Source organism: Phycisphaerae bacterium (assembly GCA_017999985.1).
In the GTDB taxonomy this organism is placed as follows: domain Bacteria; phylum Planctomycetota; class Phycisphaerae; order UBA1845; family Fen-1342; genus JAGNKU01.
The window spans coordinates 118,276-175,946 of record JAGNKU010000006.1; the positions used below are offsets into that span (position 1 = coordinate 118,276).

Consider the following 57,671-nt stretch of genomic DNA (forward strand, 5'->3'; position numbering starts at 1 on the left):
AACGCGGACGGCACGGTGACGCATACGGGCCCGCCGGCCGGTCAGTGCTGCGACCCGACCAGCGGGACTCTGACGCCGATCGACGACGACGACCCGTGCACGACGGACGTGTGCAACGCGGACGGCAGCGTGACACACGTCAATAACACATTGCCGTGTGATGACGGCGACGCGTGCACGACCGGTGACGTCTGCACGGCCGGCGCCTGCGCCGGTACGCCGCTCGACTGCGACGACGGCAACCCGTGCACGGCCGACACGTGCGTCGGCGGTGTCTGCCAGCACGAGGTAACCGAGGGCTGGGTCACGCTCGAGGTGGAAGGCCTGGGAGTGTACAGCCCGCCGGTGACGCGGACCGTCACGTTCATCACGACCGATTGCCAGACCAACACCGTGCAGACCATCCCGGTCGCCGTCACGTTCACCGCCAACCCGATCCAGGTGGTCATACCCGGGATCAATACGGCGGCAGATTGGATTCAGGCCACCGAGGGTCACACGCTGAGCACGCTCGTGCCGCTCACGTTCGGCTCCACGTGCGTGGTCGCGGAACTCACCGGCGCGAACCGGCTCCGTTCAGGCGACTTCTCGAACCCGCCGTGGGTTTCCCAGGACGACCTCGTCGACATCCAGGACTTCGCCATTCTGGCGATCTACTGGAATGATCCAGTCGACCCCAATCTCGACTGGCTCGCGGATGCCACCGGGGACGGTTGGCAGGGCACGGGCGACTTCACGGTGATCCAGATCAACTTCGCCCAGATCAGCGATCCGCCAAGCGGCTGCGGAGCGTTCGCTCAGCAGCAGGGCCACATAGTGCCCGAGGTCGCGGTGGAACCGCTGGCGGTGCGCATGCCGGTGGCGGCGCTGGGTATCCCAGACGCGACGGCAGCGGATCTGGATGGCGACGGGTGGATTGGACCGGAGGATGTCCGCCGGTTCGCGGCGCGGCACCGGCTGGTGCTGCGCCCCGAGTTCCAGGCGCGCCTGGCACGACTGGAGGCGCTGTTCCCGATCGAGGCACAGGAGGAGCCGGTCCCGAACATCAGCCGCGAGTAGCGTGGTCCGGCGGGGATATCGAGACCGGGCGCGGCAGACGCCGCTTGGCCCCGCGTCACCGGTCCGTGCGGATGCATGGCGGCCGCTGTTGGATACTCCGGGATGGAAGCGCCGTAATGGCCGCGATCCGGTGTGGGTGAGGCGCCGCCGAACACTGCGGAGTGGAATTCCCGACCGGCGCGCATCGGGGAAGCGCGGTGCTATCTGCGCGGCGGCGTGCTCGTCGAACCGTCGAGTATTGCAGTCCGACTGGCTGGCGGTGTCGCGCGCGGGTTCCTGGGCGGGGACGAGACCAGCGAGTCGCGGATACACTGGCCGGCAGGGACAGCAGATCCGCTCGGGGCCAGAGTCATTTGCCGCATGCTGCCGGTGTCCCACCAGGTACGGCGCGGTCGAGCGCGGGGCCCGGCGGCGCCACGGCGTTGAGGAGCTGAGCCTGGGCGCGCTCCCGGCGCGCGCTAAAACCCAAAAACGTGTAGCGGCCAGCGGTGTGTCGCGCCTATGATGTCATACGTGGTCGGGCGTGATTCGGGTTGCGGAATAGGCGACGTGCACTCCAAAGCCGGTAGCAGCGGCGGCACCGCACGCGCGCCTGGCCATGTCGATTGAGGACCACAGCAATGCTCTACCGTTCGGGGAAGATACTCGCAGTTCTGCTTTTCGTGTGTCTTGGCGGACGCGCACCAGCCGACTGCGTGATCAACGAGATCATGTACCACCCGGACTCGCTCATCGAGGGCGAGGAGTTCATCGAGTTGTACAACGGCGGGGTGGAAGCCGTTGATCTCAGCGGATGGTGCCTGGACGGTGTCGGCTTCTGCTTTGGAAGCGGAATCAGCCTGCCGCCGGGAGCGTACGTGGTTCTGGCCCGCGACGCGGCGGCATTTACCGTCCGCTACGGCTTTGAGCCAGACTTCGTCTACCCCGGCCAACTCGACAACGGCGGCGAGTCGTTGACGTTGCGCGACGCCTTGGACCAGATCGTGGATCGCGTCGTTTACCTGGATGAGCCGCCCTGGCCGGTGCTGCCTGACGGACTCGGACCGTCGCTCGAACGGATCGATCCGACGCTGGCAGGCGATACGCCCCGCAACTGGCGCGCCGCGACCGCGGAGGCCGGGCACACTGCTAAAGCGGCTAATAGCGTTGTTGCGAGCGGCTTACCTCCGTGGTTGAGCGACGTCAGTTTTCAGCTCTCGCCGCTGCCGAACACGCCACTGCTGGTGACCGCGCGGGCGGAGGACGCGTCTCAGGTGCAGCTCACATACGTAATCGACTTTGGCGATGCTGTCACGGTGGAGATGACTGACGCTGGCAACGGAATCTACGGGGCCGAAATCCCCGGGCAGGCGGCGAACGCCCTGGTCCGCTTCAACATCACGGCCACGGGGCCGACCGGAACCATGCGCTACCCGCGCATCGACGACACGATCACCTACGACGGGACCAAGGTGGCGGACCCGGCCGTGACGACGGCCCTGCCCGTCGTGGAATGGTTCGTGCATCCCGACGACTATGCCCAGGCGCTGTCTCACTACCTGACAAACGAGCTTGAGCCTGCGGTCCTGTGTTACAACGGGAAGCTGTACGACAATATCCAATTCCGGGTCCGCGGCCAGATGTCCCGGTATTGGCCCAAGAAGAACTGGAAGATCCACTTCCCGCAGGGCCACGATTTTCAGGACGCAGCGCGGCTCGCGCTGCCCCTCGATCAGTTCGATCTTCAGTCCAACTACTCGGACAAAGCGTGGGTTCGCGAGATCCTGGCGTACGAGATGCTCCACGCCGTCAGCGCCCCGAGCTGTCCGGCATTTCACGTCCGGCTCCACCAGAACGGCGCGTTTTACGGCCTGTACACGTTGCGCATGGGCATTGACGACGACTACCTGGACTACAATGGGTTGGACGCAGACGGGGCTTGGTACAAGGCGTACAGCGACTGTCGCTACCTGCCGCTCGAATCACTCCCGCCCGCATATCAGAAGAAGACCCGCGAGTACGAAGGGTATGACGACCTGCATGAGTTTCTCTACAACGTCTATAACCTCACAGGTCAGGCGCGCCATGATTTCCTGTTCAACAACGTTGACCTTGCAGGCATGGCAAACTATCTCGCTGCGATGAGCATCATCCACAACAACGATCATGTAGCCAAGAACTACCTGCTCTACCGCGACACCATGGGCACGCAGCGTTGGACAATGCACGCCTGGGACCTGGATCTGGTGTTCGGGCGCAACTATGGTGCTGGAGGGGGTGTACTCAGCGACGGCATCTGGGCGGACAACGACGACATCGGGCTGGAGTATAGATCCCCGAGCCACCCGCTCTTTGGCGATTACTATCACCGGAAGTATGACAACCTCTGGAACCGTGCGATCGGCGCTCTTTTCGCAGATCTCGAGTTTCGGGCAATGTATTACCGTCGGCTGCGGACGTTAATGGACGCCGTGCTGTCAAATGGGTACTTTGAGCAGCGCATCACGGAGTTGACGGGACCGATCGGTCCCGAGGCGGTGTTGGACGTTGGTCGCTGGGGCCAGTATGGCGAGGCACAGACTCTGTCTCAGGCCGTCGACTTGATCCTCAACGACTATTTGCCGCGCCGCCGCACACACCTCTTCGTCACGCACCAGGTCCCCGGCGAAATCCCGCCGGCGCAGTCCGCCACCCCACTGCTCTGCATCAGCGAGATCATGTACAACCCGGCAACCGGTTCGGCACAGAGCTTCGTGGAACTGTACAACCCATCGGCCGATGAGGCCGTCGACCTGTCCGGCTGGCAGTTGATTGGCCTCGAATTCAGATTCCCGCCCGGTACGGTGTTGCTGCCGCAGCACTACGGGGTGGTCGTGAAAGACGATCCGGCGTTTCGCGCCGCCTACATCGGTGGACACCATGTGCTGGGCGTGTTTCCCGGTGCGCTCGCAGTGGGCGGAGAAACGCTGGAATTACGTACTGCGACCGGACTGCTGATTGATGCGGTGCGCTACGATGATGAACCGCCCTGGCCCACAGCTCCCGATGGCACAGGACCGTCACTGGAGCTGATTGACCTTGCCCGCGACAACATGCGCGTGACGAACTGGGCGGCCAGCGTTACCCCGGGAGGCACGCCCGGCGCCTCGAACAGCACGGCTGGGACATTGCCGGAACTGCCCCCTCTCTGGATCAACGAGGTCCTGCCCCGCAATGAAGGTGTGAATCAGGACGGCGCGGGTGACTATGACCCGTGGATCGAGATCTTTAACGGTTCCGCGGTCGATGTGGACCTGGGTGGCATGTATCTGACCGACGATCTCGCGATCCCGGCCAAGTGGGCCTTTCCGCCTAACACCACTATCGCCGCACTAAGCTGGCTCATCGTCTGGAGCGACAACGAACCCGCAGAGGGACCGCTGCACACGAACTTCCGGCTCGCCGAGTCAGCCGGGGTGGCGGGTTTGTTCACGCCGGAGCAAGCCCTCATTGATTACGTAACCTACGAATCACTTGGGCTTGATGTGTCATACGGGATGTATCCGGATGGCTTCCCAGAGTACGCCACGCTGGATGTGGCAACTCCGTTGGCGGCGAACGTCCTGACGCCCGGCGCGGCGCTGATCCTGAATGAGTATAACGCCGTGGACGCCGACAGACTGCTGAAGAACAGTGGGAGTGACACGTATTGGGGCCGAGTCCTGGGCAACGGCGGTGACTGGTTTGAGCTGGTCGTCACGAAGGATCATGTCGACGCGCGGGGCTGGCAACTCGTGATCAGCAACGACACTGGCGGCAGCGGACACACGGTCGAGACTCTGACCCTGGCGGATCACCAGCTCTGGGCGGATCTGCGCAGCGGCACGATCATCACGGTGTCTGAAAACTTGGCGGACGAAGTGAGCTTTGATCCGGTCGTCGGCGACTGGTGGATCAACGTGCAGGCGGCGGACGGAGCTGCCGGTACGTACATCACGCCCGAGAGCTTCAAGGTGTCGAACAACAACTGGCAATTAACGATCCGCGACGCGCTGGGCAGTATCGTGTTTGGACCAGCTGGCGAGGGCATCGCGCCGCCAAGTGGGATTGGGGGGGATGAGGTCTTTCGCTTGGCCGCTGATCCCAGCAGCACGACAATGGCGACCAGCCTGGCATACGAAGATGCATATCTCAGCACCTTCGGAGCGCCCAACATCTATGACGATGGCGTCAGCGGGCAGGATTTTGAGGTCTTGCGCGAGCTGGCGGCCCCGTGTCACAGTTCTGCCGACTGCGACGATGGCAACCCCTGTACATCGGACACTTGCGAGGGTTTTGCGGGCTGCAGCTACTCGAACGACCCCGATGGCACGTCGTGCGACGACGGACTCTTCTGCAACGGGAACGAGAGCTGTCAAGACGGCACATGCACTGGCGGGACGCCCCCCTGTGTTGACCAGGCCCATTGTGACGAGCTGGCTGACACCTGCCTGCCATGCATTGTCAATGCCGAGTGCGACGACTTCAATCCCTGCACGATGGATGAATGTGCGGACGACGTGTGCGTCTTCACGCCGGTCGCAGACGGTACGGCCTGCGACGATGGCGCTTTCTGCACGCTGGTCGACAGTTGCCAAAGCGGCACGTGCGTAGGCACCGGCGATCCCTGCGGCGACGCGTGCACACAGTGCGATGAACTGACGCGGAGCTGCGTTCGCTGTGTTTTCGATCTTTACGCGGGCGATGATGGTGCAATCGGTGGTGGCGACTTCGGGATTTTTGCCGGGTACTTCGGTAATTGCTATGAACCGGGCGATCCGGCTCTTGTTGCGGACTTCGACGGGGACGGGTGCGTTGGAGGCGCCGACTTCGGGCTCTTCGCGGGGTGTTTTGCGCAAACCTGCGCCGAGTGTGCAAACTGCTTTGGTGTGTTGGAGGAGTGATGCTACAGATGCCACACTCCATGCAAACGCGGCCGGTATTCGGCACGCGTCTGGTGATCGCTCGATACTCTGTCAACGTGCGGGCCGATGGGTTCTCTCGCCCGGTACGCAAGCAGCACGACTGTAATCAACCACGGCCATAGTGGTCCGTTGCAGAACGCCGTTTTGCACGTCCATTCATGCGACACGCGTGCGCGTTCCGGAAATTCCGGCCACATTTTTCACCTCCTCAGCAGAATTCGGTAAGCGTCCGGCCAAGCACAGGTTGTGCCGCGCTCGCGTAGCGACTGGCGGCGCAGGTGCCGCCGCGGTCGTGATCAGGCCGGTGGGTTCGTGGCGGGGAGCAATTCGGCCAGACGGCTGGCGGGGTGGGCGGCGATGCGCGCAAGCACGTCCCGCAGGTAGGCGAGCGGCTCGACCTTGTGCCGCTGGCAAGTGGCGATGAGGCTGAAGAGGATCGCGGCGTTGCAGTTCGTCTGCAGCGACATGTGCCAGCCGTACCTGAAGGTGATTGCCAAGAAGGCCAGGCAGGCCCTGCACATCCTGGACCGCTACCACATCGTGGCCCGGCTGAACAAGGCTATCGACGAGGTGCGGGCGGCCGAGGCCAAGGATGGCCCGCAACGGCTACGAGCTCGTGCTGACACACAGCCGCTGGTGCTTCCTGAAGCGGCTGGAGCACCTGACCGACCAGCAGCGGACGCGGCTGAACGACCTGCTGCAGTACGGGCTGAAGGCGGTGCGGGCGTATCTGCTCAAGGAGAGCTTCTAGGCCTTGTGGGAGTACACGTCGTACCACTGAGCGGGGGTGTTCCTCGATGGCTGGCTGAAGCGCGCCCTGCGGAGTCGGCTGGAACCGATCCAGAAGGTGGCCCGCAGCATCCGCACGCATCAGAAGCTGATCCTGAACTGGTTCGCGGCGAAGAAGGAGTTCTCGGCCGGGATCGTCGAGGGGCTGAACTACCGCGTGAAACTGACCATCAGAGAGGCGTATGGCTTCCGCACCCTCGAAGCCGCCGAAATCGCCCTCCATCACGCACTTGGCCGCGCCGAGACTCACCTACGAATTCTGCTGAGGAGACCTTCTCCCGCCGAACAGGGATTACACACGGCAGGATACGTCACCCAGCGAATTGGTGCTTGTATCACTGTGCGCAGAAAGATACAATAGTTGCTGGTGCGGGGGCGGACCAAGTCCGTTGCAGGAGGTGGATCATGATAAATTCGGGACAGGCGAATCGGAGTGTTTGGGCCACTTTGTTGGCCGGCGTGGCCTGCTTGCTGGTCTGCGGAGGCGTGGTCGCCGACGCACAAATGCGAATTACCGAGTACATGTATTCCGGGGTCAACGGGGAGTTCATTGAATTCACGAACGTCGGCGTGACGCCCATCGACATGACCGGGTGGAGTTTCGACGATGACAGCGCTGTCCCGGGCACTGTGTTTCTGACCGCTTTTGGGGTGGTCGACCCCGGCGAGTCGGTGATCCTGACCGAAAGCCCAGCCGCGCTGTTCATCGCGGCCTGGAACCTCGGGGGCGTCGACGTCATCGGCGACAACTCGAGTGCGAACCTGGGGCGCAACGACCAGATCAACCTGTTCGACGCGACCGGTACGCTCGTGGATCGCCTGACCTACGGGGATGAGACCTTCCCCGGGAGCATCCGCACACAAGGCGCCAGTGGCTGGGTCTGCGCGCAAGCCCTGGGTGCCAACGACGCGTACGGCTGGGTGCTCGCCACGGCTGGAGATCAGCAGGGTTCGTATGCTTCGATCGGTGGGGACGTCGGGCGTCCAGGTGTGTTCGTGCACTACGTCTGCCCGGAAGCGCCGACCGGTGCGTGCTGTGCCTCGGGCGTGTGTACGGTGACCACGGAAGCGGAGTGTTTCGGGGTGGGCCTGTGGCAGGGGGCGGGCACGAACTGTGCGACCACCGAATGCCCGCCGCCGAGCAACGCGCAGATTCGTATCACCGAGTACATGTACACCGGCGAGGGTGCAGAGTTCGTCGAATTCACGAATCTCGGCACTGAGCCGATCGACATGACGGGGTGGAGCTTCGACGATGACAGCCGCATACCGGGAACGTTGGACCTGACGGCGATCGGCACGCTCGCGCCTGGAGAGTCTGCCATTGTGACTGAAACCACCGCCGTCGTCTTCATGGCCGACTGGCACGGGCTGGCGGGCATCAAGATCATCGGAAATTCGACAGTTGGCCTGGGTGGCAACGATGAGATCAACCTGTTCGACAACTCCGCGGCGCTGGTCGACCGATTGAGCTACGGTCCGGATGGATTTCCCGGCAGCGTGACCGCCAATGGTGTCAGCGCATGGCCCTACGCGGATGGGGTGGGCATCAACAACATTTATCGCTGGCGGCTTTCCGTGGTGGGGGATGCGCAGAACTCCGTTCAGTCGCTATCCGGCGACATCGGCAATCCGGGGACGTTCGTGCTCTGGAATGCCCCTCTTGGCGCGTGCTGTGTGGCCGGCGCGTGCCTTGAACTGGGCCTGTCGGGATGCCTGCTCGCTCACGGTTTGTACCTGGGAGATGGCATTGACTGTGACACGAACCCCTGTCCGCCCCCGAGCAACGCGTTGGTTCGGATTACGGAGTACATGTATTCGGGCGCGGGCGGCGAGTTCATCGAGTTCACCAACCTGGGCACGACGCCCGTCAACATGGATGGCTGGAGCTTCACCGACAGCGCCAATCTGCCGGGAGCTTTTGACCTCAGCGCGTTTGGCACGATTCAGGCGGGGGAATCGGTTGTGCTGGCCGAAGAGCAGCCCGACGATCCCCCTTACAGTTTTCGCACGGATTGGGCCATGCCCGCCGCGGTGAAGCTCATCGTGATCGCGGCCGGCGAGCTCGGTCGCAACGACTGGATGCACGTTTACGATGCCTCGGGAACGCTGGTCGATGAGGTGCAGTACGGGGACCAGGATTTTCCCGGCAGTATCCGCGCGCAAGGCGCCAGCGGCTGGCCCTGTGCCCTCGGACTCGGCGAGAACAACATTTACACATGGGTGCTGTCGACGCTCGGGGACACGCAGGGCTCATACGCTTCCAGCGGGGGCGACGTGGGCAGCCCGGGGACGTTCGTCATCGATTACTGCGGCCAGCTTCTGCTGGGCGACATGAATTGTGACGGCGAAGTGAGCTTCCGCGACATTAACCCGTTTGTGTTATACTTGACCAACTTCACGATGTGGTCGGCGACGTACACCGGCTGTCCGCCGCAGATCGGCGACATCAACAGCGACGGCATCTATGGCGAGGGCTCGTTCGGCGACATCAATCCCTTTGTTGCACTGCTGGCCGGCACCCCGTAGCCCCGCGCATGGAAGCTGCCGCTCCCTTGCACCCGCGCCTGGCATGCGCAGTACGAGCCAGCGGTGTCTGGTGCGTGGAAAGGCGCATGGGTTCCGGGTGTGCGCCGGCGCGCCTGCGGCAGGCGGCGGTACGCCCGCTCATCGGAGTCGGCCCGGCTGGCGCCGCTCGAGCGGTCGTCGCAGCCGTGCTTCTGACGTGCTCACGCGTGGAGCCCGGGAAACCGGCTCCGCAGGCAGCCGCAGGTGCCTGCTCGGGGTTTCCTGCCCTGACCGAGCGGCGGACGTCACCCGGCGCCCCGACTGTACGCAGCCCGCGCGCCACCGCGAATCGGCTGCGAGTTGGCCCGGATACTTCACCAGTGTGAGACCGTTCAGACGCAGCGATGGTTTCCGGGCCCTGTAAACTGGCCATTCGCTGAAATTTGCCTGGTACAAGGCAAGAGCAGCCATAGCCAGTCAAGCGTGAAGTAGAAGGATTTGTAACAGTTCACTCGCCTGCAATGGCAACAAAAGGAACCGTGCAGTCGTGCACTGCACTATATGAGGAGATCACGCGATGTTGAGGAACTACCTGTTGGCAGGCAGCATTGGGCTCATTCTGGCGGGCAGCCTGACCGCCGTGGCGGACACGATCGAGTCGGTCGAAAAGGCCATCATCGAGAAGACCGCCAAGCACACGTCCTTCCAGGGCAAGACCAGCTCGACCCAGGACATGCTGGCTGGCGAGATGAAGTTCACCTCGAAGGGCGACATGACTTACGAGTTCATGAAGAAGGGCGACAAGTGGCTGTACCGCTCCGAAGGCCGCACGAAATCCACGACCGTCATGTCCGGCCAGGAGCAGAAGAGCGACAGCACCGTCCTGATGATCTGCGACGGCGAGTTTCTCTACACCCTGACCGACAACGACGGCCAGAAGATGGCTATGAAGACCCGCGCACCGGATCAAAACATCATGGTCACGAATAAGGCCTACTTCGACAACCTGCGCAAGGACTTCGACCTCAAGCTGCTGCCCGATGAGACGATCGACGGCAAGTCGACCTGGGTCATCGAAGCCACCAACAAGCAGGCCAAGTCGATGCCCGCCGGCACGCTCACGACGATGCTGAACTACTTCGACAAGGACAGCGGACTCACCATCCGGACGATCGGCAAGGATTCAACCGGCAAGACGGTCATGACTACGAACACGACCGATATCAAGATCAATCCGACCATCGCCGCGGACCGGTTCGTGTTCAAGGCCCCCGAGGGCGTGCAGATCATGGACGTGACGCAGCAGGCGTCCGCCGCCGGCGAGCCGAAGGCGGCCTCCGATCAGCAGACCACGGAGCAGCAGCAGGAAACCGAGAAGAAAGAGAAGTAACAACCGCCAGCTCCCGTCCTCCCTGCCACTCAGGGAACGGCCGAGGGAGGGTGAAGCGACCAAACCGCGCGCCCCGTCCCATCACCGCACGTGAACGGGACGGGGCGTGTTCGTGATTCTGAGTCAACTCCCGCCACCATGCCCCTGTTCACCGCATGAGCGCCACGAGCATGAACGCCGCCGCCACCGCCACGGCGCTGAGCACCAGCCCCGCCACCGCCTGCGCCCGCCGGCGGCGCGCGCGTACCCGCACCCACGTCTCCAGGATCGTCGCCACCTGCCCCGCCGCACCCGCGTCCGCCGGCTGCGCGAATTCGATCGCGACGCCCGCCCCCCGCCAGCGCTCCACCGCCAGCGCATCCTCCCACAACAGCGCCAGAAAATCCGCCAGCCCCGCGAACACCACCCGCCGGTACTGCCCAGCCCGTAGCCCGTCCTCCACCTCGTCCACATCCCGCGGCGCGTGCCAGCCGGCATCCGTCACCCCGCGTGCCCGCAGGTAGTCCTCCACGAGCGCCCCCGCAGTGCTGCCCCGCTCGCACACCACCGCCACGCCGCTCGCCGCCCGCGTCTCGCTCATCGCACACCACCGTAGACCAGCCACATGTTCACGGTCAGCAACACCAGCGCAGCGATGCCCACCGCACCGGCGTACGGAAAAATGCTCGCCCCCACCAGCCACGCCGGCCCCGTGTACCGCACAACCGGCCGCACCGCCATCAGCACCAGCACCCCCCCCGCGTGCACGCCGAACGACAGCCACACATTGCCCGTCCAGTAAAACGCCGCACACAGCAGCGCCCCCAGCGCCACGTGCCCCGGAAACGTCCAGTATCGCTTCACGCTCCGCACGTAGTGCGCCGCGGCGAAGATCACCGTGCCGGTGGGCAGCGCCACCCAGGCGCCGAACGCCTCCAGCAGCCCCGCGAGCAGCATGGCGCGAAACAGCAGCTCCTCCACGAGCGCAATCAGCACGGCCGTCAGCGGCACGCCCGCCCACCGCCGCGCCAAACGCCCGATTGCATGCCGCATGCGGAAATGCACGTTGCACGTCAGCATCCAGGCCAGGTACAGCAGCGCGAGATACAGAATCGCCGCCGCCGCCCCGTGCAGCGCCGCGCGCGGCGCCGGGCCCAATGGGAAAAACTGTGCGTAGTACGCCCACGGCGATTGCCCGCGCACCAGTGGATAACCCAACAGCGCCACCACGAACGCCACGTTGGTCACGAGCCGGTTAAGCCCGCGGAGCGAACGCGGCAGGTCCGGCGCCCCCAGCCGCAATTGCAGCGGCAGCCCCGCCACGCGCAGCAGCACCGACTGCCCCACCCACATCAGCACCGGCACCAGCAGCAAGGCTCCGAGTGCAAGCATCGCGTTATGTCGCTCCTGCCAGCGCCGGAGCCTGCCCCCACGGCCGCATGTACCGCGTGTCGCCTTGCAGCGCCCGCGTCCAGCGCTTGTCGCCCCACAAGTACCAGAGCGCCGGCTGCGCGCGGACGAACCGCTCGAACTCTGTCGCAAACCACTGCATCTGTTCCGCGATCACCGCTTGCCGCGCCGCGCGCCCCGGCCCCGCCGCCGACCCGTCATACGGCCCGCGCACCAAGAGCCGCTGCCGCGCCCCGCAGGTCTCCGCCGTCAGCATGAACACCGGCGCCCGCGTCCGCAGCGCCAACACCGCCGGCCCCGCCGGGAGGTAGATCTCCCGCTCGCAGAACCGCACCGGCGTGCCGTCGTCGCGCTTCTGCGGCAGATCCGGCGTAATGAACAACGTCTCGCCGGCCCGCAGTGCCGCCGCCATGCGCGCGAGCCGCCCCAGGGCCCCGCCCGCGTCCGCCGGCTCGGAGATCCACCGCACGCCGCTCGCCCGGTACCAGCGCTCCTTGGCGACCCGTCGCCGGGCGTCCTTGGAATAACGCAGATAGATGGTGAGCGGGACTTCCTGGTTCAGTCGCGCGAGATTCAGCAGATAGTTCGCGATGTGCGGCCCCACGAGGATCGCTCCGCGCCCGCCCGCCGCCGCGTCGCGCAGTCGATTCACCGATTCATCCAGCTCGACACGCTCCGCCACCAGTTCCGCCAGTGCTGGGCACATCTGCCCGCCGCGCGAGCGGTCGGCGTAGCGCCACGCGTGCAGCGCGCCCGCGAAGTGCGCGCCCAACTGCGCGAAATACGCCCGGTGCGTCTCCGGCGAGTACAGCCCCACCGCCCGCATGTTCCCCGCCACCTGCCGCCCCACCACCGGCAGCCGCGGCCCCCACGCCGCCAGCCGGCTCATGAACCGGTCCGCCGCGCGCGCCGACAGCCGCGGGGCCGCCCACAGAGCGGCGTCCGTCACCCGTGCCGTCAGCCAATGTCGCGCTTCCCGCAGCACGCCGCGCCTCCGCCAGCGGCCACGATCATGTCGCGGGCCACCGGTTTTCGCCAGCGGACCCACGCCGGCAATTGGCTTCGCACCCGACCACAGCTAGAATGCCCCCGGTCGAGCCACCTCCGCCCACAGGCGTGTCGCGGCGCAGGCGGCGAACCCCACGGAGCACACCCATGAAGAACTGGCTGACGTTGACGGTGCTGGCAGGCTGCCTGTTCGGTTTCACGACGGCCGCTCTCGCGGAGGATGATCTCGAAGCCGTGCAACGTCGCATCATCGAGGCCTGGCGCAAGCACAAGTCCCTGACCGCCAACATCGTCATGTCCAGCCGGCTGCAACTGGGCGAAAGCGTCGTCGACGGCATGGGCACGGGCACCTACGAGTTTCTCAAGCAGGGCGACAAACTGCTCTCGCGCCTGGAGATCCGCAGCACGCTCGTCCAGAAGCAGGGCACCGAGGAGCGCAAAATCGAGCAAGCCATGACCTCGATCAGCGACGGCGACATCGCCCACACCATCAGCGAGATGGGCGCCGAGAAGACCGTCATCAAGACGAAGGTCGAGCCGCGCCAGAGCGGCGACCCGCAACGGGTCTTTGAGTTCCTGGCCCGCGACAGCGGCCTGCGCCTGATGCCCGAGGACACCCTCGACGGCCGCAAGCTGTATGTCATCGAGGTCACCCCGCGGCGCACCGCCCCCCTCCAGCCGGTGAAGCAACTGCTCTCGTTCGACCAGGAGTCCGGCTTTCTCATGCGGATCGTCGGCCTCGGCGCCGACGACACGCCCCAGGCCAGCATGACCTACAAGGACGTCAAGATCGACGAACACATCGACCCCGACCACTTCAAGTTCCAGGCCCCCGAGGGCGTCGAGATCATCGACGAGACCGGCGCCACGCCGCCCGCGTCCGGCCCGGCGTCGGCCCCCGCAGCGCAGCCGTCCAGCGCGGCCAAGCCGTAGCGCCGCGCACCGTCCGCCCAAACAAGCAGGGCGGCGCCGAGCTGGAAACCCGACGCCGCCCAGTCGCGTAGGAACGCGCGAAACGAGAGAGGAATTCTCACACACCTGGGGGACGATTCGCCGCCGGTGCGCGGGTCGAGCGAAGCTGAGGCGGCGTGTCCCGATACCTGCGAGGCAGCGTGCCTACACGCCGCTGGCCACAATCTGCCCGGCGCCGTCCTTCTCCGCGATCTGACGCACGGCGTCGTACGCCGCCTGGATCCGGGCCTTGGCCAGCTCCACTTCCGCGGTCACGGGGCAGCACGTCTTCATCTCGCCGACCTTGTACTCGCAGGTCTTGCCCTCGGCCTTGGCCAGCTCCTTGCCCTCACCCTTGCTGCTGCACGCCGAGGCCGACTTCGCGCAGGTGTACTCCTTGCCGTCGACGACCTTGGTCATCGTCACCTTCTCGGACGCTGTGCGCGCCGCGGTCGCCGCCTGCTCCGCCGTCGCCTGGTCCGCGAATACGTACGCCGCCACCTGGTACTTCACCTTGTCGCCGCTGTCCTTGGCCAGCGCCGCCGCCGCGTTCGGGCACGCCACGCACTTGCCCTGGACCGCGTAACGCACCGTCGTCATGGTCGTGAGGTGCTCATTGAGCACCGTCTCGTACGCCTTGAGAGCCTCGGCCTTGTCCGTGTACTCCTTCTCGGCGACGACATAGCGAATGTCCGCATCCTTGCCGGCGGCCAGCTCGCTGGCCTCCTTGGGACAACACACGGTCTTGTCGCCGACCTTGTACGCCATCTTCGGCATGCACGCCGCGAGTGCCTTGTCCGCGCACTGCGCCCCGTCTTTCGCGTAAGCCGCCTTGTCCTTGCTGCACATCGCGCTCTTGCCGTCGCTCTGCGCGGTGGCTTCGCCCTTCGCGCCGCACTGCGCCAGCGCCATCGAAGCCAGCCCCAGACCCGTCACCACCGCCAACGTCGATCGCATCCAAGCTTTCATCGCTCACTCCTGTCTTTGCCAATGTTCCTGTGATTAGGCCCGACCGTGCCCTCCACCGCGCCCACACGCGGCCCGGTCTGTCTTTGCAAGCCTGCGCCGGCCCGGCTCCTGCCCGCCAGCATTACGATATAGTATCATTTCGATTCTATTTGTCAACCCCCCGGCAACCCACTCGGGTGGCCCCGTTCCCGGCGCTCTTTCCAGCCTGCCCCGACCGGCGTTTGCGCATTTCAGGACACTCAAGACATGCATAGCGGTTGTGCCCGCTTTGGGCGCCCCCCCGCTGCCGCTACACTCCTGTGCCGTCGAATTGCCGTTTCCGATCAATGATCGAGTCTGGAGGAAGCGATGCGCCAAAGCCTGCTTGCCCTGCTGGTCGTGCAACTGGTCACCCCGTCCGCGTGGGCCTGGGGCGCGCACGTACACCGCACAATCACCGCGCTGGCGCTCGATGGGCTGCCCGCCGACGCACCCGCCTGGTTGCGTGAGCCGGCCGCCCGCCGACGCATCGCCTTCGCATGCAATCAACCCGACCGCTGGCGCGGCTGGAACTCCCCCGTGCTCAAGCACGAGAACGATCCTGAGCACTACCTCGACGCTGAGCTGCTTGACCAGTTCGGCTTGACGCTCGACTCGATACCGAAGCTGCGCTACGAGTACCTCCGCGTCATGGCAGCCGCCAAACAAGCGCACCCGGAGCGCATCGCGCCCTACGACGCGGCGAAAGACCCCGCCCGGACGCACGAGTGGCCCGGCTTCGTCCTGCACGCCGTCGCCGAGCACTACGCCCGGCTGCAGGCCGCATTCCAGCAAGTCCGCATTCTCGAGCGGCTCAACGATCCCGCCCGCCAACTCCAGCTCGATGAGGCCCGCGGCATCGCGATCTACCACCTTGGCCAGTTGAGCCACTTCGTCGCCGACATCGCGCAGCCGCTGCATACGACGAAGCACTACAACGGCTGGGTGGGCGAGAATCCCGCCGGCTACAAATGGCGCGAGAACTTCCACGCGTACATCGACGAGGACTGGGCCGCGCAGCACCACCTCAACGCCGACCAGTTCCGCGCACACGTCAAGTACGGCGTCGAAGTGCAAGCCGCCGATCCGTGGAACGACGTGCGCACCTACTTCCAGCGCTCGTTCGCGCAGCTGGAGCCGCTCTACACGCTCGAACGCGACGGTCAGCTCGACGGCCCCGCCGGCGAAGCGCTGCTCATGGGCCAGATGGGCGACGCGGCGTCGACGCTCTCCGCACTGATCTCGGCCGCATACACCAGCAGCGCCCCGACCGACAAACAGGTCGAGTCGTGGACCCATTACGAGGGTGCGCCGTAGTAACCGCACGCCCACCAACCGCAAACGTCGCCGATCGCGCAAAACGGTGGACGCGCACTGTGCGTCAGTTACGGTTCTGCAGCTGCCCGCGCGCCGCGGCCTGAACCGCCCGGCGTTTCTCTGCCGGTGGTCCGACTGCCCATTCGATCCCTGCCGCAACGAGGCCTGCACCTAACCCGACCGCCGCGATGACGATCGCCGCGAGAAACCAGGGGCCGAGGTCGTGGGCGTACGACCATTCGGGAGCCAACGTCACGGCCAGCGCAAGACCGAACAGGGCGAGCTGCACTGTGATGTTAACAGCCAGTGAAAAGAAGAGCAGTCGCTTCGTGCAGCGGCGGTATCTATCTGTCTTGGGGCGCCGAAAACGGGCGTATTGCTCCACCAGCAGGTGTCCACGTGCGAACTCGCGCCCACATTCTGGGCATCGTCCATCTGGCAGACCCCGCAGCGCATATCCACATTGGAGGCAGTAGACCGGGTACTCGTCGTCTGGGAAGCACGCAGGGTCAACCTGCGTGCCACGCGGTATGACGCCAAGCCATCTCGCGATTGGTCCGCGCGCCTGTCGCATAAGACCCAACATGCCTGGCATGTCTGACCGTCCAGAGCGTCGGGACCCAAACGACGTGCCCACCCGCGCTCAATCCGCCGGCGTGTAGCCCTGCTTGCGCAGCTCGCGCAGGATGTCCGGCGGCGAGAAGGCCGGGCCCTTCAGCACCTTGCCGCCTGCGTCGCGCCCACCGTTCTTGGACATGTTCGACCGGTGCACCTCGGCGAAGACTGGCTCCAGGTCGACGCCCATCTCGACCGCGGTCCCGTACGTGACGACGAGGATGTCCGCCAGCGCATCGACCATTTCGACGAAGTTGCTCTGGTCGGCCGCCTCGAGGAACTCCGCTGCCTCGCTCACAATCAGCCGTGCCCGCCGCATGCGGTCCTTCGGCGTCGGCATCGTCGGCGACGCAGCGCGCGGCAGGTCGTACTTGGTATGAAAGTCGTGCACCAGCTTCTGTTCAGGGCCCATCGAGATTCCTCTGCGCCAGTGGTGCGGCGCGGTTTGCCATCTAGCCCCCTCCCGCTTTCAGGGGAGGGAAGGGAGGGGGTGAGACGCCAACCGCCTCAACCCTCCCCCGGCCCCTCCCTGCGAGGGAGGGGAGTGTGAACGGGTATTCTACGGCAGGTTCGTCAGCAGCGTCACGAACGGATTGATATCGCCGAACGACGGGTAGTTGCCGTCGCCGTCGATGTCGCCATTCGCCGGCGGGCAGCCGACATACGTGGCTTCCCACACGGGATAGTTCGCCAGATACAGCACGAACGGGTTGATGTCGCCAAAGCCCACCGTGCCGTCGCAATCCAGGTCGCCCACCGCACTCTGCACCGTGCCGCGCAGCACGAATACGAGATCCTGCTGATAGTGCGCCGGGCCCGGGTCCTTCAACAGGTTGAATACGCCACCCGAGCTGTTCATCGCCTGCAGCGCGTTCGCCCCCGGCTTCTGCACCGCGCCCGGCACTACGATCGGCGGCACCCACGGACCCGAGGCAGTGCCCGGCCCGCTCGCCTGCCAGATCAGGTAGTGCGTCCCCGCGGCCGCCACGTACGGCGTGTCCAGCGTGACGATGCACTGCTGCACGCGCCGATTGCAGTTGGCCGGGTCGCTGTCGTCCGGCTTGTAAACCATCGTCATCGTGTTCGCCGGCGTGTAGGGCATCAGCGCCGGCACCGTGCCGCCGAGCGGATTCTCCGTCTGCAGCCGCAGCTTGACCGTGTCAATGTTCGGCGTGGTGGCGTTCGTGCGATACATGTAGAAGACGACCTGGTCAATCGTCCACGTCTTGCCGGCGGGCACGACGAAATCGTCCGCCACGGTGTTCGGTATGGTCGCGACGCAGTTGAACCCCGCCGCCTGCAGTCCGAGCGTGGTCTGCACTTCGGAGGCATCCCTTCCCGAGCAGGCACCGCCAACCAGTGTCAGCATGAACGGGTCGTCCGGGTCGCCGCTGTTGCTGTAGATGGATGGACTACGGTCCATCGCCGGTAGCCACGTGTCGTCGTCCTCGTCGGCCACTGGCTCCACCGCATCGGCCGGATCGTCAAACCGGGCGACATCCGCGGCCGGCTGCTCGGCGGGCGCAGCGTCCTCGACCAGCCCCACACCCAGGCACAACGCCAGCAGCGCGACCATCAGCCCGCTGCCCACCCAAAGACGCGACCCCATCCGATGATGCTTCATGATCCGCTCTCCCTCGTTGGCGTGCGGCCGGGGACTCGGTTGCGGCTCCGTTGCTCGCCGTCGATGCCCCGCACACGCGGAATCCCGTTTCTCGAACCCGCGCTCCCTTCGCCCGCTAGTGTAGTGTCTAATTGATTCGTGTACAAAGTCCTTCGATCTTCTTCAGGAACAGGTTGGCACTCGCGGTCCAGACGTAGGGTCGCGGTTGACGCTGCCGCCCCAGCCGCCGCTGCGGATCTGGGCCGGCCAAGTCGACCTGCCGGCCGCTGACCCACCAAGCTGAACCGCGCACCCCCCGTTTTGTAGTGCAGACCTACGGGGTCGAATTGTCCCTCACGGCCCCGCCAAGCGGTTCCGGTCGCTGATCTGCGAAAGTTCGGCAAGGGTGGCTGGGACAGCCAATCGCGCTACAGAGAGCGTTTGTCAAGATTGAGCCGGCGAGTGGTGCGGCCTGGCGCGAGCCTCGCCCTCCCAATCACCGGAACGCCCGTTGGAGAAGTGGGGCGCGCGTCGGCGCCGGCGAAGCCACAGAAACCCACGTCCGGCGCGGGGACCGGTGGCATGGAGGCCGGTGGCAGGCGCGACGACTGGTAGCAGGCCCGGAGGCCTGCCCTACCGGTGCTCGGGCGTGTACGGAGGCCTGCCCTGCTGTCGGTGGCAGGCGCGGGTCAGCCCCCGTTCGTCGCAGCCTGGCTTTGTGTGGCGGGCTGCGAGTCGGGCGGCAGGCCTTGCGCGGTGCGGGCTGCGCGGAGCAGGGCTTCCAGCTTCTCACGCCACGGAGTGCCGCCGAGTTCCGGGCGCCAGATGCGCTCCTGCGTGATCGCACTGTCCACTTCGGCCGCGCGGCCCAGACGCAGAGCCAGCGCGAGCCAGTTGTAACGCGCCTCCCAGTAACGCTCCGGGGCACGCCGGCGAATCGCCGGGTCGCTGAGCAGCGCGGCCCAGGCTTCCTGCGCGGCGGTCAATGCGTCGGGCGGCGCGTCGGCGGCCAGGCGCGCCGTCAGCACCTGCGCCTGCAAGTACTGGTAATTGCCGTTGCGCGGGGCGCGCTGGAGCAGATCGCGCACCGCCGCTTCCGCCGGCTCGAACTGGCCGGCGAGATAGAGCATCCGCGCGCGGCCGGCGAGGACGGGCTCCTCGCTCGCCGACCGGCTGGCGTCGGCGTGGACCCACTTGGCCAACTCGTCGAAGGTGGCGATGGCGTCCTGGGCCAATTCGCGGGCCGGCCCGTCGGCACCCTCCGCCAGCAGCCGTTCGACTTCGCTTTGCATGCCCAGCGCGAGGCCCGCGAGCGTGGCACCGATTTCTTCCGGCGCCGCGGTCTGGAGAAATTGCGACAACATCCGCGACGCGGCGCCATAGTCGCGCAGCCCGCGATAGGCGCGAATCCGCACCGCCAGCACGCGCCCGAGCAGCGCATGCGCCGGCCCGCGGTCGTCGAATTTCTCCAACGCCGTCAGCGCCCCGCGCGCATCGTCGACGCCGGTGGAAAGCAGCAGTTCTGCGGCGGCGAGGCGGGCTTCGGCGGACCAGCGTAGGGGTTCGTCGCCGGCGCGGGCCGCGGCTTCGTCGGCGTAGCGCAGCAGGCCGGTCGCGGCCTGGGTGGCGCGGGCGCGATATTCGTCGGCGCTTAGTGTCGCGCGCGTGGCCTCCACGGCTTTTCGGCGGCAGAGCACGCGGCGAAACTGGGCTTCTTCCGCGTGCGGCGAATCGGCGGGCAGCTTTGCGAACTCGTCGGCGGCCTCGTCGAAGCGCCCGGCGAGTTGCAGGGCACACGGCAGGAGCCACACGGCCTCGGCGCGCTGCGGATGGTCGGCGAAGCTGGCCAGCAGATTGCGGAGGGTATCGGCCAGGCGGGAGTAGTCCCCGGCCGCATGGGACTGCTCGGCGAGCTGGCCCCAGAGCTGGTAGGCAAAGGTGGCGGCCTGGGCAGCGCGGGCGTGCTGACGGTGATCCGCGGCAAGCTGGGCAAACGCGGTCGCGGCGCCGCGTGTGTCGTTCAGCAGGTGCCGGCAGCGGCCCAGCTCGAACAGCACGTCGCCGGCAAGGTCCTTTTCCGTGTCCGTGCGACCGGCGGCTTCCTGCAAACGCTCCAGGGCGGCGTCGTATTTGTGAGCTTCAAGGAGCGCCCCGGCGGTGTAGAGCAGCTCGACGACGCTGAGCTCGCGGAGCGGCGTTTGCGTATCGACGCTGGCGGCGACGTACAACTGCACCAGCGTCGGCCAGGGGTCGCCGCGCTGGGCGAGCCGCTTGAGCTTCGCCAGTCCGGACTCGCGCAGGCGGCGGGCTTTCTGCAACAGCGCGGTACGGGCCACGCCGTCGCGCGCCTCGCCGCGCACGCTCTCGGCCTCGAGCAGGTAGCTGTTCGCGTCCCACAGGTGGGCGAGGTTGAAGTAGAAGCGGCCGGCGTTTTGCTCGAGCGCGAGGCGGTCCGGGTCCTGCGCGACCAAGGGGCGGAGCGTCGTGCGGGCCTCGTCGAACTTGCGGCCCTTGAGCTGCGTGCGGGCCAACTCGTAGCGGACCTGCGCCGCGACGGCCGGGCTCGGATCGGCGTCCAGCGCCGCCGCGAGAGTCTTTTCCGCCTCGGGCAGCCGGCCCTGCTCGCGCTGGGTCATGCCGAGCGCCATGCGGCAGTGCGCGGCCATGCCGCCGAGCTGGCCGCTGTCGAGCAGCTTCTGGAAGAGCTTCTGCGCGGCAGCGAGCCGCTCGAAGCGCTGCCCGTCCTCGCCCTTGGCAAGTACGGCCAGGTAGTAGTTGGTCCAGCCGAGGTTGAGTGAGACGTCGAGATCGGTCTGGAGCAAGGCGTCAAACACGCCGGCGGCGAGCAGGTCTTCCTCGCGCGCCGACACCTCGTCGACCAGCGGAGCGAGGGCCTGGGCTGCGGCTTCGTATTGCTGCCGGGCGGTGCTGAGCCACCCTTGCAGCGCCGCGGTGTCACCCCAGCGGCCACCGGAGATCTCGTGGTCATCCACGCCGAGCGCGACGGGGCCTGAGAGCAGCAGGCTGCCGTACTCGGCCCGCGCGGCGGCCAGGCGCACGGTGCCCGCGAGGTCGCCACTGAGGGGCAGCTCGGCCAGCGCGTCGACCCAGGCGCGGTACTTCTGATCCGCAGCCGTGTAGGCCGCCACGCGTTCCGCGGGCTGACGGGTACGGCGGGCCTTGTTGGCGTAGGCCTGCGCGAGCTGGTGCTTCTCTTCCGGCGTGCGGCCGCCGCGCAGGCGCGCTTCGAGAGGCTCGGCGAGGCCGTCGCGGATCATGCGTTCGATGTCGCCGGTGAGCTGGGCGTCCTGGGCGCGGAGCGTGCCGGCGGCGAGGAGCAGAACGAGGGGAATTGCGACGGTGAGCGACTTCATGGCGAGCCCGCCGCGGAATCGCTGAGGCTGCCGGCGCGGAAGCTGACGGCGAACTGCACGTTGGTGAAGCCCGCGCGGACGGCGGCGTCCATCGCCTTAACGACGAACTTCCACCGCACGGTTGTCTCGGCGCCGATGACGACCGGGTTTTCCGGGTCGGCCCCGGCGCGGCGGCGATCGAGCAGGAAGCGATGCAGGCTCTCGAAATCGTCCTGGCCCAGCAGCTCGTCCATCACGTAGATGATCGCACCACTGCCGGACCCGACATCGGCGAGCGCGATGCGCACTAGCGGCTTGATCTCCACCGCGGCGCCCGCACCGGGCCCGCTGCTGGGGTCGAGCTCGGTCTGGAGCACACCCTGCGAGACGAGATCGAGCGACGTGCCGAGCAGGAAGAACACCAGTAGCACCATGATCACATCGACCATGGGGGCGAGATTGGGGACGACCTCGGCGGCCGGGGCGCGGGGCTTCATTCCGGCTCCTCCGGGTCCCGGCCGGCATTCGCGGTGAAGACAACGTCGCTGACCTTCGCCAAGCCGCACGCCCGCAGCACGACCTCGACGTGCTTGTACATGACCTGGCGGTCGGCGCGGATCACGCAACGCAGCTTCTGGTTGCCACGCTCGGCCCGGGCGGCGCGGTCGGTCAGCAGCCGCCGGATGTCATCGGCCAGCAGCACACGTTCCACGATGCGTTCGCCGTCCCAGTCCGCGACGACGTATTCCGCCTCGTCGTCGCCGCCGTTGGCGCGGCGCACGGTGATCGTGGCGCGCGGGCCGAGCTCGGCGGATTCGACGTTGCGGGCGGCAAGCGCCCAAGGCAGATCAACGGGGTAGTGCTCGGCCGCGACCATGCGGCTGGCCAGGAGGAAGAAGATGATGAGGCACATCATGACGTCCACCATGGGCGCGAGGTTGAGCGTCATGCGAGCTGGCGTGGGCGGTCGGAACATGGGTCAACCGGGGTTCGGGGCGTCGGTGGCCGGGCGCGGGGCGGTGGCAGCCTTCGGCACGGACGGCGCGGAAGGACGGAGCGACCCCGGGGCCGGCGCCGGCCGGAAATACTCGACCAGGTCCAGCACTTCGACGGTGGCGGCGACGGTGAGCGACTCGATCCGGCTGCGGCAGACGCCGTAGAAGCCGATGCCGAGGATCGCCAGCGCCAGGCCGAGCAGTGTGTTCACCAGCGCGAGGCTGATGCCGTCGGCGAGCCTGCCGGCATCGGCCTGACCGCCACCGGCGCCGAGGCTCGCGAACGCCTGGATCATGCCCCAGACGGTGCCGAGCAGGCCGAGCAGCGGGCCCAGGTTGCCGATGACGTTCAGGTACTCGGCCTTGCGGAACATGCGGCCGCTGAGCTGGGCCGATTTTTCCAGCGCGGCTTCATGCATGGCGTCGAAGCCGTGGCGGGCGTGCTGCAGCGCGGCGGCCATGACACGGGCGAAGAATGTCTGGCTCTTCTTGAGCTTGTCGAGGCACTCGCGGAAGTTGCGGGCTTCGATCTGTTCCTTGGCCTTGCGAAGCTGCTGCGCGGGGGCGACGGCGGCCCAGCGCACCACGAGGAAATGCTCGATGATCAGGGCGATGGCGACGATCGAGCCGGCGAAGATGAAATAGGTGGGGACCTCGATCCCCCGCTGGACGATCTTCAGCATGGTTTGCGGCTCGCCGGCGCTGGTGGTCTGCGCCCACGCCGGCAGGCTCGTCAGCAGCAGCACAGCGAGTGTCACGATCCCGATGCGTCCCAGTGTGCTTCGCATGTCAACTCCGCTCGGCGCGGCCGGGTTCCACGTCGGCCGCACGACTCATCCGATCCGTCAACGTGCCAGATCTTTGCCGGTCACGATCTTCACCTGGCCGCGGTTGGCTTCCGCGACGCGTTTCAGGCGGCGGGCACCTTCGGTCTCGCGGCGCGGCAGGCCGCTGGTATCCTGCAGCAGGATCTCGTCGAAGACCAAACAGTAGATGCGCGTTTGTGTTTCGCGATTGGCGCGTTCGATCTCCGTCACGATCTCGTCGTCGAAGTAACCGTCGGAGAAGAAGAAGATCGCCTCCGGCCCGAGGGCCAGGGCGCGTTTTATGGCCTGTAGTGGCTGCGTGACGCCCATCGGCGCCTGGCGGTCGATCCACTCGAAAAATGCCCGGCGGGTGGCCTCGTCGGCGGGCTCGAGCCGCGCGCGGAAGCTCTCGGTGCGAATGCGTTCGTCCGTGCCGCCGCCCGAGCTGTAGAAGATGATGACATTGAAGGACTGCGTCGGCCGGAGGCGGCCGATGGAGCGTTTCAGCTCGCGCTTGAGGTCATCGACAGCGACGATGATCGAGCCGGAGAAGTCGACGACGTAGACGATCTTGTTGGCGCGGATGTTGAGGCTCCAGACGCCGGCTTGGCCGAGCCGCGCGCCGCCGCCGAGCCCGCCGCCAAAGCCACCGGCACCGGCCTCGGCGCCGCCGGTGCCAGTGCCGAGCAGGCTCAAGCGGCCTTCACCGAGGCCGAGGCCCGCGCCGTCGCCGGGGCCGCGTCCCAGCGCGGCGGCACCGAGGTCGCTCAGATCAGGGGCCCGCACAGCGGGCAGCGCGGTGAGGCTCTCGATGGACGCCTCGGCGGGAATGTCCACGGGGGTGGGCAGGCGCTCTTCGGACCACTGGAAGGCATCGCTGAGGTCGGCCGCCTCGACCACGCTGCCCTCCCAGGGACCCAGCTCGGGGGTAGGACGCGAGAGGACGTCGAAGGTCTTCAGGGCGAGGAAGACCACGAGCAGCAGGTGGACCAGCAGGCTCAACCCGACCGGCAGCCCGAGGTGCATGGCGATGCGGAAATAGATGTTGCGCGCCGCGCGGTCGGCGGGCGATTCCGCGGGCGCATTGTCACCCGTGCGTGAATCCCAGCCCGACGATCCGGGGCTCCCGCTCATCGCAGCGACCCTCGCCTGCCCCCTCGGTGCGCGGCCCGCGGCCCGACGGCCGTGGCCGGCGCCGCTGATCATCCGGCGGGCGGCGGAGGCACCTTGCCGGGCGCCGCCCCACCGCCGGCTACCTGCACGAAACTCATCCGCGCCTCGTACAACACCTGGTCCAGCAGGCTCTTCTCTTCCGGCGTGAGGTTGTTGCGCGTCTTGTCGTCGAGCACTTGCAGCATGTCGATGAAGTGCTTCGCGACTTCCAAATTCGGCGCGAACCGCTCGCCCCCCGGCCCGGGCAACAGGCCCAGCCCGGCCATGGCCTGCATCACGATGATATTGACCAGCTCGGCAAAGCTCGGCGCGGGCAAGGCCCCGGTGTGCTCCGGCTCCTTGGCCAGACGCTCCTTTTCGCGCTTGGCTTCTGCTTTCCAGTCGTCGTCAACGATGATCTTCTTCTGTTCATCCGGCATGTAGCACCCTGGTCGGATTTTAGTTCAGCGGATTCTAATCGCAGCCCGCGCGGCGGACAACATTACGCCTGGCCGGCCGCCCGGGCACCGCCGGCTTTCTTCGTCGCGGGCGCGGGGGAATCCGGCGGTTCCCAGCGCTGGGCGCGCGGCGAGCGGGGCGGCTGGCGCTGCAGGAGCAGCAGGCCGAGCAGGCCGACGGCGCTGAGGCAGATGGCCAGGAACTGCGAAATCGTGAAGCCGCCGAGCGTGTCCACGGGGTTATCGGCTCGCAGGGTTTCGAGGATCCAGCGGGTCCAGGGCTCGATCAGCAGGAGCGTGCAGATCACCTGTCCGTCGCGGGTGCGCCGCCAGTAGAGCGCGCTCAGTAGCGCCGCGAGCAGGCCGAGCGTGATGAACGAGTAAAGCTGCGTGGGATGCACCGGCAGGGAGCGATGCTGTTTGGCCAGATCGCGCAGCTCGGCTGCGGTCAGGTTGTAACGTTTCATCTGCGTGCGCAGGTCGCCGTAGCGGAGTGACCCGATATCGAGTTTCTGCATCTCGGCCTGGATTTGCGCCTTCTCGCGGGCATCGGTGGCGCGGTCGAGCCGCGCCTTGAGCTCGTTCGCCTGATCGGTCGCGACCTTCAAGCGCTGCGCCACATCGGCGAGCTCGGCGTCGGTCGCCCGCAAACTCTCGCGCGTCACGGCGTAGGCGCTGCTTCCGTCGGCATAGAGGCCGTGCTGGGGGAAGACCATGAGTTCCTGCGGCAGGCCGGCGCCGGGCTCGCGGTCGCTCCATTGCTGCACTTGGGCGCCACTGCCGTACGGGAAACGCACCGCCCAGGGCAGATCGCACACGCCGCCCCAGCAGCAGCCGTTCAGGAAGCAGCCGAGCCGGCCGATGGCCATGCCCAGCGCGGCCGAGGGCGCCACGATGTCGAAGTACCAGCGGATCGAGTGGCGGCCCCACCACAGGTACACGAGCACGCTCGCGACGACGAGAATGAACCCGCCGTAAACTTCGAGGCCGCCGCGCCGCACGTCGATGATCTTGAGGATGATCTGCAGCAGGTTCCCGCCACTGAACTGGTCCCAGTAGTGGACGACGTACATGAAACGGGCGCCGACCACGCCGCACAGCAGGGCCAGGAAGCCGCAGTTGAGCACGACGTCGGGATTCGCCCCGGAACGCTCCGCCCGCCGGGCCGCCCACCAGATCGACAACAGGAAGCCGATCATGAGCATCAGCCCATAACCGGGCACTTCCAGCCCCAGCCCCGGCACTTTGAATACAACAGGCATCATGTCTGTCGCACCGTTCTCAGTCCGCGGAAATCCAGGTCCAGGCCGTCACGCCATCGCGTGACCGCGCATCCTACGGCGCCGAGCCGGCCGGGTCCACCGTCAGGTTGTCGATCAGCCGCGTGTGGCCGATGCGCACGGCGAGGGCGATCAACACCGGCCCCGTGATCTGAGACACCGGCTGCATCGTCTCCGGATCGACCACGCTGATGTAATCGACTTTGGCCGGGCGCACGGCGTCGATCGTGCGGCGCATCTCGTCTACGACGGCCGCCGGATCGCGCTGGCCGCCGTGAATACTCGTCTGCGCGGCGCGGAGCGCACGGTGAAGCGCGATCGCGCGCTGGCGCTCGTCCGGCGACAGCATGGCGTTGCGGCTGCTCATGGCGAGACCGTCCGGCTCACGCACGGTCGGGCAGCCGATGATCTTCACGGGCAGGTCGAGGTCGCGCGTCATCCGGCGGATCACCGCGAGCTGCTGGGCATCCTTCTGGCCGAAGTATGCGCTGTCCGGCTGGACGATGTTGAACAGCTTCGTCACAACCGTCGCAACGCCGTCGAAGTGGCCCGGGCGGCATGGCCCGCAGAGCGTCTCCGTGAGGCCGGCGACGTGAACGGTCGTCGTCGCGTCCGGACGGTACATGTCGACGACGGCGGGCATGAAGACGAGCTCGACGCCAGCCTGCTGGCACTGTTGCAGGTCGCCGGCGGTGTCGCGGGGATAGCGGTCGAAGTCCTCGTGCGGGCCGAACTGCATCGGGTTAACGAAGATGCTGGCGACGACGAAATGCCCGTCGCGGCGGGCGGCGGCGACGAGCGACAGGTGCCCGGCGTGGAGATAGCCCATCGTGGGCACAAAGCCGATGGTGCGGCCGGCTTGGCGCGCAGCCGCCACAGCGGCGCGCGTGGTCGGAATGTGGTGGGTGACTTTCATGGCGCGCATTTGAACCCCGGCGAGTGGGGCGTACAAGGATCTAGCACAGATGGTCAAACGACGCGCGCGAATCGATCCCCCAACCCTCCCCCTGCCGCCTCCCTGGGAGGAAGGGGAGTGTTGTGCCGCAGTTCGGTATGATGCTGCGCGGTACGCAGTAATCCGTGCGAATTGCGAGGAGACTGTCATGTTGCGTCGCCTCATCACCGTCGGTCTGATGCTTCCCCTGCTTTCGCCGCTCGCACGCGCCGATGATCCGCCGTGGGTGGCGCGCAGCAAGACGGGCATGGTCGCGAGCGACTCGACCGAGGCGTCGCAGATCGGGGCGGACGTGCTCACCCAGGGCGGCAATGCGTTTGACGCCGCCATCGCCACATCGTGTGCGCTCGCGGTGTCACGCCCACAAAGCACCGGCCTCGGCGGCGGCGGGTTCCTAGTCGCGTACGTCGCGAAGGAGAAGCGTTTTGTCGCGCTCGATTTCCGCGAGGTCGCGCCCGCCGGCGCGACGCGCGAACGCTACGCCCAGCTCGCCGCCGAAGCCGGCGACGGGCCGCCGCCGAGCATCTACGGCGGCAACGCGTCCGGCGTGCCGGGGCTCGTGGCGGGGCTGGCCGAGATTCACCGGCGATACGCGACACGACCGTGGCGTGACCTGGTGCTGCCGGCCAGCAAGCTCGCGGACACGGGCTTCCGGGCGGACGACACGTACGAAGGCGCGTGCCGCAAGGCGCTGAAGGACATCGACAAGTGGCCGCAGTTGAAGGAGCAGCACGCCGAGCTATACCGCACGCTGCTGGGGGGCGGCAAGGGACCGGCGGACGGCGACACCGTGAAGCGGCCGGACCTCGCGGAGGCGCTGCGGATATTGGCCAGTGACGGCCCGCACGCGTTCTACGAAGGGCCGCTCGGCGCGGCGCTCGTGAAGGCGAACCAGGCCGCGGGCGGCGTGCTGACCACCGAGGACCTGGCGGCGTACCGCGTGCGCGAGCGCGAGCCGCTGCACGCCATGTTCAACGGCCATGAGATCATCGCCATGCCGCCGCCTTCGTCTGGCGGCGTCTGCATCATCGAAACGCTCAACATCCTGAGTGCCTTTGCAGCCGACTTCCCGGGCGGACTGCCGGCCATGCGTAATGACAACTACCCGCCCGCGCTCGTTACCGCGCTGAAGCACAGCTTCGCCGACCGCGCGCGGTGGCTCGGCGACCCGGACTTTTGTCGTGTGCCGGTCGCCCTCCTCACCAGTCCTGCGTACGCGGCGAAACTCATCGAGCAATGCCCGACGCAGCTCGACGATTTCGGCAGCCCCCAACTGCCGGACGACCAGGGCACCTCGCACTTCAGCATCATCGACAAGAACGGGAACGTGGTCGCGTTCACCGAGACGATCAACGGCAACTTCGGCTCGTTCGTCGTCGCCGCCCCGTATGGCATCGTCTTGAACAACCAGATGGACGACTTCGCGACCGACCCCGGCAAGCCCAACCTGTTCGGCCTGATCCAGGGCGAGGGCAACGCCGTCGCGCCCGGCAAGCGGCCGCTGTCGTGCATGTCGCCGACGATCGTGCTCAAGGACGGCCAGCCGGTGCTGGTGCTGGGCGCGTCCGGCGGGCCGCTGATCATCACATCGGTGCTGCAAGTGCTGCTGAACGTCGTCGAGTTTCGGCTGCCGCTGGACGAAGCACTCACCGCCGTGCGGATTCATCATCAATGGCGGCCCGATGAGGTCAATTTCGACCGCGATCCGCCGGGGGCGCTCGTCGAGACGCTGAAAGGTGCCGGCCACACGATCAGTACGCGACGCCGGACGGGGATCGTGCAGGCGATCCAGGTGCTGCCGGATGGCACGCTGGTCGGGGCGAGCGATGTCCGCAAAGGCGGTCGGCCGGCGGGGGCGAAGTGATCGCGGCAGCGCGCGAAGCGGCCGACGCCCCAGTCGGCCGACGGCGCGCTGGGCGTCACAGCGGCGACACCGGACTGCGCGGTCCAACGGGCGCACTGCTCAAGAGCAATGGCACAAAGCTGGCCTTGCACCCCCCTGCCGAGCGTGTATCCTGATGCACACGGACGAAAGGAGTCGTGCATGAGTCTCCGCAAACTACGTCTCTACGCCGCCGGCGTCGTCGCGTTTCTGATCGGCATGCCGCTCACGGAACAGGCCGTCGCAGGGACCGGCGACGTCATCTGGGCTGGCATCAACCTCGCGGCCGCGATCGCCGATTCGGTCGGGCGAAGCTGATTCAGCCGCCGTCCTGGGACGCCGCCAGATGCGCCTCCTCCGTCAGGGGGAGGCATGAATGAGCGTACTACGCGCGCGGCATTGACGTGCCGCGCACCCCGTCCTACGCCGGAGGAACGCCCGATCCAGGCTCCTCAGCCATGAGTTGCCGGGCGAATTCCTCCCCCCACCGTGCATAGCCCCACAGGTACTGCGTCGGGTCGGTCAGCACGAGCCGCTCCAGGCCGCGGATGTAACGCTCCGTGATGTAGACCACCGGGTCGGCCGCGGACGCCCAGTCGCGCTGCTTCATCACGTCGACGACGTCGATCTCGAATTGAAAGACGCCGGTGCGGCGAATTCCGGCGACGACCACGTCCGCGCTGTAGCGCCAGGCCAGCAGCCCAACCGAGCGCAGCGCCCGCGTCGGCAGGCCGAGGAACGTGACGGGCAGCCCACGGCGGGCGGCGGCGTGATGGTCCGCGATCACCGCGATCGTGCCGCCGGCCTCGAGCACTTGCGGGAGCCGCTCCAACGCCCGCTCGACCGGGACCAGCTCGCAGCCGCTGCGGGCCCGGATACGCCGGCGGTGCGCATCGAACGCGGGGTTCGCGTGCGCGAGGTAGACGGCCGCGGTCGGCACGCCGTTGTAGCCGAGGAACACGGGCAGCAGATCGAACGGGCCGAAGTACGCGGACACGAGGATCGCCGCCTGGCCACGCCGCTGGGCGGCGAGCAGATCGCTGAGGTGCGGCTCGGGGATGCGGCCGCCGTAGCGGGCATATGTGCCGGGGTGGAGCAGGCGCTCGGCGAGAAGGAGGTCGGTGAGATTGAGGACGCGCTGCACGAAGGCCTGCTCGGCGATGCGCGGCACGGCGGCGGCGGCGACACGCCCAGCGAGCGCCGCGCGGCACTGGGCTTCGCTGCGGATGCGCACCGGCGTGAGCAGACGATAGAGGATGCGCGCGAGGAAGCTGGTGACGGCGTACGCGGCGCGCGGCCCGAGCAGCGCGAAGTACACGCCGAGCAGCCGGCGATGGAGGTCGCCGAGGCGGACGAGGACGTGGGGCCAGAAGCGGGGCGCGGGCATGCGGGGAGCATACTCGGGCAGGCGGCGGCGTGCAGCGCGCGTAGCGGCCGACCCCCCGGTCGGCCGCGTGGCGGTTCTCGGAACCTCAAGCGGCAGCGCGGGGCCCGCGCAGCGCGCTGGCTTCGCACTGGCTACGTCTGGCGGTCCGGATCAGGATGGTCCCGCCGATCACGTGGCAGCCGAGAAGGGAGTATGATGTCCCCCCGTACTCGATTTGCTCGAAGGACCACCGCGGAATGAGCACCAGCCAACTGAATGACCTCCTGGGTCAACTGGAAGCGGCGCTGCTCGACAAAGACGCGAATCTCCAGTCGGTTATGCTGCGGACGGAGGCGTTTCTGCAGTTTGCAGAGTCCGCGAGCGAACATGCACGTCGCGAATAGCACCACCCGGTGCTGACGCGATTACTCTCTGACGAGCTGCTCGCCGCGCCGTTGGCACGCCTGCCGAAGGAATTGCGGGAGGTGCTTGCAGACATCGCGGCCTTCATTGACGACCCAGTAGAGCTCGCCAGCCACTTCTCAAGCACCCCAGGGCAACTACTGGAGCGGCTGAGGCGGATAAAGACCGAGGGAGTGTAGAGGCTCGAATTGGCGCCCCCGACGAGATTGGGCGTCACATGCCCCACCGAGTCGTGAGGGACAACCAGCGCACATTACTGAACGACTCCCTTGAGCGGACTCCATGCCGATTTCCGTTGGTGAGGCAGTGGCCGTGAATTGAGTCTGATGGCACCGGGCTCATAGCCATGCAGCCACGAAGCCACGGAGGGAAAAGGACGCGACGGGCGGGCGGTTCGCTCACTGCCGTTCGCGGGTCGGATGATGCGCGGCGCGGCTCGGGTGGCCCCGCCGTCAATCGCCCCGGTGGGGCTCTTGGAAGAGAGGGAAAAGGGGCGACGCGGTCCCAGGGCTGCGCCCTGGGCTACTGACAAACGCCCCGGTGGGGCTAGGGATTGGCCGGGGGCCGGCCAACGACCGACCGGAGGTCGGTCCCCCAAGTGAGGAATTGGGGGAGCACACTTCACTGGCGGGACGCCCGGGCCACGCGGAGCGAAGCTGGAGCTTTGCTCTCCCCAGTTCAGCTGGAGCTTCGCTCTCGCCAATCGCCGGCCGGCCGGTCGTTCCCTGTTGATCGGCCGACGCCGGGAGTATATTGCCCCGCATGGAATCGCCCGCGCCCGACACCGCACTTCAAGATCTGCTCCGCAAGCTGCCCGCCGTCGATCATCTGCTGAACCAGCCGGCCATCGCCCGCCTGCAGGAGGATTACCCGCGCAGCGAGCTGGTGCTCGTCGTGCGAACACTGCTCGACGAACGCCGGGCGGCGCTGAAGGCCGGCCGGGCACTGCCGGTGGACGTGCCGGCGCTCGCGCTCGAAATCCGGCAGCGGCTGTATCAACGGGCCTACCCGAACCTGCGGCCGGTGATCAACGCGACCGGCATCGTCCTGCACACGGGACTCGGGCGGGCGCCGCTGGCCGACGAAGCCATCGAGGCGATTGCGGACGCCGCCGCGGGCTACTGCAACCTGGAGCTGAATCTCGAGACCGGCCGGCGCGGCGACCGGCACGAGCACCTGCGCGACCTGCTGCGCGAGCTGTGCGGCGCGGCCGACGCGCTGGTCGTGAACAACAACGCCGCCGCGACGTACTTGACGCTCAATTCGCTGGCGGCGGGGCGCGAGGTGCTCATCTCGCGCGGGCAACTGGTGGAGATCGGCGGGTCGTACCGGCTGCCGGACATCATGGCGGCGGCACAGTGCCAAATGGTCGAGGTGGGCACGACGAACCGCACGCGCATCAGCGACTACGAGCGGGCGATCAACGACAACACGGCGGTGCTGCTGCGCGTGCATCCGAGCAACTACCGGATCACGGGTTTCACGGAGACGCCGGCACTGGCGGAGCTGGTGGAGCTGGGGCGGCGGCATAACCTGGCGGTGGTCGATGATCTCGGCAGCGGGTTGATCACGCGCGACCTGCCGTGGCCGACGCCGGAGACCGATGCGGCGACGGCGGCGCCGGATGCTGATCGCGCCGGCCCGGCGAGTTGGGATGAGCCGACGGTGCGCGACAGCGTGGCCGCCGGTGCGGACTTGACGCTGTTCAGCGGCGACAAGCTGCTGGGCGGACCGCAAGCGGGGATCGTCGTGGGCCGTGCGAACCTGGTCGCAAGCCTGCTGCGCAATCCGCTGGCGCGGTGTCTGCGTCCGGGGAAGCTGACGCTGGCCGGGCTGGAGGCGACGCTGCGGCTGTATCGCGATCCGGCGGCAGTGGTGCGGCGGATTCCGGTGTATCGGCAACTCGCGCGGACCTTGCCGGAACTCGAGCAGGCGGCGAACACGCTGGCGGAGCAGATCGCGGCGGCGCTGCCGGGGGCGGAGGTGCGCACCGAGGCGGACCATTCGGAGGCGGGCGGTGGGTCGTTGCCGGCGTGGCCGCTGCCGACGCGGGTGGTCGTCGTGCGTCCGAGCGGCGTGCTGGTGGAGGCGCTGGCGGAGGGCTTGCGGCGGCGGGATGTGCCGATCATCTGCCGGCTGCGCGATGCGGCGCTGGTGCTCGATCCGCGGACGCTCACCGCGGATGACGCGGAGCAGATTCCAGGGGCGCTGTCCGAGGTCGTGCGGGAACTGGCGGAGGCGTGACGCGCGGGGAGGCGGCGGTTCGGCGTTGTGCCACGCCTATTACCGGCCCTCGCCTGCTGCTTATCGCGCACTGGCCGGGGTGCCCCACGGGGTCCGATAGCATCCGGTGGTGGACGGCGGGGCGCCCGGGGAACTCGGTCGCCGGGGGCAAGCTCGGCCGCGGATGCCGTGGGTAAGGGCCCTGGGCATAGAATCGAGTAACCTCGCCGTCGCCGCCTCGAGGAGGGTGTTGTGAACGCATTCCGCGCGCAGCTTATCGGCTTCGTCCTGTGTACGCTCACGCTCGCATTGCTCGGCGGCTGCCCGACGGACAGCGTGCCGTCGGAAGTGCTGGACGCACTCGCCGGCACGTATTGGGTGGAATACGCGGACGGCCAGCTCGTCGTCTTCGCGCTGCCGGCGTGTCGCGGCGAAGCGGGCACGTGGTCGCGGCTGAGCACGCCCGCGCCGGAATGGTACACCGGCCCGGCGCTCTACGAGGTCGGCAGCGATGGCACCTGGATGCGCCTGACGACGGATACGACGCTGACGCTGGATGACATCATGCTGACGTACGATCCGGCACCGTGTGTGGCGACGCCGAACTAAGCGTGTCGCTGATTGAACCGGGGGCGGCCCTGAAGGAGCACACGGGCGGTTGCACCGGGGGCCCGATATTCACGTCGACGGGCGGGACGCCCGTAGCACCCTGAAAGCTCGCCCGTACCACCCGCACAGCCCGCACCACCTGCACAGCCGGCGCCAGCGGTAAAGCCCATACTCCGGAAAGCGTGCCCCTTGCGGGCGCTTGTGCTTGCCCGGACACTGTACGCGTTCGGCGAACGGTTGGGGCCGGGTGTCGCGCGGACGGCACACTGCCGTCAAGGGTCACCCAGCAACACGCCCGCCGGACGACGGCAGAAGACCCGTGGGCACGAGTGCAGGCGAAATCGCGGCGGATGTGGCGGCCGGACGGCGACGTGCGGTGGACGTCTGCGCGGAGGCGCTGACGCACATCGCGGCGCGTGACCCGCAGGTGCAGGCGTTCCTGGAAGTGACCCGCGACGCCGCGCTGGAGCAGGCCGGGCGCGTGGACGCCGCGGTCGCCGCCGGACAGCGACCGGGCGTGCTGGCCGGCGTGCCGCTCGCGGTCAAGGACAACATCTGCACGCAGACAGGGCACACGACGTGCGCGTCGCAGATCCTGGCCAACTACGTCTCACCGTACAACGCGACGGTGATTGATCGCATTCTGGCCGCGGGCGGGGTGATCGTCGGCAAGACCAATCTCGACGAGTTCGCGATGGGTTCGTCCACGGAGAACAGCGGGCGGTTCGCGACGCGGAATCCGTGGGACCCGGAGTGCGTGCCCGGGGGATCGTCGGGCGGATCGAGCGCGGCCGTCGCCGCCGACATGGTGCCGCTGGCGCTGGGCTCTGACACGGGCGGGTCCATTCGCCAGCCGGCGGCGCTGTGCGGGACGGTGGGGTTGAAGCCAACATACGGGCGCGTCTCGCGGTACGGGCTGGTGGCGTACGGGTCGAGCCTGGACCAGATCGGGCCGCTGGCGACGTGCGTCGCGGACGCGGCCCTGCTGCTGGGCGTGATCAGCGGGCGCGATGCGCGCGACGCGACCAGCGTCGATCGGCCGGTGCCGGACTATCGCGCCGGGCTGGCGGATGCGGCGCTCGCGACGTGCGTGCGGCGCCTGCGCATCGGCGTGCCGCGGGAATACTTCGCCGAGGGTCTGGACGCCGAGACGCGGGCCGCAGTGGAGGCCGCGCTGGAGGTGTACCGCTCGCTGGGCGCAACGCTCGTGCCGGTCTCGCTGCCGCATGCACCGTACGCGATCGCGACGTACTACCTGATCGCCACGGCCGAGGCCTCGAGCAACCTGGCGCGCTACGACGGCGTGCACTACGGGCACCGGACCGCACATCCGCGCGACATCTACGACCTGTACAGCTCGTCGCGCAGCGAGGGCTTCGGGGCCGAGGTGAAACGCCGGCTGATGCTCGGCACGTTCGCCCTCTCGGCCGGATACTACGAGGCATATTACGGCAAGGCCGCCCGCGTCCGCCGGCTGATCAAGGACGATTTCGACGCCGCCTTCCGGCGCTGCGACGTGTTGGCGGGGCCGACGGCGCCGACGCCCGCGTTTCGGCGCGGCGAGAAGCTGAACGATCCGCTGGCGATGTACCTCGCGGACATCTACACGATTGCAGCGAACCTGGCGGGCATCCCGGGTCTGTCGGTGCCGTGCGGCTTCAGCCCCGCTGGCCTGCCGATCGGGCTGCAGTTGCTGGGGCCGCTCTTCGGTGAGGAATTGCTGTTGCAGGTGGCGCGACTGTACGAACGAGAGACCGATTGGCACACCCGCCGGCCGCCGCTGGCCGCGTAGGGCGTGCGGAATGAGGTTCTGCAATGCGCGATCAAGCCCAAGCTCCGTTCATGAAGACGAAGATCATTGCAACACTGGGGCCAGCCACGGCCAACCGCGAGCGGCTGGTCGAGATGTTCGACGTCGGCCTGGACGTCTGCCGGCTGAATTTCAGCCATGGCGATCTGGACGGGCACCAGCGGACGCTCGAGCTCGTGCGCGCGGTCGCGGCCGAGCGCGACGAGCCAATCTGTGTGATTGGAGATCTGTGCGGGCCGAAGATCCGACTGGGCCGGTTCGACGGCGGCCCGGTCGAGGTGCAGGCGGGTGATGTGATCCGGATCGTGCGGGGCACGGGAGATTGCAGCGCCGAGCGCCTGACCACCACCTTTCCCGGGCTGATCGACGAAGTCGCGCCCGAACACCGCATCCTCATCAACGACGGGCTCGTGCGCCTGACCGTGCGGGAGCGCCGCGCGGACGAGCTGATCTGTGAATGCCGGACCGGCGGCGCGCTGAACACGCGCATGGGCGTGAACCTGCCCGACACGCCGATCAGCCTGCCCGCCCTGACCGAAAAGGACCGGCGCGACCTGGAGTGGGCCATCGCCCACGATCTGGAGTACGTGGCGTTGTCGTTCGTGCGGCAGCCCGACGACCTGTACGAGCTGAAGCGCCTCATCAAGCAGGCCGACAGCCCGCTGCAGGTGATCGTCAAGATCGAAAAGACCGAGGCGCTGTGGCACCTGGACGAGCTGATCGCGCACACGGACGGCGTCCTCGTGGCCCGCGGCGACCTGGGCGTCGAGACCGACGTGTGGCGTGTGCCGGTGATCCAGAAGGACATCGTGGCCGAGTGCCAGCATGCCGGCGTGCCGGTCATCGTCGCGACGCAGATGCTGCAGAGCATGATCGACAACCCGATGCCGACGCGGGCCGAAGTCAGCGACGTGGCGAACGCGATTCTGGATCGGACGGACGCGGTGATGCTGTCGGGCGAGACGGCCGTGGGCCGCTACCCGACGAAGGCCGTCGAGATGATGCACAACGTCGCCATCGCGACCGAGGAGTTCCTCGCCAAGCGCCCGCCCACCGAACCACCGGACTACATCTCGACGCACTACCGCCCCACCGCGGCGATCGCCCACGCGGCCGTGGCGGCGGCACGGGACCTGGGCGCGCGGCTGGTCGCGGTATGGAGCGCGACGGGCGCCACGGTGCGCCTGGTCGCGCGGCACCGGCTGCCGATGCCGGTGGTCGGACTGACCTACGATGCGCGTGTCGCGCGGCAGATGAATCTGCTGTACGGCGTCACGCCGATCCGCGTCGAGCCGCTGGACAATCCCGCCGCGATGGCCGCCGCGCTGGACGCGGAACTGCTCAAACGTCAGCTCGCGTTGAACGGCGACATCGTCGTGGTGGTCACGTCGACGCGGCCGACGACGCCGGGGGCAACGGATACCGCGCTGGTGCGGCGCGTAGGACAACCGGAGGCGGGACAGCCGATCTAGCGTACTGCGTCATTGAAAGCAATTGAAAACGGGGGTGGTACGCGCGACAGGGGTGGCACGGGTAACAGAGGTGGTACGGGCGTCCCGCCCGTCGTAGGAACAGGCAAGATGCCGATACCACTCACGGACGGGCAGCATGCCCATACCACCCATGTCGGAGTCGTACTGAGGCGCTAGACCAGCGTGCGGTCAGAGAATGCCTTGCGCACCGCCCGGCTGGGTAACGATGAACGCGGCAACGCCGAGCGTCAGCAGCAGATACCAACCGACCAGATGCCGGGCCGAGCGCGCCGGCAGCGGCGTGAGGAAGTCGGCCAGCACGAGCGGGACGACGTAATAGCGGGGATCAATCAGGTAGTGCCCCAGCAGGAACAGCAGCGCGAACACCCATAGCAGGGTCAACGGCCCACGCGCGGGGCTGGCATGCGTGCTGTGCACCAAGGTGGGCACAAAGAGCACCAGGCACACCGCCACCAGGTAGCGGACCCAGGTGTGCGTGGTCATCCCGGCCAACAACCAGTTCCGCAGGTAATCAGGGTCCAGGTTCCACGGGTGCGGGTTACGGAACGCCAGCTCGAGCAGGCCGATCACGCCCACGGCCGCCGCACAGATCCACGCGCGCGCCAACAGGGGCTCAACCCGGCGCGGCCAGAGGCGCGCGAACTGCGGCAGCCACACGGGGACCCAGAGCACGGCCGCCGTCAGGCCGAAGATGTAGAACTGCGTGATGTTCACGTGGGGGCGATTCTCTTCGCGGAGCGTCGTTGCCAGGCCGCCGCTGCATACGAAGTAACCCAGCGCCAACGCGAACATTAGCAGGTGCGGTAGAAACGTGGTCGTCACATGCCGCAGCAGGAACATGCGCAGCGCGGCTCGCGGCGACGCGGCCGGGCGGGCGCACCAGAGCGTGCGCAGTCCCCAGGCCATGAAGAACGCCACCCATACCAGGTTGGATTGTCGAATGAGACACGCGCCGGCCAGGCCCACCGCCGCCCACGTCAGACGTCGCCGGACCTGGAAATGCAGTGCGAGCAGGATACCGGCGAGCGCCGCCAGATCGGTGTACACCAGGGCCCACAGCGGCAGCAGGAGCGGGTTCCAGGCATAGCGCAGCAGGTGCGACGGGCCGTAGTTCGCGTGGTACGCCCGCGCGGCCGTGTGCAGCAACACGATGCTGGCGACGGCGAACAGCACGTTGAAGCCGCGCAGCATCCACAGGTCGGAACCGACGAGGCGTGCCGGCAGCGACGCGAGCAGATGGTACGTGGGCGGCATCTGCAGAATGCGGCCCGGACCCCAGTCGCCACGCAGCAGGGCGCGTAGCGGCGGCAGCTCGCGCGCCAGCGCCCGGATGGCCGGCACGTGATAGCCTTCGTCCCCCATGAGTGCGGGACGCGCGGACAACAGGACCACGTACCACAGCAGCACGCTCAGAATCGCGACACCCAGCGCAATGCCGACAGCCCCGCGACCGCCCGCATCCCTGGATGCCGCAGCGCCGGACTCCTCGCGTGCAGGCTCAAGCCGCATTCCGCCGACTCCGCAATGACCGCGCCGGTACTCTATAGCGGAGCGCCCCGCCCGCATCCAGGGTGCCGGCAACCCACAGCGGCAAGTGCTAAAGCGCGATGATCTGGCGGGTCAACAGGTCGCCGATCCGCGGCGTGACACAGTCCGGCCGTTCGTCGAGGGGGAGCTGTGTGAGCACGCTCTCGTCGCGGTACTTGCCCGACAGCACGAACGCTGCGCGCATGCCCATGCGCTTGGCCCCCGCGAGGTCGGATAACGGATCGTCCGAGACGACCAGCACATCCGCCGGCGGCACGCCGACCGCGTCGAGCGCCTGCTGGAAATACGCCGGGCTCGGCTTGCCAATGACGGCGGCTTCCACGCGCGTGGCGTACTCGATGGCCGCCGTGAGCGCCCCGACGCTCGGCGCCGGCCGGCCCGTCGCGTCGTCATAGATGCGGTTGTGGTGCAGCGCCAACAGCAGCGCCTGCCGCGCGACGACTGCCTCGCACGCCATCTGCAGCCGCTGGTAGGTCAGGTCCGTGTCGAGCCCCACCACCACGGCGTCCACGTCGGCGTCGTCCACCACCTCGAAACCGGCGTCGAGAAAGATCCGCCGGAGCGCGGTATTCCCCAGCACCAGGCACCGGCGGGCGCGGGCCGCCTGCAGCCGTGCCACCGCCGCCGCCGTGCAGGTGTACAACTCGTCGAGCGCGAAATCGAAGCCGGCCTGCGTGAGCTTGGCGATGATGGTCGGGCGATCGTCCGTCGTGTTGTTGCTGATGAGCCGAAACGGGCAGCTTGCCGCCCGCACGGCGGCGACGAACGCGACGGCCCCGGGTACGGCCGCGTACCCCTTGTCGGCCACCAGCACACCTTCGACATCCAGTAAGAGACCACGTATGTTCATTGCCGCATTCTACCGCCCCGCGGGGCGGCCAGCCCCTTACCGGAGGATCACAGCATGTCGCGCACCCGTTGCCTGCTTGCCGCATCCGCAGCACTGCTCGCCGCGCTGCCCGTGGCGTGGCTGACCGTACCGCGTGCCGCCGCCCAGCAGCCCGGCGAGCGCATCCGTGTCGAGGGCACCCTGGCGTACGTCGCCTACGATGGCAGCGACAGCACCATCGGCTTGCGGCTGGAGAGTGGCGAGGTGCGTGAGATACGCCTGCGGCAATTCCACGTCGATCAATGGCCGACGATGATCGACATCATGAACGCGGGCAACCGGGTCGTGTACGAAGTCGGGCGTGAAGGAACGGCCAATTTCTTCCCAACCGCAGTGCATGCCCCCGCACGCGCCGCCCGCCCCCCCACACCGTGATTGGCCAGTCCTACAGGCGGTGCGCCAGGATGACGGTGATGTCGTCAGGCTGCGTGCCGCCTTCGGTGAAGTTGCGCAGATCGGTGAGCATCTCCTTCAGCATCGCGCTGGCGAGCTGACCGAACCCGTCGCAGAGGATGTTCACGAAGCGCTCTTCGCCGAACGTCTCTTCGTGGCGGTTCTTGGCGGTCGTGACGCCCGGCGTGAAGAGGGCCAGCGTCTCACCCGGCTCAAGCTGCTCGGGCAACAGCGGATAGACGGTGCTCTTAACGATCCCGAGCGGCGGGAGCGGCTCGTCGCCGCCGAGCGCGCGGGCCTCGCCGCGCTGGCCGATGATGTACGCGCCGAGGTGGCCGGCGAGCGCGTAGCGGGTGACGCCGCTGTCGGGGTCGATGACGCCGACGAAGCACTCGAGCGGGTGATCTTTCTGCCCGTCGTAGAGCATCCAGTTGAGCATGCGCAGGCAGACGCCGGGGTTGTCCTGGTGCATGACGGCCGAGCGGAAGGCGGTCTGGGCCTGGACCATGAGCATGCTGGGGAGGGCGCCGGCGGCGGAGGTGTGCGCGATGAGGATGGCGGCGAGGTTGTTCGAGAGGCGCACGACGTCGTAGATGTTGCCGGTGCGTTCGCGGCCGGGCTCGCGGAAGGCGCCGAACTGGAGCTGGCCATCCCACTGCGGGAGCTTGCGGGGCGTGAGACGGGCCTGGATTTCGTGGGCGACGCTGACCTGGCCGTCGATCATCGCGGCGCGGTTGCGGGCGATGGTCTTGAAGATGGCGTCGAGCTGGTACGCGACGACGTTGAGCTGCATGACGAAGTAGTCGAGGTCGTGGGCGTCGTAGTGCCGGCCGGAGTCGCCGCTGTCGAGATACACCATGCCCAGCTTGCCGTCCGGGCCGATCAGCGGGCCGGCGAGGGCGGAGGTCTGGTCCTCGCGGCTGACGACGGGGACGAGCACGAACTGCACGCGGTCGAGGATGCGCGGCTTGAGTTCGTCGCCAAGCTCGGGCAGGTCGGTCGCCTGGCCGGTGATGAGGCGACCCTCCTCGTACTCCATCGGCCCGTAGTTGACGCGCCGCACGCCGATCCATGCGCGCTGGGCCGCGAACACGGTGAGCAGGTGCTTGAGCGTGACGTCCATCAGTTCTTCGATCGCGGCGCAGCCGGAGACGGCGAGGGTGGCCCGGCCAAGGCCGTCGAGCTGACCGGAACTGAGCGTCACGGGCTCGTCCGGCCGCTTGAGCACGGCGCCAAACGGCAATCGGGACTGGGCAAACCGCGCGAGCTGGGCCCGCGAGGTGCCCAGCTCAACGCGTGGTCCGGTGGTCTCGTCGTAGTCGGGATAGACACGGACGGCGTAGTCCTGGATGCGGATCTCGTCGCCGGCTTTGAGCGTCGCGCGTTCGGCGACCGTCGCGCCGTTCAGGTGCACCAGGCAGGCGGTGTCCAGTTGGACAAGCGACCAGCCGCCGTCAGGCTCCGGGCAGACCACGGCCTGCTGGGGGGCGACGCGGGAGTCCGCGAGCTGGATGCGGCAGTCTTCATGCGCGCCGATGTACACGGCCTCGCGGCCGCACACGACGTCGGCAATCATCGCATCGTCTTGCAGAACGATCAGGCGCATGCTTCGCCGCCATGCGGGACATGGGCCGGACCGGCGCGGCGGGCTCCCCGGCGAGACCGCCGCGGTGCACCTGCGGTCTCCCGATCAACAACGCCCGAAGCGGCGGTCCAGTCCCTGATTGTGCGGCATGGTACTCGCCGGCGCGGCGCGCGGCCAGTGGGCAGCCCGCGGCGCGCGGGGGGTTGCGCGCCGCCCCCCCGGTGCACCCCCCGAGCGACGCTGTGGCCGGTATGCACGGGAAAGCCGTGCTCAGCCAGCGGCGGCTGCGGACGCGGCGCCGAGGACGTTCTTGACCTTCGCGGCCAGTTGGTCGGGAGAGAAGGGCTTGATCAGGTAGTCGTTGGCGCCGGTCTTGATGGCTTCGATGACGCGCGATTTTTCGGCTTCGGTGGTGACCATGATGACCGGCGTCTTGTTGCCGGCCTGGCGAATGGTCCGCAGGGTGTCGATGCCGGTCATCTTGGGCATGTTCCAATCGAGCAGGATCAAGTCGTAGCCCCCGGCCTGGAGCGCCTTGATCGCCTCGACGCCGTCGCCGGCCTCGGTCGCGTCGGTGATGCCGACGATCCCCAAGGCCTTGATCACAATGCGCCGAATCGTCATGGAGTCGTCGACGACCAGTGCTTTCATCGCAGGAACCTCTAGTTCGGGTTGTACGTCACTTCGAGCGTGAAATCGCCGGCGTCCGACGAAAACGGCACTTCCAGCCAGACGGACTTACTCGGGTAACGCAGTTTATAGCCCGTGCCCTCCACTACGGTGGGCAACCCCAGCTCGAGCGGCGGATCGTGCTGGAACTTGGCCTTCGCGGAGCCCGCCACCATGTTCACCAGCTCGGCCACGGCGTCGGTCACTTCCTCGCTCATGGTCGACATTTCCGACCCGAGCATGCGCCCCGCGAGCTTCAGGGCGGTTGGCGGCGGGAAACGCAGCGCCACGACGCCGCTCACCTGGCCGCTGAGCCCGACGAGCGAAGTCACGACGGGCCCCTTCGCCTGCCCGTCGCTCACCTTCAGGCCGTTCCGCTTCGGCTTGACGGAGAGCATCGTGGCGAACACGGTGTCGACGGCCTCGATGAATGGGTTGATATAGCTCACATCCACGGCATTTCCTCCGCCCGAACCACTCTTCAACAACGCTGCCCGAATGGGTCGAACGTGTTCTCTGCGGCACCGCGCGTCCCGGGCTGCGCAGCTTGCGCCCCGGCGGGCACCACTCCATGCATAACATCGTCTGCTTCCGGGGCGCTGTTGCGGAAATCTGACGTGAACAGCCGGGAGAGCCAGGGCTACGTCCGATAGTCCCAGCCACCCGTCACTCCCCGAATCAGCGCACCGCCACGACCGACTTCTGAGGCGCGGTTAGCAGGCGCGCCACCATGGCCGGGATCTGCGGCAAGGGCGCGACATGATCAAGGCAACCCGTCGCCGCCGCGGCCTTCGGCATCCCGTAAACGTACGACGTCTCCTCGTCCTGGCCGATCGTGTAGGCACCGGCCTTGCTCAGCTCCACGATGCCCTCGGCCCCGTCGCGGCCCATCCCGGTCATGATCACGCCGATCGCCCGTGGTCCGCAGGCGGCAGCCAGCGATTTGAACATCACGTCGACCGACGGCCGATGTCCGGTAACCAGCGGGCCGGCGTCCAGCGCCGTGTACAGATGAGCGCCGCGCCGCACGATCTTCAGGTGGCGATCGCCCGGCGCCACCAGGATGGTGCCCTGCTCCAGCGGCTCCCCATCACGGGCTTCCCGCACGTTCATCGCGCAGTCCCGATCGAGGTGCTGGGCGAACGGCCCGGTGAACTGGGCGGGCATGTGCTGCGTGAGGACAATCGGGACAAAATCGCTCGGGAAGGCTGGCAGCATCTGGTGCAGTGTCTGCGGACCGCCGCAACTGATGCCGATCGCCACGACAAAGCCGCGCACCTGGTTGGGCGGGAGCGTTGGCGCCGCGCCCGAGGCGGCACCCGGCGCGACACGCCGGCGGGCCCGTGCGCGGGCGGCCGCCCGCACCTTCTGGATGAGCTGGGCCTTGAACTCCGGCAGGGCCGCCTTGCCGGCCGCGGTGGGCTTGGCGATGTAGTCCACCGCGCCTTTCTGCAGGGCCTCAAACGTGACCCGCGCGCCGGCCTGCGTCAGGGTGGAAACCATCAGGAAATTGACCGGTGCCTTGCCGACCACGCGCTCGAGCACGCCGATGCCGTTCAGGCGGGGCATCTCCACGTCGAGCGTCACGACGTCCGGTCGCAGACTTCTGATCTTGGTGAGCGCATCGATGCCATCGACGGCGGTGCCGATGACTTCGATCAGCGGGTCTTGGGTGAGCGCGCGCCCGATGATGGCGCGAATGATGGCGCTGTCGTCGACCACAAGCACGCGGATCATCAGACTACTCTCTTTCCTGCCGACCTCGCTGGCGTACAACCCGTCGTCTCGTACGGGTCAGAACCCAGTGACCCGCGAGCCACGAGCCCTGGCACGCCGGGCCGGCTCCAGATGCACACCACCCGCCTTGGCGGCCGGCGCGCGGCTGCACTGCATTTATATCGGGAGAAGCTCCCGCGAGGTTTCCTCGCCGATGCGGATCGGAACGGCGGCACGACGGAATTGCGTTTGACAGGCTGCCGCCCGCACGCAATACTGAGGGTCTATACCTGATCGGCCGGCCAGCGCCGGCGACCGGGGTCGTAGCTCAATTGGTTAGAGCGCCGGCCTGTCACGCCGGAGGTTGCGGGTTCGAGTCCCGTCGACCTCGTTTCTCCCCCCGATTATTCCCAGTCACCGACCGCGGGCGGCACCTGTGCCGCGGCGCGTCCGAGAATGCGCCGCCGTAGCGCAATCCCCGCCCCGACGCATCCGCCGTACAGGATGAATTGGACTACGGCGCGCACCAGCGCAGTCAGGGCGGCACCGCGCACGGGTTGGTCGCCGGGGATGAGCAGGATCGCGGCGACGACGGTGGCCGCGAGCGTAACGACCTGCGCGGGGACCTGGACCCAGAAGAGGCGCATCTGGGTGGTGGCGGCGCCGCAGACACTCGTCAGCAGTCCCAGGGCATGCGCGAGGACGATGATCCGAAACTCGTCCGTGAACTGCGCGTACTCGGCGGTATACAGCGTGCGTAACAGCCATTGACCGCAGAACGTGACGAGCAGCACGACGAACACGCCGACGGCGAGGGCGGTCGCGGCCAGGCGTGCCCCCAGCCGCAGAAACGCACGCATGTCGGTCTGATAATGCCGAGAGAGCCGGTTGGACGCGGCCGTTGCGGCCTGGACGACCACCAGGTTGCCGACGAGCGTGACATAGGCCAGCGCGCCGTAGTAGCCGAGTTGCGTCTTGCCGTTGGCCTGGCTCTCGATCACTAGGCGCGGCAACGTATCGCACAGGTTGATCGTCAGCGCCACGAGGCCCAGCGGCAGCGTCTGCGCCGCCAGCGCGCGGATGGCTGGCGAGCTCGTCGCGAGGTTCACGTGGCGCGGGTCCGCGATCCGCGGCCGGTCGTACCAGTGCCACACGGCCGCGAGCCCCAGGGCGTAGATGAACACCGCGAGGGCGGTCCCCTCGGCCAGGCGCGACGCGGCCGCCGGGCCAGTGCGACTCACATGGTTGTACAGCGGCAGCAGCACAGCGAACGGCACAACGAGCACCAGCCCACGCAACCCAAGGCTGCGGGCCAGCCAATCGAGCCGTTCGCGGCGCTGGTACAGCCCCCACCCGACCTCGGCCACGGTCCACAACACCTTGCCAGCGAACACCCCGGCCAGGATCAACAGGAAACTGAGCCGGGCCCCGGGGCGGGTCGCGTGCCAGACCACGATCAAGGCCAGCACGACCGCGGCCCCCAGCATCGTCCAGCGGCGCAGCGCCAGATACGTGCCGGGGGTGAATTGCCCGCCAGCGTCGGCGACCAGCGCGCCGCGCAGCTCGAGCCCCAGCAGCAGCACGATGGGGGTGGCGATGGCCAGTCCGAGGAAGTACTGCCCCTGAATTTCCGGCGTGGCGAACTTGGCCAGGAGAACGAGCGCGCCGAGCTGGCAGGCATGAAAGCAGGTGGTGCCCGCGATGGCCCAGAGCGTGTTGTTCAGCAGCGGGCGCGACTCAGGGCAGATTTACGTTCTCCAGCTCGACCGGGACCAGCACGTCTTCGATCTGCGGATGGACCTCGAGTACGAGTTGCATCTCGTCGTTGAAGGCGGCCGCATCGAAATAGTACATCTGGCACTGCACGCCGCTGCGTGTCGTGACCGGCGTGTCGCGGACCGGGATCGGCTTCATCGCGCCGTCGTGGAAGGTGGCGCGCTGCAGGTGGTCGGCCTTGGTCTTGAAGTGCAGGAGCAGACAGCGGTTGCCCGGGGGCGCGTTTTCGAGCTCCTCGTTGGGCAGGATGGCGACCTCCATGCCCAGCGCCGTCAGGCGCGGATCGACGATTGGCTGGCCGTAGAACTGCAGCGGGTTTTCGATCGTGATCGACTCGGTCTTGTCGGCGAGGATCAGGCGGAGTGCGCCGCGCACCTTCGCCAGAGTCCGCGCGCCACGGGCCGACGGCTTGTTGCGCGTCGTCAGCACCAGCCCCTCGCTGCGCAGCCGCTCGGGCGGCACGGGCACCGCGCGCGTGGTGGTGCGCTCGGCCTCGGTGTATGTGTCCGCATCGAGCAGCGTCAGCCCGGTGTCATCCACCAGCTCGGTGAAGATCAGGTTGCCCTGCCGCACGACCTGCGTGATGCGCTCACCTTGCAGACGGAATTGCATGCCGAGCTCCGAGCGCAGACGGGCCGCCATCTCCGGGTCGGTCGCGCTGAAGCGGATCTCGCGCATGGCCAGCAGTTCCAACCGCAGCGGCCCCTCATCGTACGTGGGCGCGGTCGTGGGCGTCGGCGCCTCCTGCGCGGGCGAGGCCGGGACTTGAGGCAACAGCAGCAACATCAGGGCCAGGTAGGTCATTTCCGCCTTTCCTCCCGCTAAGAGGATTCATACTTTCATTCGCGCCAACCCGCCCGCGTCCTCAGCGGCGTTCCGGTCGGCCAATCATGGATTCCATATACTCCCGGCCTTGGCGCAGCGCGTCAACCCCGCCGGCCCCGTCGTGCCGCACGATCAGCCTGGCGTCGGTCGGCCCGGCGGCGACTTGCGCCAGCAGCGCGCGGAAATCCACCACGCCCTGGCCGAACGGGACTTCTTCAACACGCTCGCCGACCGGCCGGACGTCGCGCAGATGCACGTCGCCAAGCAGGTCCGCGGCGGCGGCCAAAGCGTCTGCGGACGGCAGCGCCGCGGTATCCACGGCCAGGCGGAGCGCCGGGCAGCCGAGGCGGCGCACATGCGCGCCCGCCGACTCCCACGCACCCGCGGGCACAAGGATCGCAGTGCGCACGCCGATGCGGTCGGCCAGATCCGCAACCTCGCCCACCATCTCGCGGGCGAGCCCGGCGGAGCGCGGGTCGTCAAAGCCCCCGAGGCTGACGCCCGCGTGACGCACGTCGAGCGCTGCGCACAGCTCGAGCGTGCCTTTCAGGCGCGCGAGCCGCTCCGCGGCGGTGGCGGCGTCGGCCAGGCCGGCCCCGGCATAATGCAAAGAGAGGCCATCGAGCTGCAATCCGATGTCGCGCGAATATTTGCGCAAGTGCCGCCGCGCGCTATCCGTAAAGGCGCGCGGATCAAGCTCCCCCGACGCGGTGTTGGCCCGGGCCAACCTGTAGCCCTGGCTCGCGGCCACCCGCAGGCTGTCGCGCAGCACGACCCCGTACGAGTCCAACCACGCCGCCAGTTCCGCCGCGGCCACGTCAGTCGGCCAGCAGTTTTTCAGTGATTTCCAGCAGCCGCTCCATCCGGAAGGGCTTATTAAGATAGCCCTCGACGCCAAGTGCTTCGGCGTACTGCCGGTGGCGCTGACCCTGGTTACCGGTGATCATGATGATGCGCGGGCCAGACTTGCGCGGCGTCTTCTGCCGCAACTGCTCCAGGACGAGGAAGCCACTCTTGCCCGGGAGCATGATGTCCAAGATCACCAGTTGCGGAGCGAGCTTCTCAACGAGGGTGACCGCGCTGCTACCGTCGGACGCGGTCTCGATCGTGGCCCCCGTGTCCGCCAGTCCCGCCTTGATGGCGGTCAGGATATCCGGATCGTCATCGACGACGAGAATCGTTTTGCCTGCCAGGTTCTGCGACACGGCATTCTCCTTCCAAGGCCCGCAGTGTACTATTGTTGCGGTCCCCATACAACGCACGGACCTCTGTGAAGTAGTACGGTCCGGTCGGGGACCGGTTTCAGCCATGGCCGTGGAAAAGGGAGTGCAGACCGATGGACGAAGGACGTCGCAACCTGTTGGTGGGCCTCTTCGTTCTGCTGGGGATCGCGGCGTTCGGGACGCTGATCGTGCTGTTCGGGCGGGCTCCGACCTGGCTCGCCAGCGGCAGCACCTACCCGCTGCACGTGCGCTTCAGCGAGGTCGCCGGCATCCGCGAGGGCAACCTGGTCACGGTGAAGGGAATGGAAATCGGACGCGTGGATGCCGTCGATCTGCATGTCGGCGACGCGGCGCCCCCCACCGCCGAGGGTGCCGCCGTGCTCGTCGCCCAGGAGGCCGGCGTGAACGTGGTCCTCGGCATCAAGAAGCGCTACCTGATTCCGAGGGGCAGCACGGCCATCGCCACCGAGCCCATGCTGGGATCGGGGCGTCCGCCGGTGGAGATCATCCCGGGGCCGTCGGGTGGGGAACCCCTGCCACCGGGCGCGACGATCGAAGGCCGCGTGCGACAAGCCCTGGATTCAGTGTTCCCGCCCGGCGTGGTTTCGACGTTGGAGACGACCACCCGCCAGATCGGCGATGCGGCCGAGGCGCTCACGCCGGTGCTTGATGAGTTGAAAGGCCTCCTGGAATCCCGCGCGCCGGGGAAAGTGGATCAGCCCGGCGGGCCGCAGGGTAACATCTCCAGTGCGATCGCGCGCATGGATGCGGCGCTGAAGCACTTCAACGAGGTGCTGGGTGACCCGCAGGTCAAGAGCCAGTTGCGCGACACGGTGGCGAACGCGCACGAGATGTCCGAGAAGGGCAAGAAAGTGATGGGCGACCTGGAGGCGGCGGCCACCGACGCCCGTGGGTTCGTCGACGATGCCCGCAAACTCGTGGCCAACGCGGACAACACTGTGGCCAGCGTCGATCAACGGATCGCGGACCTGTCGCGCTCGATGGCAGAGACGCTCGACCGCGCGGACAGCTTCCTGGACTCCATGAACGCCATCTCGGCGCAGATCGCCAGCGGGCAGGGCAACCTGGGCCAGCTCGTCATGGACAACAAGCTGTACGAAGCCATGACCGTCACGGCCGAGCGACTCTCGCAGGCCGTGGAGGAATTCCGGGGACTGGTCGCCGAATGGCGCGAGGGCAAGGTGCGCGTGGGTCTGTAGGCTCGCCGCGCCCCCGGCCGGCCGAGCGCCGCGGTAAGTTCGCATGAAGTCAGGGCCCGCGCGGGTCGCGCCGTATTCCGCACACCGCGTCGAAAATCCCCCAGCCGAGCGCGCCCCGCTCAGCGGGCGTTCAATCGACACACGCTGTTAACCGCGCACGGAACCGCCGCAATCGACCCATTGCGGCAATTATTGGACGATTGTCGCGGGAACGTGAATTGCTCGGGCATGTATCGGACGGACGCGGCGATGTCGCATTTCAGAAACATGACGAGTCCGGCATCTCAGCCCTGCCCCGGCCCCGTGGGACGATTCCGCGGCCCCGGCGAAACGGCACAGGTGTTGAATGATTGAAATGACTATCCACGGACGCGGCGGACAGGGTGGGGTCACGCTCGCCAAGCTGATTTCCTCGGCTTACTTCCTGCGCGACAAGCACGTGCAGGCGTTCGGCGTGTACGCGGCCGAGCGCTCCGGTGCGCCGATTCAGGCGTTCGTACGCATCGATGACGAGGAGATCGTTAATCACAACCAGGTGCGCACGCCGGACCACATCATCGTCCTCGATCGGACGCTCGTCAGCCCGCGCGTGCTGACCGGGCTCAAGCCGGAGGGCTGGATCATCCTGAACGCTTCGGACCCGCCGGACGCGTTCGCGGAGGCGTTCCCGGGGCGTCCGGTGGCAACGGTGGACGCAACGGGGATCGCCGTTGCGAACGGTCTGGGCACGCGGACCGTGCCGATCGTCAACACGACGATGCTCGGGGCGGTCGCCAAGGTACTCGGTCTCACGCTGGAAGATGTCGACGGCGCGCTGCGGCTGGTCGGGTTCGGGGGACCCAACGTCGTTTCGGCCCGCCAGGCGTTCGAGAAGGTCCTGTCCAAGACGCTGCCGGGCAAGCCGAAGACCGCGGTGCCGGCGGCGGCGGCGCGACGGGCGGCGAGCATCCTCGACAGTGACCTGGGCGGGTTGCCCACGATCAAGACCGGCAGTTGGGCGTCGCGGCGCCCCGAGCGGCACCAGTTGACGCCGCCCTGCAACGACGGCTGCCCGGCGGGGAACGACGTCCGCGGGTTCGTGCAGGCGGTGGGTAAGAAGGAATACGACGAGGCGCTACGGATCATTCTCCAGACGTCGCCGCTGCCGGGGGTGTGTGGGCGCGTGTGTCCGGCACCGTGCATGGAAGCGTGCAACCGGCGCGAACACGACGAAGCCGTCAACGTGCGGGAAATCGAGCGTTACGTGGCCGATCACGCCCGCTGGCCCAGCGTGACGAAGCCGACGCGCGGTGAACACATCGCGATCATCGGCTCCGGACCGGCGGGGCTCAGTTGCGCGTATCACCTCGCGCGGCTCGGGTACCGCGTGACGATCTACGAGGCGTGTCGCGAGCTGGGCGGCGTGCTGCGGACGGGCATTCCGAGCTATCGCCTGCCGCGCGACGTGCTGGACCGCGAGATCAGCTTCATCCTGCGGCACGGCGTCGAGGCGCGCACCGACCAGCACATCGACCGGCAGACGTTGCTCGACATGACGCACAAGCATGCGGCCGTGTTCGTCGCCACCGGCTTGCAGGAAGCGCGGGCCTTGAACCTGGGCCAGCTCACGTCGGAGATCTCCACCCAGGGGATCGACTTCCTCGACCGCGTGCGGCGCGGCGAGGAGTCGCTGACCGGACAGCGCGTCGTCGTCATCGGCGGCGGCAACACCGCGATGGACGCGGCGCGCTCGGCGCGGCGCGTCGGCGCACGCAGCGTGCAGATTCTCTATCGCCGGACGCGCGCCGAGATGCCCGCGATCGCGGAGGAGATCGACGAGGCGCTGGAGGAAGGCATCGAGCTCAGTGAGCTGGTAGCGCCGTTGCGGCTGCACGCGGACGCGCTTGGGCCGGTGTTGACCTGCCAGCGGATGCGCCTGGGCGAGCCGGACGCATCCGGGCGGCGGACGCCGGTGCCAATCGAAAGCGAGGACGCCCAGTTTGAGGTGCGTTGCGACCGGGTAATCCTGGCGCTCGGGCAGACGCCGGAGCTGTCGATCTTTCCGGAAGGCGCGGACGTGCGCGAAGGCGAGAAGCTGCTGGGGCTGACGGCAGCGCCGGTGTTCGCCGGCGGCGACTTCGCGACGAACGACGGTACGGTCACGGCGGCGATCGGCAGCGGGCGGCGCGCCGCGCTGCACATGCACCGGACGCTGACCGGCGAGGACCTGTTTCCGCCGCAGCCGCCGGAGGTTGCCGGCCCCGAGCACATCACGATGCACATTTTCGGGCACGCGCAGCGCGAGCGCGGCGTGGTGGTGCCAGCGCAGATGCGGCAGGGCAGCTTCACCGAGGTGCGACTGGGGCTGATGGACGAGCCCGGGCACGCGGCGGCGGCGATCGAAGCCAGCCGGTGCATGAGTTGCGGCGTATGCAACGAATGCGACCGGTGCCTGACGTACTGCCCGGAGGGCATCATGCGTTTCCGGGGCAATCGCAATTACGAATTTGACTACGACTACTGCAAGGGCTGCGGGATTTGTGCCTCGCAGTGTCCGCGCGGCGTCGTGTACATGGCGGAGCTGTAGTCCGCCGCCGGCCGGCCCGCGCGGGGCGGCCGGGGCCCTGACGAGGAGAGACTGGTGGCTCGGGCACTCGACACGGGAAATCACGCCGCCGGGCACGTCCTGGCCCTCGCCGGCGAAGCGAACCGCACGGCGCGCGGCGCCATCTGCGGGGCCTATCCGATCACGCCGCAGACCGAGATCATCGAGGTGCTGCGCGAGTTCCATTTCACCAAGGGGCGGGTGGTGCCGGTGGAGTCGGAGCACAGCGCAATGGCGGTGTGCATTGGCGGGTCGCTCGCGGGGGCGCGCTCGTTCACGGCCAGCTCGTCGAACGGGCTGGCGTACATGGTCGAGAACATCTTCGCGGCCGGCTACTACCGGCTGCCGATCGTGATGATCGGCGTAAATCGGACCCTGGGCCCGCCGTGGAACATCTGGACCGACCAGGGCGACACGCTGATGCTGCGCGATGCGCCGTGGATCCAGTTCTACACCGAGTCGCACCAGGACCTGGTGGACACGATCCTGCTGGCGTTCCGCGTCGCGGAGGATCATCGCATCCTGCTGCCGGCGCTGGTCGCGCAGGACGGGTTCGTCGTGTCGCACACGCAGATGATCGTGGATCTGCCGGAGCCGGAGCAAGTCGATCGATATCTGCCGCCCTGCGACCTGCCGCACCGGCTGCACGGCAAGAGCGTCACGGTCGGCGGCATGACGTTTCCACACGAGACGGAAGTGCACCGCCACGAGATTCAGCAGGCGATGGAGCGCGTGCCGGAGGTGCTGGCCGAGGCGATCGACGAGTTCGAGAAGATCTTCGGGCGGCGCCCGCATGGCCTGTTGTCGGCCGAGTATACGGAGGACGCGGACACGGTCGTGATTGCCTGCAACACGATGGCGCGTACGCTGCGGCGCGTGGTGAAGCGGCGGCGTGAAAAGGGCGAAAAGATCGGGATGATCAAGGCCAAGCTGTTCCGGCCGTTCCCGCGCGCGGCGTATGTGCAGGCGGTCGGCGCGGCGCAGCGCGTCGCGGTGTTGGACCGCAATCACTCGCCCGGGTCGGGCGGCATTTTCTGGACCGAGGTAGCGACGAGCCTGCGCGAGAAGCCGAACCTGCTGCTGCAGGACTACCTCGTGGGGCTCGGCGGCGGCGATGTTACCCCGGAGCTGATTGACGAGATATGCGACGACCTGGCGGCCCGGCAGCGATCGGACGAGCCGGTGTGGAAAGAGGTGCTGGCATGACGACGACTCCGTCGCAGGCGGAGCTGCTGAGCGGGGGCATTCTGCGGCCCGGCAACACGAACTGCGCCGGCTGCGGCATGTCGATCGGGCTGCAATGGCTGGAGCAGGCCCTCGAGGGCGAACGGCCCACGCTGTGCATTCCGGCGTGCTGCGGCATTGTGACGGCGGGGCAGTTTCCGACCAGTGCCTACGGCGTGCCCACGGTCGCGACGACGTTCGCCAGCTCGGCGGCGGTCGCGTCGGGCGTGTCGTCCGTCTATGCGATGAACGATGAGCCGGACCTGACGGTGTGCTGGACCGGCGATGGCGGGACGTACGACATCGGCATGGCCACGCTGTCGGCGGCGGCCGAGCGGAACGAGGACATTCTGTACTTCTGCTACGACAACGAGATCTATGGCAACACCGGCGGGCAGCGCAGCAGCGCGACGCCGCGCGGCGTGCGCACCAGCACGACGACCGAGGGCAAGGCCGAGCCAAAGAAGGACATGATGGGGATCATGGCGGCGCACCGGGTACCGTATGCGGCGACGCTGTCGGTGGCGCATCGCGACGATTTCATGCGGAAGGTGCGGACGGCGCGCAAGATGCGCGGCTTCCGGTTCCTGCTGATGCTGTCGCCGTGCCCGACGGGGTGGAAGTCGGAGCCGGGCGACAGCGTGGACCTGATCCTGACGGCGGTCCGCTGCGGGCTGTTTCCGCTGTACGAGGTCTACGACGGGCGACGGTATCGGATCAACGCGCGGCCGGACGGCACGCCGCTGGAGAACTACATCGCGCGGCAGCGACGGTATCGCAAGGAGCTGGTGGATTTGGAGCTGCTGAAGGCGGGGATCAACGCGCAGTGGGCGTATTTGCAGGCGATGGAGCGGGCGTTCCCGGCAGAGGAGCAGGAGTAGCCCGAGAAAAAAGGCATCAGGACGCTATTCCGGCGCGCGGAGAGCAGGTCCTGACCGGTCTGGCGCCGGTCCTGACCGCTTGGGGGCGGGGCTTGGCAGGCTAGCGCCGGGTGTTATACTCGGTGTTTTGCCCACTTTTGGCGCGGCGTGACCGCGCCCCAGGACTCGGAGACGCGTGCATGGGCGCTTACCAACCGGACCAGATTCGCAACGTGGCCCTCGTCGGACATTCCGGCGCCGGCAAGACCACCCTGGGCGAGGCCATCCTGCACAAGGCCGGCCTCACCACCCGCCTCGGCAGCGTGGACGACGGCACGACCGTCCTGGACTACGACGATGAGTCCAAGGACCGCCGCCATACCGTCGATTCCGCCCTCTGCCACCTCCAGCACGAAGGCCACCTGCTGAATTTCATCGATACACCCGGCATGCCCGACTACTGCGGACAGGCCATCGCCGCGATTGCGGCCGTCGAGACCGCCGCGGTCGTGGTCTCCGCCGCCGCGGGCATCGGTGTCAACACGCGGCGCATGTTCAACATCGCGAAAAACCACGGCCTGGGCCGGATGATCATCGTCACGCGCCTGGACGCGGAGAACGCGAACCTGCCGGACGTGCTGGCCGCCATCCGCGAGACTTTCGGGCACGAGTGCCACCCGATCAACCTGCCGACCAACGGCGGCAAGGGCGTAATCGACGTGCTCGCCAATACGAGCGGCGAGGCCGACGTGCTCGACGTCGGCGAGTGCCACACCGCGCTGATCGACGCGATCGTGGAGACCGACGATGCGCTGATGGAGCAGTTCATGGAAACGGGCAGCGTGCCGCCGGAGCGGCTCGCGCCAGCGATCGGGAAGGCGGTCGCCAGCGGCCACCTGATCCCGGTGCTGTTCGTCAGCGCGCGGCACGACGTGGGCGTGAAGGAGCTGCTCGACGCGATCGTGCGGTTTGCCCCGTCGCCCGTGGTCGGCAAGCAGCGGACGCTGCTCACCGGCGAGGGGGAGGCGGCCAAGGAAACGCCGATCGTGCCGAAGCCCGACGGCGAGTTCATCGCGCAGATCTTCAAGATCACGGCCGATCCGAAGAGCAACATCAAGTACTCGGTGGCGCGCGTGCACAGCGGGGCGCTGACGGCCGAGGGCCAGGTGTTCATCGCCGGCGAGCGCAAGGGCCAGCGACCGGGGCACCTGCTCAAGCTGCACGGGGGGGAGCATGCGGAGATCGAGGCCGGGCGGGCGGGGGACATCGTGGCGTTCGCGAAGCTGGACTTCAAGATCGGGGACGTGCTCTTCGCGAAGGCGGGCGAGGGGCGCATTTTGATGCCGAAGACGCCGACACCGATGTACGCGCTGGCGCTGGAGCCGAAGGCCCGCGGGGACGTGGAGAAAATCAGCGCGGCGCTGCACCGGTTCGCGGAAGAGGACCCGTGCTTCGAGTACCAGCGCGACGCCGAGACGAACGAGCTGGTGATGCGCGGCCTGGGCGACCTGCACCTGACCGTCGTCCAGAGCAAGATGAAGCGGCAGTTCAAGGTCGAGATGACGACGAAGGCGCCCAAGATCCCCTACCGCGAGACGATCTCGTCGTCGGTGAAGTACGTCGAGTACACGCACAAGAAGCAGACGGGCGGCGCCGGGCAGTTCGCGCGCGTGTTCATCGACATGGAGCCCAACGAGCGCGGCAAGGGTTACGAGTTCCTCGACAAGATCTTCGGCGGCGTGATCGACCAGTCGTTCCGCCCGAGCGTGGACAAGGGCGTCCGCGACCAGATGAAGAAGGGCGTCATCGCGGGCTACCCGGTGGTCGACGTGAAGGTGTCGCTGGTGGACGGCAAGACGCACCCGGTGGACAGCAAGGACATCGCGTTCCAGATCGCCGGCCGGCAGGTGTTCAAGAAGGCGTTCGTGCAGTGCAAGCCGATCCTGCTCGAGCCGGTCGTGAACCTGGAAGTGACCGTGCCGACGGAGTTCATGGGCGACATCACGCGCGACATCGCGGGCAAGCGCGGGCAGATCCAGGGGCAGGACATGCTGCCGGGCAACCAGGTCTGCGTGCACGCCCAGGTGCCGCTGGCCGAGGTCGCGAGCTACGCGTCGCAGCTCAAGAGCGTCACCGGCGGCCAGGGCAGCTACATGATGGAGCTGAGCCACTACGACATCGTGCCGCCGAACGTGCAGCAGCAGATCGCGGCCCAGTACAAGTCGAAGGAAGAAGAGGAAGAATAGCCGCGCCATGGGTGAGGCGCTGCGCCGGCCCGTCCGCGTCGGGGCGCGCTGCCCCTCGTGGACGGGCGGGTTCGTTGCTGGAATGCGCTGCAAACCTGCACGCCACGCGGAGCGCGCGTCAGCTTGGAGGCCTGCCATGGAACGACCCGCCGAGACGCAGTTTCCCGTGCACGAACTGGTGCGCCGGCGATGGAGCCCGCTGGCATTCTCGGACCAGCCGGTGACGCCGGCAGAGCTGGACAGCTTGCTCGAGGCGGCGCGCTGGGCGCCGTCGGCGTACAACGAGCAGCCGTGGAGCTTTGTGCTCGCGACGCGCGACGAGCCCGCGGCGTTCGAGCGGCTGGCAGGTTGCATGGTCGCGGGGAACCAGGTCTGGGCCCGGCACGCGCCGGTGCTGATGCTCGCGGTGGCGAAGCGACGCTTCGACCTCACGGGCGAGGAGAACCGCCACGCGTGGTACGACGTGGGGCAGGCGGTGGCCGCGCTCAGTTTGCAGGCGACGGCGCTGGGCCTCTACGTGCACCAGATGGCGGGGTTCTCGCCGGAGCAGGCCCGGGCCACGCTGGGCATCCCGGAGACGCATGTCCCGGTGACGATGATCGCGGTGGGGCGCTACGGCGACGCGGGCAGTCTGCCGGCAGAGTTGCGGGCGCGGGAGCAGGGGCCGCGGCAACGCAAGGTGGTGGCGGAGTTTGCATTCGCGGGGCAATGGGGTCAGCGGCGCGGCGGCTGAGCGGCACTGTGGCGTTAGCGGCGGCATCGGCAGCGTGCCGAATTTGACGGCTGCGGGGTGATGCCCTAAGATGCGGTGCTCTGTCGGCGGCAGACGTTGCCCCCATCGTCTAGAGGCCCAGGACATCGGCTTTTCAAGTCGACGACAGGGGTTCGAATCCCCTTGGGGGCGTCCTTTCATTTCTAGGCGCTCTGCGCTTTCATGCGCGGCCGATGCACGAATTACACTGTTTTTCCCGATGCTTTCCGCCGCCCCGGCTCCCGCGCCATGCGTGCAATTCCGCGCCCCGGTGCGCCCGCCGGCCGGCTGTTTTTGCCCCGGGTTCCCGCCAGCTTTCCCGCCAGCGCCGCCCGCGTCGGGCCGGGCATGATCCGTGCCCGTCGCCCGGGCCGCTTCGGCTCCCGGCCCGCCATAGCTCGGCAGCCGCCCGACGGCGTTTTCCTGCGAGCCGCGTAATACTTTGGCGTAGACGTCCAGCGTCATTTTCGAGCTGGCGTGCCCCAACAGCTCTTGGGCCGTTTTCACGTCCACGCCCGCGGCAATCAAAGCCGTTGCGAACGTCGCCCGCAGGCTGTGAAAGTCGGCGAACCGGCCGCCGTCATCGACGTAGGGCACGCCCGCCGCCGCCAGGTCACCGCGCAGCATCGGCGCGATGCTCTCGGGCCGCGGCAAGCGGAACACGGGCGCCGCCGGCAGCTTCGCGCCGAGAAACGCCGCCAGCTCGGCCGCCGTGTCCGGCTTCAGGGGCACCGTGCGTTCGCGCCGGCTCTTGGCGAAGCCGGCCGCCACCGTCACCGCCGGCCGCGGGCCGCCAGTCGCGACGCTCGCCCGCGTCAG

Annotated in this window: 49 protein-coding genes, 2 tRNA genes and 1 pseudogene (1 of these 52 running past the window's edge); 24 read left to right on the plus strand and 28 right to left on the minus strand. The window is 67.6% G+C overall.

Features of this window, described 5'->3' with window-relative positions; translation table 11 throughout:
- Together KA383_09630 and KA383_09635 are read left to right on the plus strand one after the other, a co-directional pair.
- On the plus strand, positions 1 to 1,059 hold a 1,059-nt coding region (locus tag KA383_09630), incomplete at its 5' end, for a hypothetical protein (GenBank protein MBP7746385.1).
- Between the two features lie 620 nt (positions 1,060 to 1,679).
- Complete coding sequence (locus KA383_09635) at positions 1,680 to 5,960, plus strand: CotH kinase family protein (protein MBP7746386.1); 4,281 nt, start codon at positions 1,680 to 1,682, stop codon at positions 5,958 to 5,960.
- A gap of 317 nt (positions 5,961 to 6,277) precedes the next feature.
- Here the strand turns inward: KA383_09635 and KA383_09640 are convergent, their stop codons facing one another.
- Complete coding sequence (locus KA383_09640; GenBank protein MBP7746387.1) at positions 6,278 to 6,448, minus strand: transposase domain-containing protein; 171 nt, start codon at positions 6,446 to 6,448, stop codon at positions 6,278 to 6,280.
- 125 nt (positions 6,449 to 6,573) lie between these two features.
- Between KA383_09640 and KA383_09645 the strand changes: the two genes are divergently transcribed.
- The 4 genes from KA383_09645 (at position 6,574) to KA383_09660 (ending at position 10,668) form a co-directional block, all read left to right on the plus strand.
- The gene (locus tag KA383_09645) at positions 6,574 to 6,732 is read left to right on the plus strand and encodes a transposase (protein MBP7746388.1); all 159 of its coding nucleotides are present in this window, start codon (positions 6,574 to 6,576) and stop codon (positions 6,730 to 6,732) included.
- A 36-nt stretch (positions 6,733 to 6,768) separates the two neighbouring features.
- Complete coding sequence (locus KA383_09650; GenBank protein MBP7746389.1) at positions 6,769 to 7,131, plus strand: transposase; 363 nt, start codon at positions 6,769 to 6,771, stop codon at positions 7,129 to 7,131.
- 44 nt (positions 7,132 to 7,175) lie between these two features.
- Positions 7,176 to 9,299 carry a lamin tail domain-containing protein gene (locus tag KA383_09655; GenBank protein MBP7746390.1) on the plus strand — a complete coding sequence of 708 codons (2,124 nt, stop codon included), beginning with the start codon at positions 7,176 to 7,178 and terminating at the stop codon, positions 9,297 to 9,299.
- Between the two features lie 556 nt (positions 9,300 to 9,855).
- Positions 9,856 to 10,668 (plus strand): hypothetical protein, encoded by an 813-nt coding sequence (locus tag KA383_09660; GenBank protein ID MBP7746391.1) that lies wholly within the window; start codon positions 9,856 to 9,858, stop codon positions 10,666 to 10,668.
- Positions 10,669 to 10,816: 148 nt separating this feature from the next.
- On the opposite strand, the gene KA383_09665 is transcribed toward KA383_09660, so the two are convergent.
- From KA383_09665 to KA383_09675, 3 genes are read right to left on the minus strand one after another with little or no spacing between them, the layout of a single operon-like run.
- Complete coding sequence (locus KA383_09665) at positions 10,817 to 11,248, minus strand: hypothetical protein (protein ID MBP7746392.1); 432 nt, start codon at positions 11,246 to 11,248, stop codon at positions 10,817 to 10,819.
- Positions 11,245 to 12,039: a CPBP family intramembrane metalloprotease gene (locus KA383_09670; protein MBP7746393.1), complete on the minus strand. Its 795-nt coding sequence runs from the start codon at positions 12,037 to 12,039 to the stop codon at positions 11,245 to 11,247. The genes KA383_09665 and KA383_09670 overlap by 4 nt, the downstream gene beginning before the upstream one ends.
- A 4-nt stretch (positions 12,040 to 12,043) precedes the next feature.
- Positions 12,044 to 13,042 carry a hypothetical protein gene (locus KA383_09675; GenBank protein ID MBP7746394.1) on the minus strand — a complete coding sequence of 333 codons (999 nt, stop codon included), beginning with the start codon at positions 13,040 to 13,042 and terminating at the stop codon, positions 12,044 to 12,046.
- A gap of 170 nt (positions 13,043 to 13,212) precedes the next feature.
- Between KA383_09675 and KA383_09680 the strand changes: the two genes are divergently transcribed.
- Positions 13,213 to 13,998: a hypothetical protein gene (locus tag KA383_09680; protein MBP7746395.1), complete on the plus strand. Its 786-nt coding sequence runs from the start codon at positions 13,213 to 13,215 to the stop codon at positions 13,996 to 13,998.
- A 183-nt stretch (positions 13,999 to 14,181) separates the two neighbouring features.
- Here the strand turns inward: KA383_09680 and KA383_09685 are convergent, their stop codons facing one another.
- Positions 14,182 to 14,985 (minus strand): hypothetical protein, encoded by an 804-nt coding sequence (locus KA383_09685; protein MBP7746396.1) that lies wholly within the window; start codon positions 14,983 to 14,985, stop codon positions 14,182 to 14,184.
- 348 nt (positions 14,986 to 15,333) lie between these two features.
- On the opposite strand from KA383_09685, the gene KA383_09690 reads away from it, so the two are divergent.
- Positions 15,334 to 16,320, plus strand: a complete 987-nt coding sequence (locus KA383_09690) for a hypothetical protein (protein MBP7746397.1) — start codon at positions 15,334 to 15,336, stop codon at positions 16,318 to 16,320.
- A gap of 64 nt (positions 16,321 to 16,384) precedes the next feature.
- Here the strand turns inward: KA383_09690 and KA383_09695 are convergent, their stop codons facing one another.
- From KA383_09695 to KA383_09745, 11 genes are all read right to left on the minus strand, one after another.
- Positions 16,385 to 16,705, minus strand: coding sequence for a hypothetical protein (locus KA383_09695; GenBank protein MBP7746398.1), 321 nt, complete (start codon positions 16,703 to 16,705; stop codon positions 16,385 to 16,387).
- 258 nt (positions 16,706 to 16,963) lie between these two features.
- Entirely contained in the window at positions 16,964 to 17,347 is a 384-nt protein-coding gene (locus tag KA383_09700) for a nucleoside triphosphate pyrophosphohydrolase family protein (protein ID MBP7746399.1), read from the minus strand.
- A 147-nt stretch (positions 17,348 to 17,494) separates the two neighbouring features.
- Positions 17,495 to 18,559, minus strand: coding sequence for a hypothetical protein (locus KA383_09705; GenBank protein ID MBP7746400.1), 1,065 nt, complete (start codon positions 18,557 to 18,559; stop codon positions 17,495 to 17,497).
- Positions 18,560 to 19,227: 668 nt separating this feature from the next.
- On the minus strand, positions 19,228 to 21,912 hold the full coding sequence (locus KA383_09710; protein MBP7746401.1) for a tetratricopeptide repeat protein: 2,685 nt from the start codon (positions 21,910 to 21,912) through the stop codon (positions 19,228 to 19,230).
- Positions 21,909 to 22,388 carry a biopolymer transporter ExbD gene (locus tag KA383_09715; protein MBP7746402.1) on the minus strand — a complete coding sequence of 160 codons (480 nt, stop codon included), beginning with the start codon at positions 22,386 to 22,388 and terminating at the stop codon, positions 21,909 to 21,911. Before KA383_09715 ends, KA383_09710 begins: the two co-directional genes overlap by 4 nt.
- A complete protein-coding gene (locus KA383_09720) occupies positions 22,385 to 22,867 on the minus strand; it encodes a biopolymer transporter ExbD (protein MBP7746403.1) in 483 nt (160 codons plus the stop codon). Before KA383_09720 ends, KA383_09715 begins: the two co-directional genes overlap by 4 nt.
- A 3-nt stretch (positions 22,868 to 22,870) precedes the next feature.
- Entirely contained in the window at positions 22,871 to 23,674 is an 804-nt protein-coding gene (locus tag KA383_09725; GenBank protein ID MBP7746404.1) for a MotA/TolQ/ExbB proton channel family protein, read from the minus strand.
- Between the two features lie 57 nt (positions 23,675 to 23,731).
- Complete coding sequence (locus KA383_09730) at positions 23,732 to 24,826, minus strand: hypothetical protein (GenBank protein MBP7746405.1); 1,095 nt, start codon at positions 24,824 to 24,826, stop codon at positions 23,732 to 23,734.
- 68 nt (positions 24,827 to 24,894) lie between these two features.
- On the minus strand, positions 24,895 to 25,284 hold the full coding sequence (locus KA383_09735) for a DUF1844 domain-containing protein (GenBank protein MBP7746406.1): 390 nt from the start codon (positions 25,282 to 25,284) through the stop codon (positions 24,895 to 24,897).
- Positions 25,285 to 25,346: 62 nt separating this feature from the next.
- Positions 25,347 to 26,567, minus strand: a complete 1,221-nt coding sequence (locus tag KA383_09740) for a prolipoprotein diacylglyceryl transferase (GenBank protein MBP7746407.1) — start codon at positions 26,565 to 26,567, stop codon at positions 25,347 to 25,349.
- 70 nt (positions 26,568 to 26,637) lie between these two features.
- Positions 26,638 to 27,498, minus strand: coding sequence for a pantoate--beta-alanine ligase (locus KA383_09745; GenBank protein MBP7746408.1), 861 nt, complete (start codon positions 27,496 to 27,498; stop codon positions 26,638 to 26,640).
- A gap of 187 nt (positions 27,499 to 27,685) precedes the next feature.
- Between KA383_09745 and ggt the strand changes: the two genes are divergently transcribed.
- Together ggt and KA383_09755 are read left to right on the plus strand one after the other, a co-directional pair.
- Positions 27,686 to 29,401: a gamma-glutamyltransferase gene (gene ggt / locus KA383_09750; GenBank protein MBP7746409.1), complete on the plus strand. Its 1,716-nt coding sequence runs from the start codon at positions 27,686 to 27,688 to the stop codon at positions 29,399 to 29,401.
- A 180-nt stretch (positions 29,402 to 29,581) separates the two neighbouring features.
- Positions 29,582 to 29,737 (plus strand): hypothetical protein, encoded by a 156-nt coding sequence (locus tag KA383_09755; protein MBP7746410.1) that lies wholly within the window; start codon positions 29,582 to 29,584, stop codon positions 29,735 to 29,737.
- 103 nt (positions 29,738 to 29,840) lie between these two features.
- On the opposite strand, the gene KA383_09760 is transcribed toward KA383_09755, so the two are convergent.
- A complete protein-coding gene (locus tag KA383_09760; protein ID MBP7746411.1) occupies positions 29,841 to 30,806 on the minus strand; it encodes a lysophospholipid acyltransferase family protein in 966 nt (321 codons plus the stop codon).
- Positions 30,807 to 31,042: 236 nt separating this feature from the next.
- On the opposite strand from KA383_09760, the gene KA383_09765 reads away from it, so the two are divergent.
- The 5 genes from KA383_09765 to pyk all read left to right on the plus strand — a co-directional run bounded on the left by KA383_09765 (position 31,043) and on the right by pyk (position 37,322).
- On the plus strand, positions 31,043 to 31,189 hold the full coding sequence (locus tag KA383_09765) for a hypothetical protein (GenBank protein MBP7746412.1): 147 nt from the start codon (positions 31,043 to 31,045) through the stop codon (positions 31,187 to 31,189).
- Positions 31,190 to 31,970: 781 nt separating this feature from the next.
- Positions 31,971 to 33,452 (plus strand): L-seryl-tRNA(Sec) selenium transferase, encoded by a 1,482-nt coding sequence (locus tag KA383_09770; GenBank protein ID MBP7746413.1) that lies wholly within the window; start codon positions 31,971 to 31,973, stop codon positions 33,450 to 33,452.
- A gap of 231 nt (positions 33,453 to 33,683) precedes the next feature.
- On the plus strand, positions 33,684 to 34,040 hold the full coding sequence (locus KA383_09775) for a hypothetical protein (protein MBP7746414.1): 357 nt from the start codon (positions 33,684 to 33,686) through the stop codon (positions 34,038 to 34,040).
- Between the two features lie 319 nt (positions 34,041 to 34,359).
- The gene (gene gatA, locus KA383_09780; protein MBP7746415.1) at positions 34,360 to 35,832 is read left to right on the plus strand and encodes an Asp-tRNA(Asn)/Glu-tRNA(Gln) amidotransferase subunit GatA; all 1,473 of its coding nucleotides are present in this window, start codon (positions 34,360 to 34,362) and stop codon (positions 35,830 to 35,832) included.
- Between the two features lie 23 nt (positions 35,833 to 35,855).
- Complete coding sequence (gene pyk / locus KA383_09785) at positions 35,856 to 37,322, plus strand: pyruvate kinase (GenBank protein MBP7746416.1); 1,467 nt, start codon at positions 35,856 to 35,858, stop codon at positions 37,320 to 37,322.
- Positions 37,323 to 37,511: 189 nt separating this feature from the next.
- Here the strand turns inward: pyk and KA383_09790 are convergent, their stop codons facing one another.
- Complete coding sequence (locus KA383_09790; protein ID MBP7746417.1) at positions 37,512 to 38,852, minus strand: hypothetical protein; 1,341 nt, start codon at positions 38,850 to 38,852, stop codon at positions 37,512 to 37,514.
- A gap of 88 nt (positions 38,853 to 38,940) precedes the next feature.
- Positions 38,941 to 39,741 carry an HAD-IIA family hydrolase gene (locus tag KA383_09795; GenBank protein ID MBP7746418.1) on the minus strand — a complete coding sequence of 267 codons (801 nt, stop codon included), beginning with the start codon at positions 39,739 to 39,741 and terminating at the stop codon, positions 38,941 to 38,943.
- Positions 39,742 to 39,795: 54 nt separating this feature from the next.
- On the opposite strand from KA383_09795, the gene KA383_09800 reads away from it, so the two are divergent.
- Positions 39,796 to 40,155, plus strand: a complete 360-nt coding sequence (locus KA383_09800; protein MBP7746419.1) for a hypothetical protein — start codon at positions 39,796 to 39,798, stop codon at positions 40,153 to 40,155.
- 10 nt (positions 40,156 to 40,165) lie between these two features.
- On the opposite strand, the gene KA383_09805 is transcribed toward KA383_09800, so the two are convergent.
- The 4 genes from KA383_09805 to KA383_09820 all read right to left on the minus strand — a co-directional run bounded on the left by KA383_09805 (position 40,166) and on the right by KA383_09820 (position 44,164).
- Positions 40,166 to 41,779 carry a SpoIIE family protein phosphatase gene (locus tag KA383_09805; protein ID MBP7746420.1) on the minus strand — a complete coding sequence of 538 codons (1,614 nt, stop codon included), beginning with the start codon at positions 41,777 to 41,779 and terminating at the stop codon, positions 40,166 to 40,168.
- Between the two features lie 249 nt (positions 41,780 to 42,028).
- Positions 42,029 to 42,409 carry a response regulator gene (locus tag KA383_09810; protein ID MBP7746421.1) on the minus strand — a complete coding sequence of 127 codons (381 nt, stop codon included), beginning with the start codon at positions 42,407 to 42,409 and terminating at the stop codon, positions 42,029 to 42,031.
- Between the two features lie 11 nt (positions 42,410 to 42,420).
- Positions 42,421 to 42,882: a chemotaxis protein CheX gene (locus KA383_09815; protein MBP7746422.1), complete on the minus strand. Its 462-nt coding sequence runs from the start codon at positions 42,880 to 42,882 to the stop codon at positions 42,421 to 42,423.
- Between the two features lie 223 nt (positions 42,883 to 43,105).
- The gene (locus KA383_09820; GenBank protein ID MBP7746423.1) at positions 43,106 to 44,164 is read right to left on the minus strand and encodes a chemotaxis response regulator protein-glutamate methylesterase; all 1,059 of its coding nucleotides are present in this window, start codon (positions 44,162 to 44,164) and stop codon (positions 43,106 to 43,108) included.
- 296 nt (positions 44,165 to 44,460) lie between these two features.
- Here KA383_09820 and KA383_09825 point away from each other — a divergent pair.
- Positions 44,461 to 44,534: transfer RNA gene (locus tag KA383_09825), tRNA-Asp, on the plus strand.
- A 13-nt stretch (positions 44,535 to 44,547) separates the two neighbouring features.
- On the opposite strand, the gene KA383_09830 is transcribed toward KA383_09825, so the two are convergent.
- From KA383_09830 to KA383_09845, 4 genes are all read right to left on the minus strand, one after another.
- On the minus strand, positions 44,548 to 45,726 hold the full coding sequence (locus KA383_09830) for a hypothetical protein (GenBank protein MBP7746424.1): 1,179 nt from the start codon (positions 45,724 to 45,726) through the stop codon (positions 44,548 to 44,550).
- Positions 45,727 to 45,880: 154 nt separating this feature from the next.
- Complete coding sequence (locus KA383_09835; protein MBP7746425.1) at positions 45,881 to 46,723, minus strand: hypothetical protein; 843 nt, start codon at positions 46,721 to 46,723, stop codon at positions 45,881 to 45,883.
- A 61-nt stretch (positions 46,724 to 46,784) separates the two neighbouring features.
- The gene (locus KA383_09840) at positions 46,785 to 47,561 is read right to left on the minus strand and encodes a sugar phosphate isomerase/epimerase (GenBank protein ID MBP7746426.1); all 777 of its coding nucleotides are present in this window, start codon (positions 47,559 to 47,561) and stop codon (positions 46,785 to 46,787) included.
- Between the two features lies 1 nt (position 47,562).
- Positions 47,563 to 47,997, minus strand: a complete 435-nt coding sequence (locus KA383_09845) for a response regulator (protein MBP7746427.1) — start codon at positions 47,995 to 47,997, stop codon at positions 47,563 to 47,565.
- An 83-nt stretch (positions 47,998 to 48,080) separates the two neighbouring features.
- On the opposite strand from KA383_09845, the gene KA383_09850 reads away from it, so the two are divergent.
- The 7 genes from KA383_09850 (at position 48,081) to KA383_09880 (ending at position 57,005) form a co-directional block, all read left to right on the plus strand.
- Positions 48,081 to 49,187: an MCE family protein gene (locus KA383_09850; GenBank protein MBP7746428.1), complete on the plus strand. Its 1,107-nt coding sequence runs from the start codon at positions 48,081 to 48,083 to the stop codon at positions 49,185 to 49,187.
- 346 nt (positions 49,188 to 49,533) lie between these two features.
- Entirely contained in the window at positions 49,534 to 51,753 is a 2,220-nt protein-coding gene (locus KA383_09855; GenBank protein ID MBP7746429.1) for an FAD-dependent oxidoreductase, read from the plus strand.
- Positions 51,754 to 51,807: 54 nt separating this feature from the next.
- Positions 51,808 to 52,977: a pyruvate ferredoxin oxidoreductase gene (gene porA, locus KA383_09860; protein ID MBP7746430.1), complete on the plus strand. Its 1,170-nt coding sequence runs from the start codon at positions 51,808 to 51,810 to the stop codon at positions 52,975 to 52,977.
- A complete protein-coding gene (locus KA383_09865) occupies positions 52,974 to 53,876 on the plus strand; it encodes a pyruvate synthase subunit beta (protein ID MBP7746431.1) in 903 nt (300 codons plus the stop codon). The genes porA and KA383_09865 overlap by 4 nt, the downstream gene beginning before the upstream one ends.
- 179 nt (positions 53,877 to 54,055) lie before the next feature.
- Positions 54,056 to 56,101, plus strand: a complete 2,046-nt coding sequence (locus tag KA383_09870; GenBank protein ID MBP7746432.1) for an elongation factor G — start codon at positions 54,056 to 54,058, stop codon at positions 56,099 to 56,101.
- A 136-nt stretch (positions 56,102 to 56,237) separates the two neighbouring features.
- Entirely contained in the window at positions 56,238 to 56,834 is a 597-nt protein-coding gene (locus tag KA383_09875; GenBank protein ID MBP7746433.1) for a nitroreductase family protein, read from the plus strand.
- 98 nt (positions 56,835 to 56,932) lie between these two features.
- Positions 56,933 to 57,005: transfer RNA gene (locus KA383_09880), tRNA-Glu, on the plus strand.
- Between the two features lie 282 nt (positions 57,006 to 57,287).
- On the opposite strand, the pseudogene KA383_09885 reads toward KA383_09880, so the two are convergent.
- Positions 57,288 to 57,671 (minus strand): annotated as a pseudogene (locus tag KA383_09885) (tyrosine-type recombinase/integrase) (it continues 822 nt past the right edge of the window).

What these genes read in the sequence shown, in the direction of transcription:
- KA383_09685 (MBP7746396.1), bottom strand. Translation starts at nt 14,985, where the DNA reads ATGAAAGCTTGGATGCGATCGACGTTGGCGGTGGTGACGGGTCTGGGG.
- KA383_09870 (MBP7746432.1), top strand. Translation starts at nt 54,056, where the DNA reads ATGGGCGCTTACCAACCGGACCAGATTCGCAACGTGGCCCTCGTCGGA.
- KA383_09735 (MBP7746406.1), bottom strand. Translation starts at nt 25,284, where the DNA reads ATGCCGGATGAACAGAAGAAGATCATCGTTGACGACGACTGGAAAGCA.
- KA383_09745 (MBP7746408.1), bottom strand. Translation starts at nt 27,498, where the DNA reads ATGAAAGTCACCCACCACATTCCGACCACGCGCGCCGCTGTGGCGGCT.
- KA383_09710 (MBP7746401.1), bottom strand. Translation starts at nt 21,912, where the DNA reads ATGAAGTCGCTCACCGTCGCAATTCCCCTCGTTCTGCTCCTCGCCGCC.
- KA383_09805 (MBP7746420.1), bottom strand. Translation starts at nt 41,779, where the DNA reads ATGCGCCTGATCGTTCTGCAAGACGATGCGATGATTGCCGACGTCGTG.
- KA383_09850 (MBP7746428.1), top strand. Translation starts at nt 48,081, where the DNA reads ATGGACGAAGGACGTCGCAACCTGTTGGTGGGCCTCTTCGTTCTGCTG.
- KA383_09795 (MBP7746418.1), bottom strand. Translation starts at nt 39,741, where the DNA reads ATGAACATACGTGGTCTCTTACTGGATGTCGAAGGTGTGCTGGTGGCC.
- KA383_09835 (MBP7746425.1), bottom strand. Translation starts at nt 46,723, where the DNA reads ATGACCTACCTGGCCCTGATGTTGCTGCTGTTGCCTCAAGTCCCGGCC.
- KA383_09770 (MBP7746413.1), top strand. Translation starts at nt 31,971, where the DNA reads ATGGAATCGCCCGCGCCCGACACCGCACTTCAAGATCTGCTCCGCAAG.
- KA383_09645 (MBP7746388.1), top strand. Translation starts at nt 6,574, where the DNA reads ATGGCCCGCAACGGCTACGAGCTCGTGCTGACACACAGCCGCTGGTGC.
- KA383_09725 (MBP7746404.1), bottom strand. Translation starts at nt 23,674, where the DNA reads ATGCGAAGCACACTGGGACGCATCGGGATCGTGACACTCGCTGTGCTG.
- KA383_09665 (MBP7746392.1), bottom strand. Translation starts at nt 11,248, where the DNA reads ATGAGCGAGACGCGGGCGGCGAGCGGCGTGGCGGTGGTGTGCGAGCGG.
- KA383_09705 (MBP7746400.1), bottom strand. Translation starts at nt 18,559, where the DNA reads ATGAAGCATCATCGGATGGGGTCGCGTCTTTGGGTGGGCAGCGGGCTG.
- KA383_09720 (MBP7746403.1), bottom strand. Translation starts at nt 22,867, where the DNA reads ATGTTCCGACCGCCCACGCCAGCTCGCATGACGCTCAACCTCGCGCCC.
- KA383_09715 (MBP7746402.1), bottom strand. Translation starts at nt 22,388, where the DNA reads ATGAAGCCCCGCGCCCCGGCCGCCGAGGTCGTCCCCAATCTCGCCCCC.
- KA383_09670 (MBP7746393.1), bottom strand. Translation starts at nt 12,039, where the DNA reads ATGCTTGCACTCGGAGCCTTGCTGCTGGTGCCGGTGCTGATGTGGGTG.
- KA383_09800 (MBP7746419.1), top strand. Translation starts at nt 39,796, where the DNA reads ATGTCGCGCACCCGTTGCCTGCTTGCCGCATCCGCAGCACTGCTCGCC.
- KA383_09635 (MBP7746386.1), top strand. Translation starts at nt 1,680, where the DNA reads ATGCTCTACCGTTCGGGGAAGATACTCGCAGTTCTGCTTTTCGTGTGT.
- KA383_09680 (MBP7746395.1), top strand. Translation starts at nt 13,213, where the DNA reads ATGAAGAACTGGCTGACGTTGACGGTGCTGGCAGGCTGCCTGTTCGGT.
- KA383_09765 (MBP7746412.1), top strand. Translation starts at nt 31,043, where the DNA reads ATGAGCACCAGCCAACTGAATGACCTCCTGGGTCAACTGGAAGCGGCG.
- KA383_09640 (MBP7746387.1), bottom strand. Translation starts at nt 6,448, where the DNA reads ATGTCGCTGCAGACGAACTGCAACGCCGCGATCCTCTTCAGCCTCATC.
- KA383_09820 (MBP7746423.1), bottom strand. Translation starts at nt 44,164, where the DNA reads ATGATCCGCGTGCTTGTGGTCGACGACAGCGCCATCATTCGCGCCATC.
- KA383_09690 (MBP7746397.1), top strand. Translation starts at nt 15,334, where the DNA reads ATGCGCCAAAGCCTGCTTGCCCTGCTGGTCGTGCAACTGGTCACCCCG.
- pyk (MBP7746416.1), top strand. Translation starts at nt 35,856, where the DNA reads ATGCGCGATCAAGCCCAAGCTCCGTTCATGAAGACGAAGATCATTGCA.
- KA383_09865 (MBP7746431.1), top strand. Translation starts at nt 52,974, where the DNA reads ATGACGACGACTCCGTCGCAGGCGGAGCTGCTGAGCGGGGGCATTCTG.
- KA383_09655 (MBP7746390.1), top strand. Translation starts at nt 7,176, where the DNA reads ATGATAAATTCGGGACAGGCGAATCGGAGTGTTTGGGCCACTTTGTTG.
- KA383_09760 (MBP7746411.1), bottom strand. Translation starts at nt 30,806, where the DNA reads ATGCCCGCGCCCCGCTTCTGGCCCCACGTCCTCGTCCGCCTCGGCGAC.
- KA383_09730 (MBP7746405.1), bottom strand. Translation starts at nt 24,826, where the DNA reads ATGAGCGGGAGCCCCGGATCGTCGGGCTGGGATTCACGCACGGGTGAC.
- KA383_09845 (MBP7746427.1), bottom strand. Translation starts at nt 47,997, where the DNA reads ATGGGGACCGCAACAATAGTACACTGCGGGCCTTGGAAGGAGAATGCC.
- KA383_09700 (MBP7746399.1), bottom strand. Translation starts at nt 17,347, where the DNA reads ATGGGCCCTGAACAGAAGCTGGTGCACGACTTTCATACCAAGTACGAC.
- KA383_09875 (MBP7746433.1), top strand. Translation starts at nt 56,238, where the DNA reads ATGGAACGACCCGCCGAGACGCAGTTTCCCGTGCACGAACTGGTGCGC.
- KA383_09810 (MBP7746421.1), bottom strand. Translation starts at nt 42,409, where the DNA reads ATGAAAGCACTGGTCGTCGACGACTCCATGACGATTCGGCGCATTGTG.
- KA383_09740 (MBP7746407.1), bottom strand. Translation starts at nt 26,567, where the DNA reads ATGATGCCTGTTGTATTCAAAGTGCCGGGGCTGGGGCTGGAAGTGCCC.
- KA383_09660 (MBP7746391.1), top strand. Translation starts at nt 9,856, where the DNA reads ATGTTGAGGAACTACCTGTTGGCAGGCAGCATTGGGCTCATTCTGGCG.
- KA383_09790 (MBP7746417.1), bottom strand. Translation starts at nt 38,852, where the DNA reads ATGCGGCTTGAGCCTGCACGCGAGGAGTCCGGCGCTGCGGCATCCAGG.
- KA383_09755 (MBP7746410.1), top strand. Translation starts at nt 29,582, where the DNA reads ATGAGTCTCCGCAAACTACGTCTCTACGCCGCCGGCGTCGTCGCGTTT.
- KA383_09855 (MBP7746429.1), top strand. Translation starts at nt 49,534, where the DNA reads ATGATTGAAATGACTATCCACGGACGCGGCGGACAGGGTGGGGTCACG.
- ggt (MBP7746409.1), top strand. Translation starts at nt 27,686, where the DNA reads ATGTTGCGTCGCCTCATCACCGTCGGTCTGATGCTTCCCCTGCTTTCG.